The organism is Kribbella sp. VKM Ac-2571 (assembly GCF_004362255.1).
Lineage (GTDB): Bacteria > Actinomycetota > Actinomycetes > Propionibacteriales > Kribbellaceae > Kribbella > Kribbella pratensis.
Genome location: NZ_SNWS01000026.1, coordinates 56,344 through 104,009 on the forward strand (window position 1 = coordinate 56,344; position 47,666 = coordinate 104,009).

Here is a 47,666-nt window from a genome sequence, read left to right on the forward strand (position 1 = left end):
GACCCGCTTCAGGAACTCGTGGGTGCGCGGGAGGTTCTCGCAGTTCGTGCCGTCGACCTCGAACAGGTACGGCACGGCGTCCAGCCGGAAACCGTCGACGCCCAGGTCGAGCCAGAACTTCAGCGCCTCGATCATCGCGTCGCCGACGGCCGGGTTCTCGAAGTTCAGGTCCGGCTGGTTGGAGTAGAACCGGTGCCAGAAGTACTGGCCGCGCACCGGGTCCCAGGTCCAGTTCGACTGCTCGGTGTCGACGAAGATGATGCGGGCGTCGGCGTACTTGTCGTCGGTGTCGGACCACACGTAGAAGTCGCCGTACGGACCCTCGGGGTCCTCCCGCGACGCCTGGAACCAGGGGTGCTGGTCCGAGGTGTGGTTCATCACGAAGTCGACGATCACCCGGATGCCGCGGGCGTGGGCCTGCTGCAGGAACTCCGCGAAGTCGGCGACCGTCCCGACCTCCGGCATCACATCGGTGTAGTCCGAGATGTCGTAACCCCCGTCGCGCAACGGCGACGGGTAGAACGGAGGTAACCAAAGGCAGTCCACTCCGAGCCACTCGAGATAGTCGAGTTTCTCGGTCAGGCCCTGCAGGTCGCCGATGCCGTCGGCGTTCGAGTCCTTGAAGGACCGCACGAGGACCTCGTAAAAGACGGCCCGCTTGAACCACAGCGGGTCACTCTTCGTCAGTCCGTGGTGCTGCTCCGGCAGCATGTCGGTCACGCTCACCTCCATCGGGTGTCATCAAACCTTAGGTCCCGTACCCCGTTCGGGCGCACCTAAAAGGGGAGGGCAGTGCGTTGCGCCCGGACAACTCCCGGGGGTACAGCGATGATGTGGTGACGCCGTCGGCCGGACGGGTCCGCAAGGCGTTCCGCACAGTCTGGCGGCCCTTTGCCAGTACAAGCAAATAGGGCTCGCGATCCGGCTGTACTGCGATTCGATGACGGCAGCTGCGACCGGCTTCGGCGCGGCCGGTCCACCCCGGCGGGATCACCGCCGCGGCGACCGCTCCTCACGCTGTTTAGCAGTCTGCTGCGCCGCACCACCGCGACCACCACCCCGCCGGTACCGCCGCAACAGCCCCCTGACATTCACCGACTGCAGTCCCGGGTACGCCTCATCCGCATTGACGCCCCGCCCCTCCAGCCCTTCCCCCGGCAGAATGACAGCATCCGGCTCCAACGGCTCCTGCGCATCCGGCTCGAGCGGCGACGAAGCCTGAGAATCCATCGGTTCCTCCTCATGCTCGGTTCGGCCGACGTCCGATGTGGACGTCGGCCGAAGCGCTCAACCTCAACCTCTGCCGCGACTCCAGCGACTCTTGCCACGGCCCTGCTTCTTGCCAGCCTTGTTGTCCTGCTGGCCGGACCCGCTTTGTCCCTGGCCGCTACCGGCCTGGCGGACACCCTGGTTCGCCACGCGTTGCGCCTGCGCGGCCTGCTGTGCCCGCTGCTGGGCTTCCGCTCGTTGCTGGGCCTCTCGCGACTGACGCTCGATGGACCTCCAGGTACCGGCCGCGATCTCGTCTCCATGCTTCGGGACGGTGACTGACTCGCCGCTGGCGTTCTTCCAGACCTCGTGGCTGCCCTTGCCACGTCCGGGCTGCATCGTGAAGCCCTTCTTCTTGAGCTCCCGCTCGGCCTCGCGCCTCTTCTTCGGCGCCGCCATCAGTCCTCGATCTCGACCGTGACGGTGACCTGCTCCGGGACGCCGACGGTCTCGGCGAGGATGGCGATCGCGTCCTTCAGATCCTCGATGGCCGCCTCGCGCGTAGCGCCCTCGCCGTTGGCGAACGACTTGGGGCTCAGCGCCGCCTCGGCGCACCAGGTGCCGTTCTCGTCCTGCTCGACGAGGAAGGAAACAGTGATGTCGCGCTGCACAACGCCTCCTGGTTACTCAGTGTTGCCGAGATCGTAGGACTGGGCTGGGGTCAGTTGTCGGGGACGTCGATGTCGACGACGAGTTGTTCGGGGGCGCCGGAATCGGCTACTACGCGGGCGATCTGGACGCGGAGGTCGTCGAGGGAGGACTCGCGGGTGTCGCCTTCGCCGGAGACGAAGATGTCCGGGGTGAGCGCGGCCTCGGCGATCCAGGTGCCGTCCTCGTCCTGGCCGACGATGAAGGGAAGATGGAGCTGGCGTCGCACGGTCTCTCCCTGGGTTGTTCGCGCGAGGGTCAGTCGCGCGGGTCCGCGGCCTTGCGCGGACGGCGGGTGTACTTGGTGAAGCCGGCCCGCTCGGCGTCGGCCTCGGTGCGGAACCAGACCTCCGGCTTGGTGCGGCCGTAGTACGGCGAATCGGGCGTGTGGAAGAGCATCGACTGCGCGTTGCCCTTGATCGTGAACCCGTCGGGCGGGCCTTGATGCGGCACCGCATCCGCTGATCCCTCGCCGTACCTTCCAGCTGGTACGTCGGTTGGCGCGTCCGGAGTCGTGTCAGCAGTCGGCTGGATGTGGTCGAACAGCGTCTCCTCCTCACCCATCAACTGCGAAAACACCGGCCGCTCAACCTCCCCACGCGAAGCCGCGGGCGCTGCCGGAGCTGCAGGTGTCGGGTCCGGCTCGGCTGATGATGCCGCCGTCGGGGCAGCCTCGGCTTTCGGGGACGCAGTCGGTTGCTCGGCAGGTGGTGCCGGAGTGGTTCGCTCGGCCGCTGGTGGGGTTGGTGCGGGGTTCGGGGGAGAGGAGGCCGTGGTGTTGGGGATTGCGGGGGCGGGGCGGCGGCGGTCGAGGAGGACCCAGGTGATGCCTGCGCCGACGACGAACGCGAGGAGGGAGCCCAGCCAGTTGTCTCGGAGTAGCCAGCCCATCAGCGTGCTCCTCCGGCCGAATGGCGGACGAGTCGGTGTACCAGCCAGGCGGCGGCGCTGCCCAGTACGAACGCGACCAGCAGCAGAATCCAGGTCTCGGCGATCAGCCAGCTCATCAATTCCCCTGTACTACTCGGATCTCGGCGCGGCGGTTCGCGACCCGCCCGGCGCCGGTGGCGTTGGATGCGATCGGGAACGCCTCGCCGTACCCGTGCGCGAGGATCCGGTCCGCGCCGACCCCCAGCCGCACCAGTTCGGCCTTCACCGCGGCGGCCCGGCGCTCGGACAGCGGCAGGCTGGTCGCGGGTGAGCCGAGGTCGTCGGTGTGACCGGCCACCTCGACGCGCACCGTCGTACACGACTTGAGGACGGCGGCGGCCTTCACCACGGACGGCTTCGACGCGTTGTTCACGATCGACGTACCGGACAAGAAGTTGATCGGGTACCGCCGGCTGAACTCGGCCAGCCGGGTCGGGAAGGTACGGCACGGTTCGCTGACCGCGCTCTTCGGCGGCGCCGGCAGCGCCAGTTCGTCCGCGATCACCGCACCCGGAACGGCGGTCGCCGCGGCCCGGCCGATCGTCGCCTTGGTCGCCTGGTCCGGTACCTGACCGGACAACGTGACGTTGTCCCCGTCGTACCGCACCGAGGCGTCACCGCCGCCGATCGCCAGCGCCCGCAGCAGCGCGGACACCGTCGACGCTTCGGCGAGACCGTTCGCGGCGTCGATCGTCGTGCGGTCGTCGTACTCACGGTCCTCGCCGAGCACCTGGTCGACCTCGGCCGCGATCGCGTCCTTGACCGCCTGGCTCCGCACCGGCGCCTGCACCCGGATCGACCGATCCGTCCGCCCGAGCTCGAACGCCGGTACGTCGGATTGCGGCGGCGTACTGCTGCTGGTCGGAACAGGCGTCGGCGTAGATGTCGGCGTAGATGTCGGCGTAGATGTCGGCGTAGAACCGGCCGCTTGCCCGTTGACGAGCTCGACCGACCGCACACCGTCGACACCCGACACGACCTCCCGGACCACCGCCGGATCCACGCCGGACGGCACGGTGACGCGCGCGTTCCGGCCGTCGAAGTCGACGCCGCCGGTCTCGATACCGCGCGCCTTCAGGGCAGCCGTCGTACGTTCGCGGAGATCGTCCTCGGTGGTGCCGGCACGGGCGGGAATCAGCACAGCCGTCAGCAGTACAGGGACTGCGAGGGCCGCGAGCAACCAGATGACGAGCGGCCGTCGAACGAGACCGGGCACTGTTCCTCCGTGGGTGCGGTCAGAGTGACCGTGCGCGAGGAGACTACTCCGCTTGGTGGGCCGATCGCACACCCGTCCGGGGAGCGTCGCCAGGATTTGCCAAGGTTTGCCTGTCCTGTCTCGGACAGGACGCATATGTGCCAGCCCACGGAGCGGTGAATCACTTGACTTAGTTCGCGCCGTGAACCGTACTTATGGCGGGCCGGTTCGACTGGGAGGGGCGAGCTTGTGATGCCGATCGAGAGGCCGTCCGATTCGTCATTGATCATCGGTGTGGCCGCGTCCACGGCCGAACGAGTACAGCTGGCCCGCCTGCTCGGCGGGGCCGACGCGCTGCTGCTGGTCTCGAACGCCGACCAGGCCCGCGCGTTCCTGGAGCTCACGGGGGTGACGGTCGCACCGAGCGCGGCTGTCAGTGCGACGGGCGTGGTGGCCGACGTACCCGCTGTGCCACCTGCGGAGCGCCGCATGCAGGCGGTGCGTGATCCTGAGCCGGTCGCCGAGCTGCGGCTGGACGTCCACCGCCGGGTGGTCCGGTGGAAGGACCGCGAGATGCCGCTGACCCGGCTCGAGCACGACTTCCTGCACTGCCTGGTAGCGGAACCCGGCCGGGTCTGGACGTACCAGCGCCTGCACCACGCGGTCTGGGGCAACGAGCACCTCGGCCACGGCTCGCACATCCACTCGGTCGTCAAACGCCTCCGGCAAAAACTCCTCAACCTCGGCGCCACCGTCACCATCCACGCCGTCCGGGGCGTCGGCTTCCACCTCCTCCCCACCACCTGACACAGCCGTTCTCCGGAACATTTTCGCCACCTGGTGACGAAAAAGTTCCGGAAAGGGCTCGGCCCCCGGACCGTGACGGTCCGGGGGCCGAGCTTTTACCGGGTGCTTACTTGATCGACTTCAGGGCGAAGTCTTCGGTGACGGGGGTGCCGGCGACCAGCTTGGTGGTGCGGGTCTGGGGCTTGTAGCCGTCCTTCGCGGCGATCAGGGTGAGCGGGTTGTTGCGACGGTCGAGCCAGTAGGCGTACTTACCGTCCTTGTCGGTGATGAAGGTGTAGGACTGGGCCCACGAGTCCACCTCCACGATCGCGCCCGGGAGGGCGGCGGAGGCGCCGGACGAGCTGACGCCCGTGACGGTGCCCTGCAGCTTGCTCCACGTGGTGGGCGGGGTGACGGTCATCGTCACGCCGACCGGAGCGACCGTGTAGGGGGTGTTCTCGCCGATCGTCACGGCACCGCTGTAGGTGCCGGGCTGGTCGACGCTCGCGGAGAGCGTGACCTTGACGGTCGTCGACTGTCCCGGGGCCAGGCTGACCTCGGTCTGGTCGATGGACATCCAGCTCACGTCCGCCGACGACTCGGAGCAGTCCTCGAGACCCGGCAGGGCCTCACTGTCCGCCGTTGCGTTGAAGCTGCCGGACGAGCCGCCGATCTTGTAGAAGCCACACGCGGCACCACCGCGGTACCGCGGCAGGTTGGCGTTCGGCAGCGCGGTCCAGCTCGCCGACGACGGGTCGTACGCGAACCCGGCGTTGGTGACCGCACCGGCCTGGACACCGCCGACGATCAGCAGCTTGCCGCCGGCGACGGCGTACGACGCCGCCCAGTGGTCGGACGGTGCGTCCGCGATCGCAGTCCAGGAGTCTGCACTCGGGTCGTAGACGTACGCCGACTTCTGCGAGGTCGCGCCGTCGTTGCCGCCGGCGCAGTACAGCATGCCGTCGATGGCGCCGCAGGACGCGAACGCGACCGACTTCGGGTAGTTCGCCAGCGTCTCCCAGGCGTTGGCCGCCGGGTCGTACCGCACCACGGTGTTGCTCATCGGGGTGCAGTTGGCGGTGGTGCAGCCGCCGACGGCGTACAACTTGCCGTCGAGCACTGCCTGACCGGCCGCGGCCCGCGGGGCCGGGTTGGCAGCCAGTGCGGTCCAGGCATTGGCGGCCGGGTCGTACGACCAGGTCTCCGGCGCCGGGCCCGACGGTCCCCAGCCGGAGCTGGCGACGATCTTGCCGCCGATCACACCGACGGTGATGGCGTTGCGAGCACCCGGCAGCGGGGCGATCGCGGTCCAGGCGAGGGTCGCCGGGTCGTACACGTAGCTGTTCGCGGTCGACGCACTACCGTTGCCACCGGCAATCGAGTACGTCTTGCCCTCGAGGCTGACCACCCGGTTGTCCATCACGGTCGCCGGGTAGTCGGCGATGTCGGTCCACGGAGCCGCCATCGGCTTCGCGGCGGCCGTCCCTGGTGACACAGCGCCGGTCTTGCCCGTCAGCATCTGGGCGAACGAGGTGTCCACGGCGAGCCGCTGCAGCGGGGCGCCGGGCCCGTTCTCCACCTGGGCCTTGGTCGTCGTGCTGCCGTTCGCGTTCTGCAGGACGAAACCGCCGTCCTTCTCACCGAACTTCACGTCGACATCGGCACCGCCGGTGTTCTTGACGGTGAACGACTTGGTCACCTTGCCGGTCGGCAGCTTCAGGCTGCCGCTGACGGCACCCGGCGTGACGGACAGTTGGCCGGCCTTCAGCGTGAAGTCGGCAGTGGTCGTCCAGTCCGCCTCGACCCCGACGGTCGCGGTCGAGCTGACGTAGTTGCCGGCCTTGGCGGTGAAGCCCTGGTCGCCGTCAGCGGACGAGTACAGCCAGTAGAAACCGTCGTTCAGACCGGTGTCCTCGGGCGTTGCAACGGTCGTCCCAGAATCCTTGCCAGCCTCGGTGCTGCCGTCACGGGTGACGACGGCGCCGTTCACGAAACCGCTCGTGTTGGCGTCCTTGACGTTGCCGACGACGATCCCGCCGCCGGTCGCCACACAGGTGACCTGGCTACCGATCAGGACGTTGTCGACCTGCCACCACCATGCGTAGTTCGCCTCGTAGTAGTGGAACCGGACCTTCACGTTCGCCTGCCCGGCCGCCTGCGGGATCGCGAGTTCCTTGAGGCCGGTGCTGTTCGCGGTCTGCTGCAGCACGTTGGTCCAGGTGGCGCCGCCGTCGAGGGACAGGTCCACGTCGGCCTTGTCACCGAGACGCTTGAAGTCCTGGTTGAACCGGATCACCGGAGCGGTGACCGAGCTCAGGTCCACGACCGGGCTGACAAGCGAGGAGTCCTGCGACTGGCCGCCGCCGTACTTGTCGCTGTCGATGACCGCGAACTTGCCGCTGCCACCGGTCAGGTTGCCCCGGTTGCCCGGGTCGTCGAACTTCCAGACCTGACCGTTGCCCTTGTTGTCGACGACGGTCCAGCCGCTCGGCGCGGCACCGGAGTCGAAGGTCTCGTACACGCCGTCCGAGCCCCACTTGTAACCGGGCGCGGTGCTGCACGAGTCAGCGTCTGCCGGTACGGCGATGTTCTTCGTCAGGTTGCCCGTGCCGACGGTGATCGGCTGGCTGACGGTCTGGTAACCCGGGTACTTCGACTCGACCTTGAGCGAGTACGCCGCACCGGACGGGACCTTGAGGCTGTACCGGCCGTTGCTCGGGGTCGTGTAGTCGAACACGCCACCCGGGCCCTCGACCGACACCTTCGCGTACAGCGGCCAGCCGTGGCCGGAGCCGTCCGTGACGGTACCGCCGACGCTCACCTGCGGCGTGCTCACCAGAGCAAAGTTCTTGGTGGTGGTCTGACCCGTGGTGATGGTGGCGGTGGCGGTCTGCGTCGCGTAACCGAACGATGCGACCGTCAGGTTGTAGTCGCCGGCCGGCAGCACGGTCGAGTACGTGCCGTTGCTGCCGGTGGTCAGCGTCTTGTCCGGCTGGCCGGCTGCCTTCACCGTCACGCTGGCGCCGGCGAGAGCGGCGCCGCCGGTGGCGGCGGTGACAGTGCCGGAGAGCGTGCCGGTGTCGCCGATCGGCGCCGCGTTCAGGAGCGCCAGCGCGTCCAGACGGCCCTGACCGAAGACGTTGTTGTTCGCGTCGGTGCCGCCGCACTGGCTGTTCGGCGTGTCGATCGCGGTCGAGTTCAGCAGCGCCCGCGTTGCCGCGACGTCACCCTTGAGGGCCGGCGAGGCAGACCACAGCAGGGCGACAGCGGCGGTCAGGTGCGGTGTCGCCATCGACGTACCGTTGAAGGCGCCGTACGTGTTGCCCGGCAGGCTGGAGCGGACGTTGACACCCGGGGCCGAGATGTTCGGCTTGATGGTGCCGTTCTGGCCCACACCGCGGCCGGAGAACGACGCGATGTTGTTGTTGATGTCGTAGGCGCCGGCCGAGTAGTTGCTCGTCAGGCTGCCCGGTGAGCCGGACGTGTTGCAGCCGCCCTCACCGCTGTTGCCGTTGGCGAACGTCCCGAAGATCCCGGACGCGGTCCAGGCCAGGGTGATGTCCTCCATGAACGGGTCGTTCGACGGCAGCGTGGAGCCCCACGAGTTGTTGATGACGTTCGGCCGCTTGCTCGCGTCCGGGTTCTGCCCGGCGAGGTCGGTCGGCTCGAGCATCCACTGGCCGGACGTGATCAGCGCGGCGTCGCTCGGGCAGCAGCCGTTCGCGGCGATCCACTTCACGCCCGGGGCGACACCGATCTGGTTGCCCGCGCCGTCGTCACCGACCATGGTGCCCATCGTGTGGGTGCCGTGGCCGTTGCCGTCGGCCGGCGCGTTCGGCGAGGTGCCGGCTGCGTCGAACCAGTTGTAGTTGTGGTTGAAGGTGCCGTCACCGTTGTTGCCGCGGTACTGGTGCACCAGCGCCGGGTGGTCGTACTGCACACCGGTGTCGATGCTGGCGACGACGATCCCCTCGCCCTTGTCGCCGTACTGCGACCAGACCTGGTTCGCCTTGATGTTGGCGACGCCCCACTCGACGGCCTGGATCGCCTTCTCCTGCTGACCGGGCGTGACCTTCGGTACCTCGATCTGGACGGGCGCGTACAGGCCCTCGACCTCGGTGTGACCGGCCAGGTTCTGGGCGAGTTCGAGCGAGCCGTTCTCGATGCGGATCGCGTTCGTGCCCCAGAAGGACTGGTACTTCACATGCTGCGCGTCCAGTTCGGCGCGGATCTTCGCCTGGCTGTCCGCGGCGGCCTTCTTCAGCGCGGCGGCCACCGCGGTGCCGCGCTCGTTCCAGTTGGTGATCTTGCTCGCGGCGGTCAGGTCGGCCTTCGCGGCGAAGCGGACCCAGTAGTCCGTCGCGGACTTGGCGTCCTTGCCGTCGAGCTTCTGGAGAAGTTCCGGCTTGATCTTGGAGGCGGGTGTGGCCTCCGGTTTGGTGGGCGGTCCAGAATCAGGTACAGCCTGGGCCTGGCCTACCGAGGCCAGGCTGGTTGCGACGACTGCCACCGTCGCGAGGGCGCCCGCCAGTGATCTGGCGAGTCCCTTTCGTTGATGTGACATCTCTGCAGCCCCTCACTTGAAACGACCCCGAGTCGACTCCCCCGAGTCATTGCTGCAGGAGGGCGTGTGAACGCTCAGTGCCCCCCAGGTCGCGGTATGTGACACCGCAAGCTTGACGTGGACCTTATGTGTCAGAACAACGTGGTAACAAGCACACTTGGTGAGCAACTTGTGACTAGCTGTCGCACCGATCGAGGCAAGGTGGGCAAACGTTGGCATTCCGTTGACGATCCCAGGCAGATGTTGACATCGTGATCAGATGGTCACCGCCCGTGAACCCGCCCCTACGGACGCCGATCTGACCACCACTGGATCAGGAGCGTTCCCGTTGCTCATCGCGGTCGCGGCCTCACCCGAGCAGCGCGTCCGGCTGGCCGAACTCGTCGACGACGTCGCGCCGCTGCTCCTGGTCTCCAGCCTCGACGAACTGCGCAGACTGCTGGTTCCCGCTCAGCAACCACCGCCCGCCGCACCTGGGCAGCCTGAGCCACCGGATCCCGATGCGGTCGATGCCACCGCGGTCCATGCGACCGGCGAGGACTCCGAGGCCGACGTACTCACCATCGATCGGGCTCGTTCGACGGCTTGCTGGCGTGGTGACGAGATCCAGTTGACCGAGCTCGAGCAGGAGCTGCTCAGCCGCCTGATGTCCGCGCCGCTGCGGGTCTGGTCGTACGACGCTCTGCACCACACCGTGTGGCGGGACCGGAACATCCGCGGCACCGCCGACGTGCACTCGGTGGTGAAGCGCCTGCGCCGCAAGCTCGACGACCTCGGTACGACGGTCACCATCGACGCCGTCCGCGGTATCGGGTTCCGGCTCACCGATCGCCAGCGCCCGATGATCACCGATCTGCGCGCGGGGTAGTTCGCGCGGGGTAGTTTCTGTTGTCGTGACCTTCTCCGCGCTGAGTCATCTCGAGTGTCCTCGCTGTGGCGCCACCCATGACGCCGATCAGATCATCGGCCTGTGCCCGTGCGGATCGCCGCTGCTCGCGAGGTACGACGTACTAGCGCTTCACAAGGACGATTTGGTCTCGCGCGGGCCTGACCTGTGGCGGTATCACGAGCTGTTGCCGGTGCGCTCGCCCGAGAACGTGGTGACGCTGGGGGAGGGGATGACGCCGCTCCTGCCGTTGCCGCGGTACGGCGCCGAGCTCGGGGTCGATCGCCTGCTGATGAAGGACGAGGGGCTGATCCCGACCGGGACGTTCAAGGCGCGGGGCGCCGCCGTCGGGGTGTCGCGCGCGTACGAGGTCGGCGTCCGGAAGATCGCGATGCCGACGAACGGGAACGCCGGGTCCGCCTGGGCCGCGTACGCCGCGCGCGCCGGGATGGAGGCGTTGATCGCGATGCCGATCGCCGCGCCGGAGATCTGCCGGCGCGAGGTGACCGCGGTCGGCGCGCGGCTGCAGCTGATCGACGGGCTGATCGGCGACGCGGCGGCGTACGTCCGGTCTTTGATCCAGGACCAGCCCGGGTATTTCGACGCGTCCACGCTGAAGGAGCCGTACCGGATCGAGGGCAAGAAGACGATGGGCCTGGAGATCGCCGAGCAGCTGAACTGGCAGCTGCCCGACGTGATCGTCTACCCGACCGGCGGCGGCGTCGGCATCATCGGCATCTGGAAGGCACTGAACGAACTCCGCGACCTCGGCTGGATCGAGGGACCGTTGCCGCGCCTGGTCGCGGTCCAGTCGACAGGCTGCGCCCCGATCGTCCGCGCCTGGGAGAAGGGCCTCCCCGAGAGCGAGCCCTGGCCGGACGCCCGAACCGTTGCCTTCGGCATCACCGTCCCGAAGGCCCTCGGCGATTTCCTTGTACTCCAGGCGATCGCGGAGACGGGCGGCTGCGCGATCGCGGTCGACGACGAGGACATCCTCGCCGAGCAACATCAGGTCGCACAGCTGGAAGGCACTTTCATCTGCCCCGAAGGCGCCGCCAACTTCGCCGCCATCCGCTCGCTCCGCGACTCCGGCTGGATCCACGCTGACGACCAGGTAGTAGCCCTGAACACCGGCGCCGGGCTGAAGTACCCAGAAACCGTCCCGATCTGAGACGATTGCGCCGGTGGGACGAGGCTCCGTCGCACCGGCGCGTTGTAGGTTGTGGCCCGTCGGATCAGGCCGGATGGCCCGAATGATGCAACAGACCGGCGTGATCGATCAGCTCGATGGCCAGGACGACCAGGATCGACCCCATGAAGACCGCCAGCAGCACCTCGGCCGCTGCCGTCTCCGCGAGGCCCACCGCGACGATGCCCAGTACTGCGGACAGCATCGCGACCCCGGCCTCCATCCTGCCGATCCGTCCTCGATCGTTGCTGCCACGAATCACCCAGAACGCCACTGCACCGAGCAACAGCCCGAGCGCGGACATTCCTCGCGGATCCTTGAGGAACGGCATCTCTCCGTTCAGCAGGTATCCGACGTAGGGAACCATGACAGCCGCGACGAGGAGTGTCGCGACAAGATCTCTCGCCTTCAGCCTCATCGAACATCACCTCCTCCCACCTACGACTCCAACCTATGGCGACGGGTGAGGGAGTCACAGCGACAGACGTCCGGCTTCGGTTCGCCGAAGGTCCACTGCCGAGTGGCCCTTCGGCGAGTCCAACTGCTTGCCTAGGCTTGGCCGCGGCGGACGGCGAGGATGTGGGCTGGTTCGCCGTTGGGGTCGAGTTTGACGTAGTTGCTCTGGCCCCAGCGCCAGGTGGCGCCGGTGATTTCGTCGTAGACGGTGAAGGTGTCTTCGGGGCGCATGCCGAGGGCGGTCATGTCGAGGTGGACCATCGACTCGCGGACCGAGTGCGGGTCGGTGTTCACGACGACGATGACGGTGTCGCTGTGACCGTCGGGTGCCGTCGAGCGCTTCGAGAAGCACATGATCGCTTCGTCGTCGACCGTGTGCAGCGTCAGGTTGCGCAGTTGCTGCAGGGACGGGTGCCGGCGGCGGATGTTGTTCAGCAGCGTCAGGTACGGCGCCAGCGAGCGGCCCTCGGCCTCCGCGGCCTCCCAGTCCCGCGGGCGGAGCTGGAACTTCTCGGTGTCCAGGTACTCCTCCGAGCCGGGCCGCAGTGCGACGTGCTCGAACAGCTCGAACCCGGCGTACACACCCCAGGCCGGTGACGACGTCGACGCGATCGCCGCGCGGATCTTGAACGCGCCGGGACCGCCGTACTGCAGGTACGCCGTGAGGATGTCGGGCGTGTTCACGAAGAAGTTCGGCCGTAGGAAGTGACCGGTCTCCTTGGTGAGCTCTTCCAGGTACTCCTCCAGCTCCCACTTCTCGTTGCGCCAGGTGAAGTACGTGTACGACTGGTGGAACCCGACCTTCGCCAGCTCCTGCATCATCGGCCGCCGGGTGAACGCCTCGGACAGGAACACCACGTCCGGGTCGGTCTTGCGGATCTCGCCGAGCAGGTACTCCCAGAAGTTGACCGGCTTGGTGTGCGGGTTGTCGACCCGGAACACCGTGACGCCCTTGGAGATCCACAGCCGGACGATCCGCAGGACTTCGGCGTAGATGCCTTCGGGGTCGTTGTCGAAGTTGATCGGGTAGATGTCCTGGTACTTCTTCGGCGGGTTCTCGGCGTACGCGATCGAGCCGTCGGCGCGCACCGAGAACCATTTCGGGTGTTCCTTCACCCACGGGTGGTCCGGCGACGCCTGCAGCGCCAGGTCGATCGCGACCTCGAGACCGACCTCGCGGGCCCGGCCGACGAAGTACTCGAAGTCCTCGAAGGTGCCGAGTTCGGGGTGGATCGCGTCGTGGCCGCCGTCCTCGGAGCCGATCGCCCACGGCGAACCCGGGTCGCCCGGCTTCGGGTCGAGGGTGTTGTTCGGGCCTTTGCGGAACGAGTGCCCGATCGGGTGGATCGGCGGCACGTAGAGGATGTCGAAGCCCATCTTCGCGACCGCTTCGAGCCGCCGCGCCGCGGTCCGGAACGTCCCGGACTTCCATTCACCGGCTTCTTCGTCGTACGTCGCACCCTCGGAGCGCGGGAAGAACTCGTACCAGCTGCCGTACAGCGCGCGGGTCCGGTCGACCCACACCGGGTACGTCTCGGAGGAGGTGATCAGCTCGCGCACCGGGTAGCGACCGAGGGCCGCCCGGACCTGCGGGGAGATGCCCGCGGCCAGCCGCGCTTCCGGCGGCAGCGCACCGTTCGCCAGCGCGTGCGCCGCGTCGCTCAACGTTCCGCGATCCGCGCGTACGGCGGGTGGCACGCCGGCGGCCGCGCGGTCGAAGAACGCGGCACCCTCGGCGAACATCAGGTCGACGTCGAGGCCGGCCGGGATCTTGATCTCGGCGTTGTGCCGCCACGTCCCGTACGGGTCGCTCCAGCCCTCGACCGCGAACGTCCACGCGCCCTGCTCCTGCAGCGTCACGTCGACGGTCCATCGGTCGCTGCCCTGACCGACGGGGCTCATCAGCATCCGTCTGGTCTGTCCCGACGGCGAGGTCAGTACGACGTTCGCGTTCACCGCGTCATGTCCCTCGCGGAACACAGTGGCCGCGATCGTGAACGTCTCGCCGACCGCGGCCTTGGCCGGATACGCTCCGGCGTCGACGGTCGGGGTGACATCGGTGATCGGGATGCGCCCAGTCATCGGTGTGATGGCGTGAGACCCCGTCGTACATGGCGAGGTCGAGGCGCCATCTCCCTCCTTTCAGGTTTTGTCGGTTGGGTCCGATAGGGTCGTCACTGGTTGCGATAGCCGAGCAACCGGCAGTTGCTGGGCCAGCAGTGAACCGCGGCCGGGCGGGCCGTGGCAGTGCGGGGAGCCTTCTTGCGCAATAAGGCACGGCTGTGAACCGCGAACCTCAATCCGCAAGGGTTGGAATCCCCTGCCTTCGGGTGGTGGGAGGACGTCAAGGCGTAGACGAACCTTCGTTTGTCGATGTGCGGATCAGGTCGGTGGGAACAGGTAACGCCAGCTAATTGCAGGACTGACGTTATCGGTTCCCACCATCCGCCTGTGACACACGCCGCTGCAAATTCTTGCTCGCGTTGCAAGATCGATGCATCCCGAGGGTGTCTTGCTCGCCCTGGGCTTGTACGGTGTCCCGGTGCGAGCGATACGACGATTCTCCGTCCGCCCTGTCCTGCCCGAGCCGCTGACCGGTCTGGGCACCCTGGTGAACAACCTCCGCTGGGCCTGGCACCCGGAGACGCAGGACGTCTTCGAGGCTGTCGACCCGCAGCTGTGGCGGAGCACCGGTGGTGACCCGGTCAAGCTGCTCGGCGAGGTCCCGGCGGCCCGGCTCGACGAGCTGGCCAACGACCACGCTTTCCTGCGCCGGCTGGAACTGGCTGTAGCCGACCTGGACAGCTATGTGACCGAAGACCGGTGGTTCCAGACCGCGGGCGGTTCGCCGCTCGACGCGGTCGCGTACTTCTCCCCGGAGTTCGGCATCACCCACGTGCTGCCGCAGTACTCCGGCGGTCTCGGCATCCTTGCCGGTGACCACCTGAAGGCAGCCAGCGACCTCGGCGTCCCACTGATCGGCGTCGGCCTGCTGTACCGGCACGGGTACTTCGCGCAGTCGCTGAACCGTGAGGGCTGGCAGCAGGAGCGTTACCCCCTGGTGGACCCGGACGGGCTGCCGATCAGCCTGCTCCGGGATGGTGACGCCCCCGCGACCGTGACCCTGACGCTGCCCGGCAACCGCGAGCTGCACGCGCAGATCTGGGTCGCCCAGGTCGGCCGCGTGCCGCTGCTGATGCTCGACTCCGACATCGAGGAGAACGAGCCGTCGGAGCGCGAGGTGACCGACCGGCTGTACGGCGGTTCGACCGAGCACCGCCTGCTCCAGGAGCTCCTGCTCGGCGTCGGCGGTGTCCGCGCGGTCCGCACGTACTGCCGGATCACCGGCCACGCGGCGCCCGAGGTGTTCCACACCAACGAGGGGCACGCCGGCTTCCTCGGCATCGAGCGGATCCGTGAGCTCGCCGCCGAGAAGGATCTCGACTTCGACACCGCGCTCGAGGTCAACCGCGGCGGCACCGTGTTCACCACGCACACCCCGGTCCCGGCCGGTATCGACCGGTTCCCGGTCGAGCTGATCCAGCAGCACTTCTCGCCGGACGTGTTCGGCCCGGAGGTCCCGGTCGACCGGATCCTCGAGCTGGGCGCCGAGGACTTCGAGGGCGGGGACCCGGCGCTGTTCAACATGGCGATCATGGGGTTGCGGCTGGCGCAGCGCGCGAACGGCGTGTCGAAGCTGCACGGTGTGGTCAGCCGCGGGATGTTCGCGGGGCTGTGGCCGAGTTTCGACTCGACCGACGTGCCGATCACCTCGATCACGAACGGCGTCCACGCGCCGACGTGGGTGGCGCGTGAGATCCACGACCTGACCTACGCGAACTACACCGCCGACGGCGACTCGGTGTTCGAGGGTCTGGACAAGACCACCGACGCGCAGATCTGGGAGACCAAGCGGCTGCTTCGGCAGCGGTTCATCGACGACACCCGTTCGCGGGTGCGGCAGTCCTGGATCAACCGCGGCGCCAGCGAGGCCGAGCTCGGCTGGGTCGACTCGATCCTCGACCCGGACGTCCTGACGATGGGCTTCGCCCGGCGGGTTCCGTCGTACAAGCGGCTGACGTTGATGCTGCGCGACCCGGCGCGGCTGAAGGCGCTGCTGCTGCACCCGGAGCGTCCGGTGCAGATCGTCATCGCCGGCAAGGCGCACCCGCACGACGAGGGCGGCAAGAAGCTGATCCAGGAGATGGTCCGCTTCGCCGACGACCCGGAGGTTCGGCACCGGATCGTGTTCGTGCCGGACTACGACATCGCGCTCGCGCAGCCGATGTACCCGGGCACCGACGTCTGGCTGAACAACCCGCTGCGTCCGTACGAGGCGTGCGGCACGTCCGGGATGAAGGCCGCGCTCAACGGCGGTCTCAACCTGTCCATCCGCGACGGGTGGTGGGACGAGTGGTACGACGACGAGTTCGGCTGGGCGATCCCGTCCGCCGAGGGGATCGAGGACACCGACCGCCGCGACGACCTCGAGGCGCACGCGCTGTACGACCTGATCGAGAAGCAGGTCGCGCCGCGGTTCTACGACGGTGACGTGCCGACCCGCTGGATCGAGATGCTGCGGCACACGATCAAGGAGCTCGGCCCGAAGGTGCTCGCCACCCGAATGGTCAAGGACTACGTCGAGCAGCTCTACGTGCCGGCGGCACAGTCGTCGCGGGCCCTCAACTCGACGTACGACGGTGCTCGTGAGCTGGCCGCGTGGAAGCAGAAGGTCCGGGCGGCGTGGCCGCAGATCCGGGTCGACCACGTGGAGCTCCAGGGCCTCGGCGACGTACCGCAGCTGGGCACGACCGTCGGGATCCGCGCCTTCGCGGCACTCGGCGACCTCGCCCCGTCGGACATCTGCGTCGAGGTGCTGCACGGTCGCGTCGACACCAACGACGAGATCACGGACCCGGTCCGCACCACGCTCTCGCTGGCCGAGACGTACGACGGCAACCGGCACCGGTACGAGGGCGAGCTGAAGCTGGACCGCACCGGCCCGTTCGGCTACACGGTCCGCGTCGTCCCGAACCACCCCGGCCTGGCGAGCGTCGCCGAACTCGGCCTCGCCGCCGGCCCGTCCGACCCGGACGACCCGTCCACCCCCGACCTACCCGCCGGCTCGGAGTTCTGAGCCTCCACCACACAAGACACACCCCCGCCTGCCTCACCAGGCGGGGGTGTTTTGCGTCCGCCCCACCACCACCTGCCGAGACCGGGGGGGGTGAACAAGTACTGGGGGCGGCGCACAGGCAATAACCTGTCTCGCGGCACCGGCGGGTGTGCTCAGGCCCGACTCCTGGCGATGCCCCAGGCAACCAGTGCGGCGGCGAGCGCGGTGAGGGTGAGGCCGGCGGTGGTGGTGGCGTGGTGGAACTGGGCGGTCTGGTGTGTGGTCCAGTTCGGGCTGGTGATGGACCCGGTGAACATCGTGGCGAGAACGGTGCCGGTGATGGCGATGCCGGCGCCGGAGGTGACTTCCGTCGCGGTGTCGGTGAGGGCGGCGCCGATCGTGGTGCGGTCCTTCGGGAGACCGCGCAGTACGTTGACTCCGGCAACGACACCGACGACGCGCATGCCGGCCGCGACCAGAACGAGCGCGATCGCGACCCACACGTAGCCGTACCGGCTCAGCGCGCCGAAGACCGCGAGCCCGAACACGACCGCCGCCGCGCTCATCCACGCCGCCCGCGCGAGACCGACCCGATCCACGAACGGCCTGATCAACGCACCGCCGGCGACCAGGACCACGACCTGCGGCAGCATCCCGATCGCGGCGAGCGCGGGCGTCCAACCCCAGTCCAGCTGGAGCTGCAGCGTCACGAGATACCCGAGTCCTGCCGTCGCCAGACCGGCAGCCGCCTTGAACGCGAGCCCGCTCGACACCAGCGGATGCGCGACCAGCTTGGGATCGAGGAGCGGGTACGTCGCTGAGCGCTCGCGGACGTAGAACAGCGCAGCCCCGACGATCGCCGCGACCGTGATCGCCCACGGACTCCACGACCCGGCGCCCTCGTCGACGAACAGTGTGGGCGCAACGAGCGCCAGCACGATCGTCGCCGTACCGAGCACTGCGCCCACGACGTCGATCGGATCGCGATGCAGCTCGGCCGGTACGTCGGGGGAGATGCCACGCTGTACGCCGACAATCGCCAGCACCGCGATCGGTACGTTGACGAGCAGCAGGACCTGCCACGGCGCGATCGCCAGCACGAACCCGCCCGCCGTCGGACCGACCGCGAGCCCGACCAGCCCTACGGTCGAGATCAGCGTCGTTGCGCGCACCCGAAGCCCATCGTCCTCGAACAGCCGGAAGCTCAGGGCGAGCGATCCCGGCGTCGTCATCGCGGCCGCGACCCCCATCGCGACCCGTACGGCGATCAGCTGCTCGACCGTGGAGACGAACGCGGTCGCGAGGCTCGCCACCGCTAGCAGTGCTAGCCCGACGAGCATGATCCGCCGGCGGCCGAACCGGTCGGCGAGCGCCCCGAACGCGAGCATCAATCCGCCGAACACGACGGCGTACGCGCCGGTCACCCACTGCAGCGCGGTCGTCGACGCGTGCAGCTCGCGCCCGATGGTGGGCAGCGCGACGTTCAGGATCGAGTTGTCGAGCATCTCGAACAGGAACACCGCCGACAGCCCGGCCAGCGCGACCCACGCCTCCCGCAACGAGCGGGGAGCGCCTGCTATGACAGTTGTCTGATCGGAGGACATGCCACTAGGTTAAGTGACTAAACTTAGTGACACAAGAGAGTGAGGTCACATGCCCAGAACCGCGGCCCGTGGCGGACCGCAGACGCGTGCGCGGATCTCGGACGTCGCCACCCGGTTGTTCCTGGAGCGCGGCTTCGATGCCGTGACGGTCGCCGAGGTCGCGCGGGAGGCCGGCGTGTCGAGCGTGACGGTCTTCAAGCACTTCCCGCGCAAGGAGGACCTGCTCCTCGATCGCGCCGACGATGCGACGGAGCTGCTCCGTACGGCGGTGCGCTCGGGTGGCGCCGACGTACTCACGTCGCTCCGGGAGGCCGTCCTGCGCCTGGCCGACGACCGCCACGCCCTGTCCGGGCTCAAGGACGGGTCGATCCCGTTCTTCGTGACGGTCGCGTCGTCGCCGGCGTTGATCGCGCGGGCCCGGGAGATCGCGGACGAGGTCCAGCAGACGCTGGTCGAGGAGCTGGCCGGCGACGCCGCCTTCGACGGCGACGCCGCGCTCCTGGCTGCGTTCTTGATCGCCGGTTACACCACGGTCCTCACCGGGACCGCCCGACGGCTGATGGCCGGCGACACCCCGGACGATGTCGCCGAGGATCATCGAGCCCGCGTCGACCGCCTCTTCGACAAACTCCGCAACGGCTTCGCGGGCTAGCCGAGGTCCTTCCAGGCAAACTCTCCACCGGCCGGGGAGGTGACGAAGGCGCGGCCCGCGTATGTCAGGCCGGGGTCGGTGCGGTACAGCTCGTTGACCTCCTTCGTCGCGGCGTCGTCTCCGTTGTCGGAGGCAAGCATCAGGTCGGCGATCCGGTCGGTCAGCTCGACGTCGGCGCCCTCCAGCGTGTCCGACATCGACCCCCAGTTGTCCCAGAGCAGAAGCTCGTCGCCGTTCAGGTGCGCGAGCTGATAGTGCACATAAGTGCGAATGAACCAACCGCCGTGCAGCTTCAGCGGAGCGTCCGGATTCGGGTCCGCGCCGAACAGATCACCGTTCAGCTCGCCGGCCCGATATCCCCGCCATACCTCGGCCGCCGACAGGAACGGTCCAGTCGGCATGTCCGTCACGTCGAACGGGAAACGCGGATCAGCCGGATCCATCTGGGCGTCGATCATCACCCACCGGTCGCCGTTCCAGTACTCGGCGACCACGTGGTCGTGGCTGAAGCCCTCGGTGAAGTAGTTCCCGAACCCGACCCGGCTGCGCGCCGGGATCCCCTTGTGCCGCAGCATCGAGACGAACAGGAGCGTGTAGTCGCGGCAGCACCCCACCACCCGGTCAACCGGTTCGCGCGGCACCGCGAGCGCCGTACCGTTGCGTTTCTGGTCCGTGGCGAGGATCGCCGACACCCAGCGGTTGTCGATCTCGGCCAGTCGTTCGCCGGTGAACTCGATGCCGCCGGCGCGGTAGTGGATCAGCAGGTTGCGGACCACCGCGGCGATCTCGGTGACATCGTCCGGCAGCGCGTCGAACAGGCCGGCATGTACGCCGGGATCGCTGGAGCGCGTCTGAATCGCGTAGTCCATCACAGGTTCCTCTCGAGAATGGGCAGTGCGATGTCGACGGCAGGTTCGTTGCGGGGGCGGAGATGGCAGTCCTGGCGGTAGACCTCGCGCGGCGGACCCGCGTCGGGGTTGCCGGACGACCGGACCCAGTCGTAGACGAGGTCGTACGCGAGCATGATCCGCGGGTAGGCGCACTCGTCCATCGTGATCGTGCAGTACGCCTCCCGATGGGCCGGCTCGACCCGGATGCCGATCCGGCCGGACGGGTCCACGAGGCCGTCGAACGGGACGCAGATCTCGACGGTCGCCTCAGCCTCCGGCGTCACTGCGCCGTGGAAGATCACCCACGAGCCCACGGTCGCGGTCGCCCCGGCAGCCCGCAGGTACGACGTGATCTCGCCGGTGCACGTCACGATCATCCCGACCAGCATCTGCTGATCGGTGTCGACCCGGATGGTGGCGATCTTCGTCGCCGGCACGTCCCGGGTGAGCACCGGTCGCGGTGCGAGCCCCGTCGTACCCGAACGCGACAGGCGGTCGCGCAGGTACTGCAACGTCGCCCGTCGGGCCGCTGTGGTCGCTTCCTCGGCCGCCCACCACCGGTCGAGCCGGATCAACGCGTCCTCGTCCGTCCCGGTGAGGACCTCGGCAATCGTGGTCAGCGGCATGTCCAACTGCCGCAGCACACTGATCCGCCGCGCCCGCTCGAGCTGCGCCTCGTCGTACAAGCGGTACCCGTTCGCCGGATCGACCTGCGCCGGTGCCAGCAGCCCCGACACGTCGTACAACCGCAGCGCCTTGTGCGAAAGCCCGGCCCTCCGCCCGAACTCACTGATCGTCAACACCGGACCATCACACCCCCTGCCCTTGGGGCAGAGTAAAGGGGAACGCTTTCACGTCTGGCTCCACCCATCCGGTCCGCGCAGCCGAAGACGCCAAGGCGCGTGAGCTGTAGAAGCGCGTCAGCAGCCGCTTGTCGAGCAGTCCCGGGTTCCGGCGTACCAGCTCTTCGAAACCCTCGCCCGGCACCTCAGCCATGTGGTACGCCGTCAGCTCGACCCACGCCCTGCTGACCGTGGCGTTGTACTTCTGCGGCACCCCGGCGTACCGAGCCGTCTTCTGGATCCCGTTACTGATCAGCTCCACCGCGCCGGCCGTTCCACACCGCCGTACGGCGAGCCACGTCAGGCGGACGTGCTCCCGATGCCCGAACCGCTCGGCGGTCGACATCACGTCACCCATCAGCTCGTCGAAGACGTTCATGATTCCGCCAACGCCTTCAGCACCCGCCGGGCCTGTTTGACCGCCGACTCCGGTACGCCGTCCAACGCTCGCACCTCCACCGCCTTGAACGCCTGGGCCACCCGTGCCGCGCTCCGGGCGCCGGCCGCGGTCAGCGAGATCTCTACGGCACGCCGGTCCCCGGTTCGTGCGGCGCGAGTCAGCAGCTCCTTGTCGGCAAGCCGATCGAGTACGCCGGTCAGCGTCGTCGGCCGCACGCCCGCCGCGACCCCTATCTCGGAGACCGTTCGCGCCCGCCCGTCCGCGAGGTTCGCGAGCACGTTCACCTCGGACGCCGTCAACCCCAGGTCGGCCAGCTCCGTTCCCAGCACCTGCAACGTCACATGCGTCGCCCGCTGCAACAGCACCAACAGCAACTCGCCACTTTCCACGGATCCAGATTATCCGAATCCGTAGTATTCGCTCATTGAGATCTGCGTCACGCAGGGGAACGTCTCGGTCGAACGCCTCCTCTTCTCAGCTGTCACGCACATCTGAGAAGGAGTCGAGATGGATTCTCGAAAGGTCTCCGCGAGCGCACACCTCCTGCTTGCGGCAGTGCACGTCTACTGGGCAACGGGCGCCACCTGGCCCGCGAGTGATGAGCGCAGCCTCTCGCTGACCGTCCTCAACATGCAGGTGAGCTTCGGCCCCAGGGTCGTGCTGCCGCTGGCTGCACTGCACCTCCTGCTGGCAGGCGCCGTCCTCACCAGTGCGAGGTGGAGACTCAGCAGGCTCGTGGTCGTCGGGCTGGTGGCCGGGCTGACCGCACGGGCGGCCGTTGGACTGGTCTGGATCACGGGCGCGATTGACACGAGTACGGCGTTCTACTGGCTCAACCTGTTCCTCTACACCCCGGTCTGTGTAGCCCTGTGCCTCGCTGATCTGAAGCTCCTCCGAGCGCGCCGGCCAGCAGCAGTCGACAGGCCGCTGCTGTCAGACTTCCTCAGGTGATCGAGGAACTGGTGCTCGCGGCGCAACGTGGTGACACGGTCGCGATGAACGAGGTGCTCGACGCGTTGACGCCGTACGTCGGGAGGATCTGCGGGCCGATCGCGCTGAACGACGGAGCCGACGCGGCACAGGAAGCACTGATCGCGATCTTCCGCGGGCTCCACAGCCTGCAGGAACCCGCGGCCCTGTTCGGCTGGGCGCGGGCGATCGCCGTCCGCGAGGCGGTCCGAGTGGCGCGCCGCGGGCAGCGGCAACGGCCCGCCGAGCTCGCGGACCTGCCGGCCGCGGACGATCCGCAGCTCGCGATCGACATACAGGACGTGCTCAGGAGGCTGTCACCCGAGCATCGGGCGGTCCTGGTACTGCGGGACCTCGAAGGAATGGACGAACAGGCAGCGGCCGCCGTACTCGACGTGCCATCGGGTACGGCGAAGTCGCGGCTGCACCGTGCGCGGGCAAGCTTTCGAAAGGCATGGAGCTCATGAACTGGCCACTGGCTGAACTGACGGACGTCGAGCGGTTCCGCGCGCTCGCGGCGGGCGTGCCGGGTGCAGCCGTCACCGAACGCGTGCTGCCACAAGATTCCGATCGGGTGCAGGCGATGCTCGCCGACCTCGACGTGTTCGCCACCATCCAGGCGGATCTGGTCTCGGCGACGCTCGAGGAGCGTGACGGCGACCGCGTCGTCGTACGGGCGAAAGGCGCCAGAGGACAACGCGCGCGCTTGGAAGGTCAGCTCCGCCCAGGGTGGTGCTGGTTGCAGAGCCGCTTCCTGATCATCGGCGTGGCAGTCGCCGCCGAACCAGGCGGTGGCACGCGGGTGGCTCTGACCGGAGGCATTCGCGTACCGGGCCGCGCAGCGATCATCCCGATCAGAGTGCGACACGAGAGCAGCAAGACGCTGGACCGGCTACAAGAGCTTCTCAGGGAGCGCGGCCAGTAGGGCGTCGGCGTGGCGGCGGTAGCCGAGGTTGTTGGGGTGGAACGCGTCTGGTGCGAGCATGCCGCGCCAGGGCGGGCGGGCGTAGCGGTGACGAAGCGCCCAGCCCCTGCGCGGTCGAGTCGCCGAGGACGACCCAGAGCGGTCCCTCGGCCGACAGCGTCAAAGAGTTCTGCTCAGTCCAGTACTCCGCATACGTCCGCGCCTGTACGTCGACGTACGCCATGCCGTCCACCCAGCGCTGGATCGCCAGCCGCGAGCTGGTCCGCTCTGCCTCGCCCCAGCGCATGATCGCGCGATGCATCGCCCCGATCGGGGTCGTCCGTTCCCGCAACATCGGTCCCCCCAGGGGTGAACAGCAGGTGACCGATGAATGTACAGGCGGAAGGTTAACGACCTCAGAGCGCGCGCAGCAGCACCAAACAGCGTGGACCGAGCGGCACAGTCGCACCGGCCTCCACCTCGGTCACCATGCTGTTGCTGGTGTCCAGCACCACCTCGTACGCCGGTGCCCACGAAGCATCCGGTACGACGACATTCCGCGTCTCGGCCGTAGCGTTGAGCGCGAGTAGGAACGAGCTATCGGTCAGGGCATTGCCCTCCGCATCAGTCGCCCGCAATGCGTCACCGCGGAGGAACATGCCGATCGTCCGCAGGTTCCCGTCGAACCAGTCCGCGTCGGTCATCTCCCCGCCGTGCGGAGCGATCCACGACAGGTCCTTGCGGCCACCGGACACGACAGGCTGCCCGGAGAAGTAGTGCCACTGCCGCAGGGCGGGATGTGCGGCACGGAGGGCCAACAGCTTCTTGGTCAGTTCGAGGTGGTCGGACCAGGTGCTCGGCAGCGACCAGTCGAACCAGGAGATCTCGCTGTCCTGGCAGTACGCGTTGTTGTTGCCGTGCTGCGTGCGCCCGCACTCGTCTCCGGCGGTGATCATCGGCACGCCGGTGGACAGGATCAGTGTGGACATCAGGTTCGCCATCTGCTGCTTGCGCAACGCGATCACGCCGGCGTCGTCGGTCTCGCCCTCGACGCCGCAGTTCCAGGACCGGTTGTCGTCGGTCCCGTCCCGGTTGTCCTCGTGGTTCGCCTCGTTGTGCTTGTGGTCGTAGCTGACCAGATCCCGCAGCGTGAACCCGTCGTGCGCGGTGAGGAAGTTGATCGACGCGTACGGGTAGCGGCCGTCGTCGCCGTACAGGTCGCTGGACCCGGAGAGCCGGTAGGCGAGGTCCTTCACGCCGTCGGAGGTGTTGCGCCAGACGTCGCGGACACTGTCGCGGAATTTACCGTTCCACTCCGACCATGGCGGGCCGAAGTTGCCCACCTGGTAGCCGAACGGACCGACGTCCCACGGCTCGGCGATCAGCTTCACCCGGCCGAGCACCGGATCGGCCGCGACCTCGGCCAGGAACGGGTGGTCGGGGATGTCGACCTCGTGCCGCTCGTTGCGCACCAGCGTGACGGCGAGGTCGAACCGGAACCCGTCGACGCCCATCTCCTCGACCCAGTACCGCAGTGAGTCCATCACCAGTTGCCGGACGTGCGGATGCGACGTGTCGATCGAGTTGCCGGTGCCGGTCACGTCGTACATCGCGGCGCCGTGGGTCAGCCGGTAGTACGCGCGGTTGTCGATCCCGCGGAAGCTCAGCGTCGGGCCGTCGAAGCCGCCCTCGGCGGTGTGGTTGTAGACGACGTCCAGGATCACTTCGATGCCCGCGGCATGGAACGCGGCGACCATCGCCTTGAACTCGGCCACCTGCTCGCCGCGCGAACCGGACGACGAGTACGGCGCGTGCGGCGCGAAGAAACCGAGCGTGTTGTAGCCCCAGTAGTTCGGCAGGCCGCGCGCCGCGATCGCCGGCTCGGTGAGGAAGTGGTGGATCGGCAGCAGTTCGACCGACGTCACGCCGAGCTCGGTCAGATAGTTGATCACCGACGGATGCGCGAGACCGGCGTACGTGCCGCGTTGGTGCTCGGGGACGTCGGGATGCAGCTTCGTGAACCCCTTCGTGTGCAGCTCGTAGATGACCGTCTCGCCCCAGTGCACCGGCTTGCTGATCGGCGGCGGCGGCGCGGAGTCGGCCACCACGACGCCGACCGGCACATGCCCGGCCGAGTCGCCGTCGGAGGAGTCGTAGACGAGCGGACTGTCGAAGTCGAGCGAACCGTCCACGGCCCGTGCGTACGGGTCGAGCAGCAACTTCGACGGATTGAAACGCAGACCGTGCGACGGGTCGAACGGACCGTGCACGCGGTACCCGTACCGCTGGCCGGCGCCGACACCCGGGACGAACCCCGTCCAGAACTCACCGGTGTGCGTGAGGTCGAGGTTCCGCTGGCTGCCGTCGTCGGCGATCAGGGCCAGTTCGACCCGTTCCGCGGCCGGAGCCCAGAGCGTAAAAGTGGTCCCATCGGTCTGGACCACTGCGCCTGGACGCGGACCGGTCTCGGGAGACTGGCCTGGAGCGCTCGGGGCGGCGGTCGCTTCTTTCACCGGGTCATTCTGCACAGTACGGCGTCAGTTCACGATAGTGAGGTGGTTGTGTTCGTGAGACGGTAGTTGCGAACGCCTGTGCGCAGTGATACGCAAGGACCGTTACTAATTTACCCATCCCCAGGGGAACACATGTCGGAAGAGTTGGCCGGTCTGACCGTCGGTCTGATCGGCGCGGGCAACATCTCGCGCATCCACGCCGCGTCCTGGAAGGCCGTCGGCGCCCGGGTCCTGGTCTATTCACTCGAAGGCGCGGAGGAACTGGCACAGCAGTACGGGCTGGAGGTCGTGCAGTCGCGGGACGAACTGCTCGCCGCGGTCGAGTTCGTCGACATCGTCACACCGTCGGCGACGCACAAGGAGATCACGCTGGCCGCGATCGCGGCGGGCAAGAACGTGATCTGCGAGAAGCCGCTGACGCTCACGGCGTCCGACTCGCACGAGGTGATCGACGCGGCCGCGGCGGCCGGCGTCCGGCTGTACCCGGCGCATGTGGTGCGGTGGTTCCCGGCGTACAAGGCGGCGTACGACGCGATCCAGGCCGGGCGGATCGGTGAGGTCGCGGTGGCGCGGTTCTACCGCCAGGCGTCCTCGCCGGCCGGTGCGGGCTGGTACCGCGACGTGGCCCGGTCCGGTGGCGTGATCATGGACCTGATGGTGCACGACCTCGACCAGGCGCGCTGGCTGTGCGGCGAGGTCACCACGGTGTACGCCGTACAGAACCCGCCGACCGTCGACGGCGTCAGCCCCGTCAATGTGGCTGCGCACGTGACGCTGACGCACGATTCCGGTGCGATCAGTCACTGCCGCGCGACCTGGGGAGCAACCGGTACGACGTTCCAGACCGGCTTCTCGGTCGCGGGTTCGAGCGGCGTACTGAAGTTCAAGTCCGACGGCGACACGGGCTACAAGGAAGAGCTGCAGACCGGCGCTACTGCCGGCGATCTGCTGATTCCCGAGTCGGCGCTGGGTGAGAGCCCGTACCTGACGCAGCTGCGGGAGCTGGCGATCGGCCTGCGGGGCGGACCGGAGCCGCGCGTTCTCGCGTCGGACGGTGCGACTGCGGTCTACCTGGCTGAGGCGGCGCGCGCGTCGATGGAGTCCGGTCAGCCGATCGACATGAAGACCTTCGTCTCGACGGGAGCAGTGGCATGAACGAGCGTAGCGAGTTCATCATCAAATACAGCCGGGTTTGTGCCTCATCGGCGCCCGGAGCGAAGCGAGGACGTCGATGAGCTTGAAGGTTGCGATTGCCTCGTTCGCACACGTCCACGCGGGTTCGTACGCGCATCTGCTCGCGTCGCTGCCCGACATCGACGTACTGTCCGCCGACCCTGACGGTGCCGGGGCGCCGGACCCGGGTCCGCGCGGGGCCGAGTTCGCCGCACAGTTCGGCATCCCGTACGTCGACTCGTACGACGAACTGTTCGCGTGGGGACCCGACGCGGTCGTGGTGACGTCCGAGAACTCGGGTCACCGCGAACTGGTCGAGCGCGCCGCCGCCGTCGGTGCGCATGTCCTGTGCGAGAAGCCGCTGGCCACGGAGGTCGCCGACGGTGAGGCGATGCTCGCGGCGTGCGAGGCGGCCGGGACGATCCTGATGATCGCGTACCCGGTCCGGTTCGCGCCGGCGTACGCGCAACTGCGGGCGAACGTCGAAGCCGGCCGGCTCGGTGACGTGTTCGCGATTCTCGGCACCAACAACGGGAAGATCCCGTACGCCGCCCGCCAGTGGTTCACCGACGCGAAACTCGCCGGTGGGGGAGCACTGGTCGACCACACCGTGCACTGCGCGGACCTGATCGACGGCCTCACCGGTGGTGCGTCCGCCACCCGCGTGTACGCCGCCGCGAACCGGATCCTGCACCAGGACAAGGGTGTGGAGGTGGAGACGGGCGGTCTGGTGACGATCAACTACGACAACGGGCTGCTGGCAACCATCGACTGCTCGTGGAGCGTTCCGGACAACGGTCCGACCTGGGGCGGTGTCTCGCTGCAGGTGACCGGCACCAACGGATCCGTGGAGATCGAGCCGTTCGTCGCGCATGTCGGCGGCACGGACGCCGCAGGTGAGGTCTTCCTCCCGATCGGCGGGAACCTGGACGCGTCGCTGCTCGACACGTTCCTGGACGCCGTCCGCACCTCCGGCCCGGCGCAGCCCGGCCAGGTGCCGGCCGTCGTACCGCAGCCGGACGGCGCCGTCGGCCTCCGCACGCTGAAGATCGTCGACGCGGCCCGCCGCTCGGCGGCCTCCGGCCAGGCGGTGGATGTTTAAGCTCCTGCTCCTGTCAGGTACGGTTCCCGGGGATGTGACCGACCGGTAAGCCCCGGGAACCGTAAGGAGTGGACGCCATGGGCGAGTTCGTCAACCTCACCGTGAGTGAGGGTGTTGGCACGATCCGGCTGGATCGGCCGAAGATGAACGCGCTGAACGTCCAGGTCCAGGAGGAGATCCGGGCCGCGGCGCTCGAGGCCGCGGCCGATGACGACGTACGCGCCGTGGTCATCTACGGCGGCGAGCGGGTGTTCGCTGCCGGCGCGGACATCAAGGAGATGGCGGACATGTCGTACGCCGACATGGCCAAGCGCTCCGGTCCGCTGCAGTCCTCGCTCACCGCGGTCGCCGCGATCCCGAAGCCGACAGTTGCCGCGATCACCGGGTACGCGCTCGGCGGCGGCTGCGAGCTCGCGCTCTGCGCGGACTACCGGATCGCCGCCGAGGACGCCAAGCTCGGCCAGCCCGAGATCCTGCTCGGTATCATCCCCGGCGCCGGCGGTACCCAGCGGCTGTCCCGCCTGATCGGCCCGTCGAAGGCCAAGGACCTGATCTACACGGGCCGCTTCGTGGACGCCGCCGAGTCGCTGCAGATCGGCCTGGTCGACAAGGTGGTCCCGGCCGCCGAGGTGTACGACGCGGCCGTTGCCTGGGCGTCGCAGTTCTCCCGCGGCGCGGCGATGGCGCTGCGCGCGGCCAAGGAGTCGATCGACTCCGGGCTGGGCGTCGACCTGACCACCGGGCTGGAGATCGAGCGTCAGCAGTTCGCGGCACTGTTCGCCACCGAGGACCGCGCGATCGGGATGAAGTCCTTCGTCGAGAACGGCCCCGGTAAGGCCACGTTTTTAGGTAAATAGAGCAAGGGAATCTGATGTCTGCTCCCGCGAAGCGGGTCGCCTCTGCCGAAGAAGTCGAGGCGGCCTGGAACGACAACAAGCTCGCCCAGGTGCTGTACCACGACTGGGAAGCGTCGACGTACGACGAGAAGTGGTCGATCTCGTACGACGAACGCTGTGTCGACTACGCCCGGGACCGCTTCGTCGCGGTCGCCGGAAGCCGCGGCTGGCCCTACGGCAAGACGCTCGAGATCGGTGCCGGCACCGGCTTCTTCACGCTGAACCTCAAGCTGGCCGGCGTTCTCGACGAGGCGCACGTCACCGACCTCTCGCCGGGCATGGTCGAGGCCGCTCAGCGGAACGCCAAGACGTTGGGGTTCGCGGTCGAGGGGCGGGTCGCCGACGCCGAGAAGCTGCCGTACGACGACAACACGTTCGACCTCGTCATCGGGCACGCGGTCATCCACCACATCCCGGACGTCGAGCTCGCGTTCCGCGAGATGCTCCGGGTCCTCAAGCCGGGTGGGCGATTCGTGATCTGCGGTGAGCCGACGCGGTACGGCGACTTCGTGGCCCGGCGACTGTCCCGCTTCACCTGGTGGGCGACCACCAACGTGACCAAGCTGCCCGCGCTCGCGCGCTGGCGGCGGCCGCAGGAGGAGCTCGACGAGTCCTCCCGAGCGGCTGCGTTGGAGGCCGTGGTCGACCTGCACACGTTCGACCCGGACACACTGGCCCGGATGGCGTCGCGGGCCGGTGCGGCGGACGTGAAGACCGTCACGGAGGAGTTGCTGGCGGCGTGGGTCGGATGGCCGATCCGTACCTTCGAGGCCGCCGTACCGGAGCAGAAGCTCGGGTTCGGGTGGCGGATGTTCGCGTACAAGTCGTGGCTGCAGCTGTCCAAGGTGGACAAGGCGCTGTCGGCCGTCGTACCGGACGAGCTGTACTACAACGTCTCGATCACCGGAGTAGCGCAGTAGGGTGTGCTGATGCGGTTGCTGTCCGTGGCGAATCTGCGCTGGGTGGTGCGCCATCGGGCGTGGACGCCGTACTACCTCAAGCGCTACTGGCGGTTCGCCTGGTTCAAGCTGCGCCACCCGCAGGTGATCACCGAGGGGTTCGTGTTCCTCGGCAAGCACCTGGAGATCGTGGCGCGGCCCGGTCACGGGCGGATCGTGCTCGGCAAATGGGTGCATCTCGGTGACGAGACCCGGCTGCGCGCGCACGAGGGCACGCTGCGGATCGGCGACAAGGTGGTCTTCGCCCGCGACGTCACGGTGAACTGCTACCTGGACGTGGAGATCGGCGCGTCGACGCTGATCGCGGACTGGACCTACATCTGCGACTTCGACCACAAGACCGAGGACCTGGACCTGCCGATCAAGGACCAGGGCCTGGTGAAGTCGCCGGTCCGGATCGGCCCGGACTGCTGGCTCGCCACCAAGGTCACGGTCACCCGGGGCGCCGACATCGGCCGCGGCGCGGTGATCGGCGCCAACAGCGTTGCCCGCGGCAACATTCCGGCGTACGCGATCGCGGCCGGCGTACCGGCCAAGGTCCTCGGTGACCGCACTGCCCGGTACGCCGCCAACGCCGAGCGCCGCAAGTACCTGGCCGGCCTGGCCGCGGCGAACGCCCGGACCGCCGGGCTGCTCAAAGCCGGTGAGACCCCTGTGATGCCGTCCCAGAGCGTGGCGCCGGGGGATGCGGGTGGTGATGAGGTAGAAGCAGATGGTGAAAAAGAGAGCGTGAGGGGTTCTCAAGTTACTCACCAGTCGGGCACTATGGCCCCCACATCCGGTCGGACGCCCACGACCGGATGAGCATCGGAGAGGAGAAGTAGCGTGGCCGAGCCAGTGGTCGGCGGCAGCGCTACGTTGGAACCAGTGCTTGAAACGAACGAGTCAGACATGGGCGTGAACACGAGCGTGAACCCGGAAGCACAGGAAGTAGATGACAACACGGCAGCGGCACCGGTTGCGGGCGCGCGCCGACGGTTGTCGCCACGCCCGGTCCCGGTCAGCCGGCGTAGGAGACCGCCGGCCACAGTGACCACGGCGACCGACGTGACCGCAGCGGCCACGGACGAGGAACGGACCCCGGCTGAGGAGATGGACGACGTGGGTACGAAGGACGAGAAGGCTGAGTTGAACCCGGCGGCCGAAGCCGACAAGACCACGACCGGCGCCGAGGCCGGTGCGAGCGGTTCGGGTACGGCGACCGCGACGAAGACGGGCCGGCCGAAGACGGCGGCGGAGATCGTGGCGGAGCAGCGGGCCCGGGAGAAGGCCGCGGCCGAGACGCCGGCAGCGGACGCGGCCGCCTCGGAGGAGGCCGCGCCTGGTCGGCCGGACGATACCCCGAAGGAAGCCCCGAAGGATGCCGGGACGGGTGCCGCTCACAAGGCGCCGGTTGCGGCGGCCACTGGTGCGGGCACTGGTACAGGCGCTGGGACGGGCAAGCCTGCCGCGAAGCCGACCGGTGCCTCGGGCAACAAACCGGCTTCGAAGAGCGGCACGTCCGGCATGGGCAAGCAGGCGCTGACCTCGGTCGGTTCCGGTGTCCGGAAGCTGCGCAACCTGATCGCGTCGCTGATCTGGCTGGCCGCGGTGCTCGCGGCCGCGGTCCTCGCGCTCGGTGCGCTGTTCACCGCGCTCGACCAGACCAACCAGAGCAACGAGATCGTGCGCTGGATCCTGGAGCGCGGTCACGACCTGGTCGGCCCGTTCAAGGACCTGTTCCGGCTGGAGACCGCGAAGAACACCCTGCTGGTCAACTGGGGGATCGCGGCGCTCGTCTACCTGATCGCCGGCAAGATCCTCGAACGCATCATCCGGCCGTAGCGACGAGAACCAGATCGAGAGATTCGTCCAGGTCGCCTGGGCGGATCTCGAAGTCGGCGTACGTCGTACTGCGCACGAGCGCGGCCAGGTTGTCGTCCCACTGGTCGTGCCCGGCGGCGAGCTGCGCGTCGACACAGGATCCGTACTGCGTCTCCCAGGACCTCAGCCGTTCGCCGTGGTGGAGTCCGAGCGCCTGCGTGATCTCGAAGTGCGGCTCGAGGAGTTCGATGAACTCGGCGGCGGTGAGTTCGCGTGTGTGGTACCAGTTCCCGGTCGGGAAGGTCAGGCGGTTCGGCGTACTCAGGACCAACGTTCCGCCGGGAGCGAGAATGCGCGCGCACTCGGCGACGAACCGCGGCTGCTCCCAGAGGTGCTCGATCGTCTGCAGTGAGGTCACGGTCTCGAAAGCGTCGTCCGCGAAAGGCGTCTGCACGAGATTGCCGCGCGCGACATTGACCTGTGGATAAACGCGGCGGACGTGCCGCAACGTCGTATCTTCATAGTCGAGCCCGGTGACCGGGCTCGCGCCGGCGAGTCGGAGCAGTTCCGCGCCGTAGCCCTCGCCGCAGCCGGCGTCGAGGACGCGACCGGTCCCGATCGGCAGGTGGGCCGTGATCCAGCGATAGGCGGCATCATGGCGCGCGAACCAATAGTTCTCGTGCCAGATCCCGGGCGCAGTCCTCTCACCGGTCAGCGGTAACGTCTCGGTCACTGACTCACCCTAGTCGTCCACAAGACTGTGATGGGACTCGCACCGGAGTTATGTTTCTCGCGAGTAACATCCGTGGCAGGCTGGGCAGAGACCGTTAACCAGAAGGGGTCCCACACGCTATGAAGATCGTCGTCTGCGCGAAGTTCGTGCCGGATGCCACCGCGGACCGCCGCTTCCGCCCGGAGGACAACACGGTGGACCGTGCGGGTGTCGACGGGCTGCTGTCCGAGCTGGACGAGTACGCCGTCGAGACCGCCCTCACCGTGAAGGAGGCCGGCGACCCTGGTGACACTGGGGTGACCGTTCTCACGGTCGGCCCCGAGCAGGCGGCCGACGCGGTGAAGAAGGGTCTGCAGATGGGCGCCGACGCCGGTGTCCACGTTCTCGACGACGCGATCCACGGTTCGGACGCGGTCGCCACCTCGCTGATCCTGTCCAAGGCGCTGGCCAAGCTGGAAGCGGACCTGGTCGTGTTCGGCATGGGGTCGACCGACGGCGGCATGGGTGTCGTTCCGGCGATGGTGTCGGAGCGGCTCGGGCTGCCGGCCGTGACGCTGGGCTCGGAGGTGACCGTCGACGGGCAGACCGTGCGGATCCGCCGTGACGGCGACACCGCGAGCGACACCATCGAGGGCACGCTGCCGCTGGTGCTGTCGGTGTCGGACCAGGCGAACGAGCCGCGGTACCCGTCGTTCAAGGGGATCATGGCCGCGAAGAAGAAGCCGGTCGAGACCTGGTCGCTGGCCGACCTCGAGCTGACCCCGGAGCAGGTGGGCGGCTCGTCGGCGTGGACCGAGGTGGTCGAGGTGACCGCCCGTCCGCCGCGGACCGCCGGCACGATCGTCACCGACGAGGACGGTAGCGGCGCCGCCGGCCTGGTCGAGTTCCTGTCCACGAACAAGTTCCTCTGAGGGGTGCGGGTCTAGTTATGTCGAACGTTCTAGTTCTCGTTGACCACACCGCGGGTGCGGTCCGCAAGACGACCGCCGAGCTCCTCACGATCGCCCGCCGGCTCGGCGAGCCGGTCGCGGTGTTCGTCGGTGAGGGTGTCACTGAGGTGCAGGCGGCGCTGCCGGCTCTGGGGCAGTACGGCGCGACGAAGGTGATCGCCCTGTCTGACCCGGAGCTCACGCAGTTCCTGGTGGCTCCCAAGGCCGAGGCGCTGGCGCAGGTCGCGGCGAAGATCGAGCCGTCGGCGATCCTGATCTCGTCGAACGCCGAGGGCAAGGAGATCGCGGCCCGGCTCGCGGTCAAGCTGGACTCGGGCCTGATCACCGACGCCGTCGACGTCACCGCTGCCGATGGTGGCGCGGTGACGACGCAGTCGGTGTTCGCGGGGAACTTCACCGTGCGGGCGAAGATCACGCACGGCACGCCGATCATCACGGTCAAGCCGAACGCCGCCACTCCCGAGGCCGCCGAGACCTCGCCGGAGGTGGAGGAGTTCGACGTCACGATCTCCGACGCCGCGAAGACCGCGCGGATCGTGGAGTCGAAGCCGCGGGAGGCGACTGGTCGTCCGGAGCTGACCGAGGCCGCGATCATCGTGTCCGGTGGCCGCGGTACGGGCGGTGACTTCGGCCCGATCGAGGCCTTCGCCGACTCGCTCGGCGCCGCTGTCGGTGCGTCGCGCGCGGCGGTGGACTCAGGCTGGTACCCGCACGCCTACCAGGTCGGCCAGACCGGCAAGACCGTGTCGCCGCAGCTGTACGTCGCGGCCGGTATCTCCGGCGCGATCCAGCACCGGGCCGGCATGCAGACCTCGAAGACGATCGTCGCGGTCAACAAGGACCCCGAGGCCCCGATCTTCGAACTGGTCGACTTCGGGGTGGTCGGCGACCTCCACAAGGTCCTCCCCACCGCCACCGAAGAAGTCACCAAGCGCAAGTCCTGACCCCACCCCCAACAGCCCGGCCCGGCACCGCCCGAGCCGGGCTGTCCCATCTGCGTCTGGTGTGGGCGGATCTGTTGGTTCAGGTGGTTAGTTGGTGGCGGATGGTGGTTAGGTCTTCGGCGATGGCGGCTTTTCGGGCTTCGGTGTTGTCGAGGTAGTTCGCGAGTGCTGTGGCGGCTGTTGTGCAGCGTTCGTTGAGGTTGGTTATCTCTCCGGCGGCTCGGGTCTTGTCGGCCTTGATGGCGCCCCGCAGCTTGACGTAGCTGTTGAGGCCGAAGGCCATCACGACCAGGCCGACCACGATCCAGAACCAGTGCAGGAACAACCCGAGCCCGATCGCCACGACCGCGCCGACCACCAGGAGTGCGATCGGAGTGGCGCGCTGTCCGGTCGTCATGACGCCGGCGGACGCGTTGATCGATGACGTCGCCTTGCCGAGCTCGAGCTGGTCGGGTCCGTCGGCGCGGACGGTGATCGTGTGTACGCCGCTCTCGACGGAGACCTCCGACGGGGCGGGGAGCTCGGCGGTCTGCGCCACGGTCTCGACCGCGGGCAGCACCAACGGGCCGACAACGCGCAGGGCTGCGGTCGACAGGTACGGGTCGGAGGACAGGCCGAGGTCCTCGGTGAGCAGCTCGTCGACCGTGCCGGCCGAGTCGTCGAGCTTCTGCGTGTCCGACTCGGCACCTCCGCTCACGCGTGCACGCAGTACGGCGATGCGAGCCAGCGTCTCGCGCTCCGGCTCGCTGCCTTCGGAGATCAGCAGCCGCAGCATGGCCGCGGCACTGTCCTCGGCCGGCTCCTTCTCGGCCTTGGCGGACGACTTGGCACCGCGACGGGACGACGTGGTGTCGTCCGGGATGCTGTCGGTCTTGCGGGTCTCCGGGTAGGTCAGGTCGGGGTCGGGCTCGCGGGCCTCGGTGTTGCCGAGGATCGTCTCGACGGCGTTGCGGATCCGGCTCAAGCGGTACGCCGCCTCGTCCTGCTGCTCGGTCGCCTTGAGACGCGGGCCGTTCGAGCGGCTCGAGCTGCCGCGGATCTCGAGCCGCGACAGCCACCCGCCGTCGGGTGACGCGGCCGACTGCAGCCGCTTCACCACGAGCTCCAGACCGTCGGCCCCGAAGCCCCCACGCGCAGCTGTCGTCCACAGCACCCGCTGCACCCGGGTCAGCGTCCCGTCCGCGGCCGGTACGCCGAACGCGACGTCCAGCCACTCGTTCTGCACCTGGTGCCGCTGACCCAGCACCGCCAATGCCAGCGACAGGTAGATCGACGTACGGCGCTGGTCGAGCTCCATCGCCGCACTGATCGCCTGCTCGTCCGGCGTCGAGGCGTGCAGGGAGATCAGCGCTTGGGTGGCGGGGCTCAACCAGTATCGGGCGACGGGCGCGCCGGGCTCCGGTAGCTCGGTGCTGGACGCCATGGCGGACAGGACCCGGGTGGCGTAGCGGCGGAGTTCGGCGGCGTCGACGAAACCGGCCGTCTCGTGGCGGAGATCGGAAAGCTCGACGAAGGCGTCGAAAGCGCGAGACAGGCTGTCCACGCGGCTCTGCAGGCTGCCCTGGATCCGGGACAGCTGGGACCGGAGACTGGAGGCCTCCTGACGCGCATACGACATCTCGCTCTCCAAGTTGGAGAGCTGCTGGTTCTGCTTGTGTTCAGTCCACCAGTCGCTCATGCGTCCGCCTTCCGATCCACCAGACATTGCTCTCCGGAAGGATTGCCTGTCAGCGGGTCATCAGGCCCACACGGCGCACCGCGAGTCGAGCCCGGTGCCGTACTCCGGGTCGCCGCCGGTGACCAGGATCCAGTGTTCGGTGGCGCGGGCACGATACAAGCGGAGGTCGTCGCGCAGCTGGTCGGCGGTGTAGGCGCGCAGTTCGGTGTAGCGAGACGAGAAGAGCGTCGCACTCGCTTCGAGCTCGTCGTCCGGGACGAGAGCGGCCTGCGCGCGGAAGTACACCGCCGACGCCCCGCCGATCGGGACGGTCGAGTCGAAGATCGCGATGCTCACGTCCGGCCGCTCGGCCAGGTTGCGCGAGTGCAGCGAGTTCGGCGACGACGCCCAGTAGAACGTGTCGTGCCCGTCCGGCGTGAAGTACACCGGCGTCACCCAGGGCAGCCCGTCCGCTCCGACCGTCCCCAGCGCCATGTACTTGTTCGCTTCGATGACCGCCGCAGCCCGCCGGTCGAGGATCTCTTGTGTCATCACTGCTCCTGATGAGGTACGTCGTACGTCAGGTGGGTTGCGTTCGGTGTGCTCGTAGTGCCTCGGGGCACCAGCCGGATCGGTGTCAGGGTGGTCCGTTCGAACAGCGGGGTGCCGTCGCCGAGCACGATCGGCGCGACGTGGACCCGCAGCTCGTCCACCAACCCGGCGTACAGGTACTGCCGGCACAGGTGCCCGCCACCCATGATCATCACGTCCCGCGCACCCGCGGCGGCCTGTGCGAGCTTGAGCGCGGCCTCGATCCCGTCCGGCACGAACTCGAACCAGCCGTCCAGCCGCACCCGGCTCGGCGGATTCGACGTCACCACGTAGATCGCCGGCCGCTCGCCGCCGAACCCGTCGGCGCTCCACCCCTGCGGCCCGTCGATGACGTCGAACGTCCGCCGCCCCATCAGTACGGCGCCGATGCCTGTGCAGGTGCGATCGAACGCCTCGCGGTCGGCGTCCGCGTCGCCGCCGATCCAGTCGTGGAGCGGATCACCGCCGATCCCGAGACCGTGCATGAGGTCCGCTCCGGGTCCGGTGACGAATCCGTCGAGCGACATCGTGATGTCCAGCAGTACGCGTCCCATGGTCTTCTCCTGGTTCCGAGGTTGTTCCTCCACAGTCGGCGCGGGCGCCACGGAAAGTCGTCCGTACCGGCCACGGAAGGACCACGGATCCCGCATGATGGGCCAATGGCTGGTCCGAAGGACGTGTCGGCGCGGGAAGCCGAGGTACTCGCGGCGCTCGCGGGCGACCGCTCGAACGCGCAGATCGCCCGGCGGCTGCACATCAGCATCCGGACCGTCGAGAGCCACATCTCGTCGCTGCTGCGCAAGTACGGCGTCGCGGACCGGCACGAGCTCGCCGCACTCGCGGACGTGGCGGACTCACAACCGCCGGGCTTCAGTACGCCGGCCGAACCAGGTACGACGTTCGTCGGCCGTGAGCAGGACCGCGCCGAGCTGACCAGAGCACTCGGCAGCAACCGCCTCGTCAGCCTCCTGGGTCCTGGTGGTGTGGGCAAGACCCGCCTCGCGCTGCGCGTCGCAGCGGACATCGCCGACAACTACCCGTACGGCGGTGCAGTCGTCGATCTCGTCCCGGTACGTCCTGGGTTCGTGGTCGCTGCGGTTGCCGAAGCGCTCCAGGCCACCGAGCAACCACCACAGACCCTTGCGGACGCCGTACTCGAACGGCTCAAGCGCGGCCGGACTCTGCTCGTTCTGGACAACTGTGAGCATCTGCTGGACGAGGCAGCCGGTCTGGTCGCCCGCATCCTCACTGAGGCGACTGAGACGGCAGTACTGGTGACGAGCCGCGAGCGTCTTGGCGTGGCGGGGGAGCGGCCGGTGCAGCTCGGGCCGCTGACGCTAGGAACCGAGGCAGAGCAGCTCTTCCGCGACAGGGCAGCTCTGGTCGCGCCTGAGTTGGCGGATGACAGTGAGCTTGCGCAGAAGGTGTGTGCCGAGCTGGACGGCGTGCCGCTGGCCATTGAGCTCGCTGCGGCTCGTGCCGGGTCGCTGGGGCCGGACGGGCTTCTGGCGGCGCTGGACGATCGGCTGCGCCTGCTGTCCGGAGGACGTGGTCCTAACGAGCGGCACAACTCGCTGGCGCAGGTGATCGGGTGGAGCTACGACCTGCTCGGTGACGACGAGCGTCGGTTGTTCCGGCGGCTGGGTGTGTTCGTTGGTGGGTTCGACCTTGCTGCAGTCGCTGGTGTGTCGCCGGGCTGTACTAGGGGCGAGTTGAGCGACCTGCTGGGGCGGCTGACTGACAAGAGTCTCCTGCACCGCAGTCAGCACGCGGCGACCAGTCGCTGGCGGATGCTGGAGACCGTGCGGGTCTTCGCGCTCGAAGAGCTCAAGGACGAGTACGACGAGGTTGCTGCGCTCCATGTGGCGTGGGCGGACCAGGTCGCCACCGAGCTGGAGGAGCGGCTGGAGGCGGGGGAGGAGTGGCAGCAGGAGTTCGACCTGTTGGCTCCGGACCTGCGGGTGGCGAGTGGCGGCGTACGGTCTGTCGCTCGCAAGCTCGCTCATCTGACGTTTGCGCGGCGGCGCTTTCTGGAGGCGCGCGAGCACTACCTGGTTGCTGCAGCGAATGCAGCGGAGGCGGCCGAGCGGTACGACGACCTGCGTGATGCGGCTGATGCTGCGCTGGTCGTCGCGGATGGGGGGCACGCGTACCAGTTGATGATGCGATCGGCCGCGGACGGGACCGCTGACGCTTCTGGGTACGCGGTGACGATCCTGAACCGCTACGAGATGACCCGCCCCGCCGACCTGCCCGAAGACCGCGGAGCAAGCCTCCTTCCCGGCGACCCGGGCGACAGTGTCCTGGTGCGGGTGGCGTGGGCTTGGGCGGATCGGTTCGGGGTTGCGTCGGCGGAGGATGCCGTGGCCGCTGCTCGGCGGGCGAACCGGCCGTTGGATCTGATGAGTGCGCTCGATGCTTACGGCACTGCGGTCGCCGCGGTTGGACGCATGCGCGAGGCCGACGCGGCGTCCAAGGAGCGGATGTCGCTGGCCGCGACCCTTCCGGCGCACGATCCGCGGGCTGCGGCCGAGATCGTCGACGCGTTCCACGTGGCGTCGACCACCGCGATTGCGGTCGGCGACATCGTCGAGGCCGTCCGGCTCGCGCAGTTGATCGACGACCCGGTGCATGGTCATCCGTACATCACCGCTCCGCGCAAGGTGCGGGCCTACGCGCTTGCCGGGATGTTCGAGGACGCCGTGCAGGCTGCCGACGTGATGTGGAACGGCTGGCGGGCGGCGGGATGCCCGCCGCGGGTCTGGATGGCCTCGGCCGCCGCAACGGCAGCACTTGCCCACGGACTGCTCCGCAGCGGACAGGAGGCGGTCTGGCAGGCCCGCGCCCTGGAGATCGCCCGCGTGACGGATGCAGCCGACGACCCCGGTCTGGCGGCCCCCGCCGCCTTCGTAGAAGCCCGCCTCACCCTCCACCGCCACGACACCAGGAGAACGGGGGCGATCGAGCCGATCGCGCCGCCGGGGGTGGATGGGCTTGTGGGCGGCGAGGTGGGGGTGGTGGAGCGGGCGTTTGCGGGTTTTTCGGAGCCGTGGTGGGTTTCGTATGCTCACGCGGTCGGGGCTGAGTTGGCCGTGGTGTTGGGGCATGCGGATGCGGCGCAGTATCTGGAGCGGGCGGTTAGCGAGAACGCTTGGGCGGAGGCGGTCCTCCGACGGGCCCGGGGGCGTCTGACGGGGGACCGGGAGGCGCTCCTGGAGGCGGCCGGGATGTTCCGCCGGATCGGGGCCCGGTTCGAGGAGCGGTGCACGCTCGATCTCGCGCGCTGACTCCCGGGGAGCGGGAACATCCGGACCGGACATACCCTTGAAACCGATATGACTGCTTCCGACCGTCGCACGGTGTACCTGGACCATGCGGCGACGACCCCGATGCTCCCGGCCGCGATCGAGGCGATGACCTATCACCTCTCCCGGACCGGTAACGCGTCGTCACTGCACGGCTCCGGCCGGTGCGCGCGGCGAACGGTCGAGGAAGCCCGCGAGTCCATCGCCGCCGCCCTCGGGGCGCAGCCGAGCGAGATCGTGTTCACCTCCGGCGGCACCGAGGCGGACAACCTCGCGCTCAAGGGCCTGTGGTGGTCCCGCCTGGCCGCCGATCCGCGCCGGCGCCGGATCCTGCTGAGCGGCATCGAGCACCACGCGGTGCTCGACCCGGCGATCTGGCTCGGTCAGCACGAACACGCCGAGATCGAGTGGCTTCCGGTCGACGAGCTCGGTCGCGTGCGTCCGGACGACGTACGGCGGGCCGTCGAGCGCGACCCCGAGTCCGTGTCGTTCATCACGCTGATGATGGCGAACAACGAGGTCGGCACGCTGCAGCCGGTCGCCGACGTGGCAGCGATCGCCCAGGAGTACGGCGTACCCGTGCACACCGACGCCGTGCAGGCGATCGGGCAGGTGCCGGTGGACTTCGGTGAGCTGGGTGTGGACGCGATGACGGTGTCCGCGCACAAGCTCGGTGGTCCGTACGGGATCGGGGCGCTCGTCGTCCACAAGGAGACGCAGCTGACGCCGATCCTGCACGGCGGTGGACAGGAACGCGACGTACGGTCCGGCACTCTCGACGCGCCCGCGACCGCCGGGTTCGCCGTGGCAGCAGAGCACGCGGTGAAGCACCAGGCGGACGAGGCCAGTCGGCTGACCGAGCTGCGGGACACCCTGATCCGCGGCATCACCGGCACCGTCGAGGGAGCGCTGCTGTCGGGGGACCCGACGGACCGCTTGCCCGGTAACGCACACTTGTCCTTCAGCGACTGCGAGGGCGACTCGCTGTTGTTGCTGCTCGACGCCCGCGGGATCGAGGTCTCGACCGGGTCCGCGTGCAACGCCGGGGTCGCCGAACCGAGCCACGTGCTGCTGGCGATGGGGTACGACGACCAGCGGGCCCGCGGCTCGCTCCGGTTCACCCTCGGGCACACGAGTACGCGCGCCGACATCGACGCCGTACTGGAGAACATCGGACCGGTCGTGGAGCGGGCGAAGTCCGCCGGACTGCAGAACGTGGGAAGGAACACCTGATGCGGGTACTCGCAGCCATGTCCGGCGGAGTGGACTCCGCGGTCGCGGCCGCGCGGATGGCAGAGGCCGGGCACGACGTGACCGGCGTGCACCTGGCGCTCAGCCGCAACCCGCAGTCGTATCGGAGCGGCGCACGGGGCTGCTGCACGATCGAGGACTCCCGCGACGCCCGACGGGCCGCGGACGTGATCGGCATCCCGTTCTACGTCTGGGACCTGGCCGAGCGCTTCCACGCCGACGTGGTCGAGGACTTCGTCAACGAGTACGCCGCCGGCCGTACACCGAACCCGTGTCTGCGTTGCAACGAGAAGGTCAAGTTCAGCGCCGTACTGGAGCGGGCCCTCGCGCTCGGCTTCGACGCGGTCGCGACGGGCCACTACGCGCGCATCGTGGACACGGCTGAAGGTCGTGAGCTGCACCGAGCCGTGGATCCGGCCAAGGACCAGTCGTACGTGCTCGGCGTGCTGACACAGCAGCAGCTCGCGCACGCGTTCTTTCCGCTCGGCGACACGGTCAAGACCGAGGTGCGCGAGGAGGCCGAGCGCCGTGGGTTGTCGGTCGCGGCCAAGCCGGACAGCCACGACATCTGCTTCATCGCGGACGGCAACACCCCGGGCTTCCTCAGCGCACAGCTCGGCGAGGCGCCCGGCGACATCATCGATGCGCACGGCAACAAGCTCGGCGAGCACCAGGGCACGCACGGCTTCACCATCGGCCAGCGCAAGGGCCTGCGGATCGGTACGCCGGCCGCGGACGGCAAGCCGCGATTCGTCCTCGACATCTCACCGGTCGACCGCACCGTGACCGTCGGATCCCGCGAGGAGCTGGCTGTCGAGTGCCTGACCGCCTCCAAGCCCCGGTGGTGCGGCCCCGCTCCGGCCGATCGCATGACCGTCAAGGCGCAGCTCCGCGCCCACGGTGACGAGGTGGCAGTCACCGCCTGGCTGGACGGTGACCAGGTTCAGGTCGAGTTCTCTGAGCCGACCTCTGCCGTCGCACCCGGGCAGGCGGTCGTGCTGTACGACGGCACGCGGGTGATCGGCTCCGCAACCATCGACACGGTCGAGCGAGTCACTGCCGCGGTATGACAACTGAACTGGATGCCACGCCTCCGGCGCGGCGGGTCATGGGGCCTTGGTCCCCGTCCTTCCCTCGTCGCTTCAGTCGCTACGCTCCCTACGCTCCTCAGTCCAGGACGGGGGCCCCATGACGACGAGTGGCTTGGGCTCGCTCCCTGGTGATGACATCCGCGAGTGGATGCGCGCTGTACTCGAGCTGGTCGACCTCCCGTTCCTGCCTGAGCTTCCAGCGCGTCCGTACGGCGACATGATCAGCCGGACCATCGCCGTACTGACGGGGTTGGCTGCTGACCTGCAGCCCGTCGGGTGGCGGCTGACCGGTGGTGGGGATTCACGGGCGAGTCTGGACCAGCGGCGGGCGCGTGCATTGCTGCACGAGGACCTGGACGTGCTGGAGGAGTACGCGGACGGGTACCAGGGCCTGCTGAAGGTACAGGTCACCGGGCCGTGGACTCTGGCTGCTGCGGTGGAGCGGCCGCGTGGGGACAAGATGCTGGCGGACCACGGTGCGCGGCGAGACCTGGCGCAGGCTCTGGCGGATGGTGTGCAGCAGCACGTGGCCGACGTACGGAAGCGGGTTCCAGGGGCAGAGGTCGTGTTGCAGGTGGATGAGCCCGGGCTGCCCGCCGTACTCGCGGGAGCTGTGCCGACGGCCTCCGGCTGGAGCAAGCACCGCTCTGTCGACGGCCCTGGTGCTGTCGAGCTCCTCAGCTTGTTCACCACGAGTGCACCCACCGTCGTCCACTGCTGCGCCGCCCGGCCTCCGGTCGAGGTCTTCACCAAGTCGGGAGCCAGCGGGGTGGCCGTCGACACGGCCCTGCTGAACACTGCGGCCTGGGACCAGATCGCGATCGCCGCCGAGGCGGGCACCACGATCTACGCGGGCGTCGTACCCACCACTGGGGCGCTGCCGTCCGCCGAGCAGGCAGCGGACCCGCTCGTACGGCGCTGGCGCGAACTCGGCCTCGACCCGGAACTGCTGAAGAAGGTCGTCATCACGCCCGCCTGCGGGCTGGCGGCCGCTCCGTCACCGGCCGATGCCAGAGCGCGGTTGAAGCTCCTCCGCGACATCGTCGACGTCGTCGGCGAAGCCGCCGACGCTTGAGCAGAATTGTCGGTCGTCACCTGTAAATTCACCTCATGAGCGAGAACGTTGAGGCACCCGCGGACGTGCGGACGCGGCACGCTGAGCTGAGCCAGGAGATCGAGGACCACCGAGCGCGGTACTACCTGGCCAGCCCGATCATCTCGGACGCGGACTTCGACGCGCTGATGCACGAGCTGCAAGGCCTCGAGGAGCAGTACCCGGAGCTCCGGACGCCGGACTCGCCCACCCAGAAGGTCGGCGCGCCGATCTCCACGCTGTTCACGCCGGTCAACCACCCGACGCGAATGGAGAGCCTCGGCAACGCGTTCTCCGCCGAGCAGATGGAGGCCTGGGCGAAGCGGCTGGAGCGCGAGGTCACGGTCAAACAGATCCACGACAGCGGATTCCTCTGCGAGCTCAAGGTGGACGGCCTCGCCCTCGACCTCGTGTACGAGAACGGCAAGCTCGTCACCGGCGCCACCCGCGGCGACGGCCGCACCGGTGAGGACGTCACGCCGAACGTCCGGACGATCAAGAGCATCCCGGAGCAGCTGCGCGGCGACGACCTCCCGGCCTTCCTGGAGGTCCGCGGCGAGGTCTACTTCCGGGTCGAGGACTTCGAGGAGCTCAACGCCCAGCTCGTCGAGGCCGGCAAGGACGTGTTCTCCAACCCGCGGAACAGCGCGGCCGGATCACTGCGCCAGAAGGACCCGCGGGTCTCGGCCGGGCGGCCGCTGCGGTTCGTCGTGCACGGCCTCGGCAAGGTCGAGGGCTACCACGTCGGACGGCTCTCGGAGGCATACGACCAGCTCAAGGCCTGGGGCCTGCCCGTCAGCGACCGCGCCCGCCGGGTCGGCACGCTCGACGAGGTCAACGAGTTCATCGCGTACTACGGCGAGAACCGGCACTCGGTGGACCACGAGATCGACGGCGTCGTGGTGAAGGTCGACGAGGTCGATCTGCAGCGCGCGCTCGGGTCGACCTCAAGCGCCCCGCGCTGGGCGATCGCGTACAAGTACCCGCCGGAAGAGGTCAACACCAAGCTGATCGAGATCGAGGTGAACGTCGGCCGCACCGGCCGGGTCACCCCGTTCGCGCACATGGAACCGGTCCGCGTGGCCGGTTCCACGGTCGAGTACGCCACCCTCCACAACGCCAAGGAGGTCGCCCGCAAGGACGTCCGCCCGGGCGACACCGTCGTACTGCGGAAAGCGGGTGACGTGATCCCCGAGGTCCTCGGACCGGTGGTGGACCTGCGTCCGAAGGGCCTGCCGGCGTGGGAGATGCCGACCCGGTGCCCGTGGTGCGACACGGTGCTGGCCCCGGCCAAGGAGTCGGACGTCGACATCCGCTGCCCGAACTCGCAGTACTGCCAGGGCCAGCTGCGGGAGCGGCTGTTCTACCTGGCCGGGCGGTCCGCGTTCGACATCGAAGGGCTCGGGTTCAAGGCGGCCGACGCGCTCATCCGCGGCGGGCTGATCGCGGACGAGGGCGACCTGTTCGCGCTCACCGAGGAGAAGCTCGCCGAGAGCGAGTTCTTCACCACGAAAGCCGGTGCCCTGTCGGCCAACGCCCGCAAGCTGCTGGCGAACCTCGAGGAGGCGAAGACCAAGCCGCTGTCCCGGGTCTTGGTCGGGCTGTCGATCCGCCACGTCGGGCCGACCGCGGCGGTGGCGCTGACCGAGGTGTTCCGGACCATCGACGACGTCCGCGCGGCCAGCGAGGAGCAGCTGGCCGAGACCGAGGGCGTCGGACCGACCATCGCGCAGGCGATGATCGAATGGTTCCAGGTGCCGTGGCACCAGGCGATCGTGGACAAGTGGCAAGCCTCCGGTGTGGTCATGCGTGAGGAGCGCAGCGGCCCGACGCTGCCGCAGACGCTGACCGGGCTGTCGGTCGTCGTGACCGGGACCGTCGAGGGGTTCAGCCGGGACGAGGCGACCGAGGCGATCGTCGGGCGCGGCGGGAAGGTCGCGAGCTCGGTGTCGAAGAAGACGTCGTTCGTGGTCGTCGGTGATTCGCCGGGATCGAAGTACGACAAGGCCGTCCAGCTCGGCGTACGGATCCTGGACGCCGCCGGGTTCCGGGTGCTGCTCGACGACGGCGCCGAGGCGGCCGCGGCGGTGGCGACCACGCCCAAGGCCGACGAGTCGTAACGATTTCGGCAGTCCGCGAACCGGATGGATCCAGCGGCGGCGCTGATCCGTCCGACTGTTAACTTTGCACGTCGACACCTGGGTCAGAAGGAGCACATATGACGACGCCGCCGCAGGGACCATGGGGTCCTGGGCAGCCGGGGGGCCAGCCAGGCGGGCAGCACGGGGGACCAGGCGGCCAGCCGCCACAGCAGGGTGGCTGGGGACAGCAGCCCCCGGGTCAGGGCCAGGGTGGCGGCTGGGGTCAGCCCCCGCAGCAGCCGCAAGGCCAGCCCCCGCAAGGCCAGCCCCCTCACGGTCAGCCGCCGCGGCAGGACCAGCCCCCGCAGCAGGGCGGCTGGGGACAGCAGCCTGGGCAACCGGGTCAGCCTGGACACGCGGGTCAGCCGCCCGCCGGTGGCTGGGGCCAGCCGCCGCAACAGGGTGGCGCGTACCAGCAGCAGTCGTGGGGCCAGCGCTCGCAGCAGCCAGGCGGCTGGCACCAGCAGCAGGGCGGTCCGGGCCAGCAGTGGCAGCCGGGCGGACCGGGTTCCAAGGGTCCGGGCGGCATCAGCAAGGAGAAGCTGCCGCTGGTGATCGGTGGTGGTGTGATCGGTCTCATCGTGATCGGCCTGCTGGTGTTCCTCGGTATCCGCGCGTTCGGCGGTGACGACGAGCCGACGACGCAGCCGACGACGACGGAGCAGCCGACCGGGCAGCCGACCGGTGAGCCGACCGGCGGCCCGACGACCTCCACCTCCGGCGGTCCGGGCCAGAACGGCGAGCTCGGCAATGCAACCGGCCAGGCCAAGACCGCGACCGACAAGTTGCAGGGCCTCGGCTTCGGCTGCAGCGACCTGTTCAACACCGCTCAGGGCGCGCACCGCGGCTGCTTCAAGACCGACGGCCGCAAGGGCGCCGAGGCGATCTTCCAGTTCCAGTCCGACGGCACCATCATCGCGGTGCGGCTGCAGGCCGAGGACGACGACAACTTCAACAACGCCCAGGTCGCCTTCGACCAGCTGCTGCAGGCGCTCGGCAACGACACGTTCGGCGCGGACCAGGTGAAGAAGGTCCAGGACGCGGTGAAGACCGGTCAGCGTTCCGACGAGGTCGGCACCACCTGGGGCGAGTTCCAGCTGAGCAACCAGGGCCAGAGCGTCCGGCTGTCCGGTCACAAGTCCGGCGAGGACTCGCTGGACCTGCCGGACCAGTCCTTCGACACCACCCAGGCGCAGCTGACGACGGCGCTGAAGGCCAAGGGATACGTCTGCACGACCTCCTGCAAGAAGGACGTCGGCAAGTACGGCTACCAGCGGGTCTTCTTCTACGCCAGCAGCGGCAAGGGCATCAAGGACATCGAGATCAGCGCATCCGGTGAGGCCGGCGACGCGAAGAAGGCCCTGCCGGCCGCGCTCGGCGACGCGTTCGGTGCCCTCAAGGGCGGCAACGTCGACGCCGTGAAGGCGTACGTCGAGGCGCACAGCGACGGGAAGCCGTACTCTGCTTATGTAGGCGGCTGGAAGGTCGAGATCAGCGGGAACAGCTCCGCCAGCTACACGTCGCAGCAGGTCTCGATCGAGTACGAGTCGTTCTACGCCTGATCAGTACTACGCAAGCAGCACGGAGGACGGTTTGAAGTTCCCCCGGGAGAAGCGGGAGTCCCGGACGATGGCCCAGCCACCGCCCGAGGCGGTCCGGCGGGTCGACGGCGGTGGGGCCTGGGGTCCCACCCAGTTCGACCTCCCGGACCGGAACGGCAGCAACAGCCAGGCGATCCTGATCGTCAGCCTGATCGGCATCGTCGTCCTGCTGATCATCGCGGGCCTCTGGGCCCTCGCGTACTTCCAGTTCACCTGACCCACAGCAAAACCCCACTCGCAAACAGTCTGCGAGTGGGGTTTTCGCGTGGGTCAGGCGGTGGCGCGGATGGTTACGGCGAGGGAGGCCAGGTAGGAGAGGCGGGCTACCTCGGAGCCGAGGAACTCGGGGCCGCCGCGGCGGCCGATGACGAGGACCCGGCGGTCGGAGTCCAGGGGCGCGGCGACCAGCACGGACTCCGACAGGCCCTTGTGGTCCGGGGCTTGCAGCGTCGTCGCCTTCTCCAGCGGGAGCTGTGAGGATGATGGCGTGCTGTCCCGGACCGCGGTTTGACTCGCGTGAGAGCAGACCGGTGTGTCCTGGCTTGGATCTGTCGACCGTTGGT

At 68.6% G+C, this 47,666-nt stretch carries 44 protein-coding genes and 1 pseudogene (1 of these 45 running past the window's edge); 23 read left to right on the forward strand and 22 right to left on the reverse strand.

The annotated features are described in order from the left end of the window. The 7 genes from treS to EV651_RS38655 all read right to left on the reverse strand — a co-directional run. Positions 1-732 carry the start of a maltose alpha-D-glucosyltransferase gene (treS, locus tag EV651_RS38620; protein ID WP_133790726.1) on the reverse strand. Its footprint begins 1,002 nt before the window's first position, so the window shows 732 of its 1,734 coding nt (coding positions 1-732); it begins with the start codon at positions 730-732; its stop codon lies beyond the left edge, outside the window. A gap of 258 nt (positions 733-990) precedes the next feature. Continuing rightward, on the reverse strand, positions 991-1,230 hold the full coding sequence (locus EV651_RS38625; RefSeq protein ID WP_133790727.1) for a hypothetical protein: 240 nt from the start codon (positions 1,228-1,230) through the stop codon (positions 991-993). Between the two features lie 63 nt (positions 1,231-1,293). Further along, entirely contained in the window at positions 1,294-1,668 is a 375-nt protein-coding gene (locus EV651_RS38630) for a type II toxin-antitoxin system HicA family toxin (RefSeq protein WP_133790729.1), read from the reverse strand. Further along, a complete protein-coding gene (locus EV651_RS38635; RefSeq protein ID WP_133790731.1) occupies positions 1,668-1,880 on the reverse strand; it encodes a hypothetical protein in 213 nt (70 codons plus the stop codon). Before EV651_RS38635 ends, EV651_RS38630 begins: the two co-directional genes overlap by 1 nt. A 50-nt stretch (positions 1,881-1,930) precedes the next feature. After that, the gene (locus EV651_RS38640; protein WP_133790733.1) at positions 1,931-2,146 is read right to left on the reverse strand and encodes a hypothetical protein; all 216 of its coding nucleotides are present in this window, start codon (positions 2,144-2,146) and stop codon (positions 1,931-1,933) included. A 29-nt stretch (positions 2,147-2,175) separates the two neighbouring features. Continuing rightward, entirely contained in the window at positions 2,176-2,496 is a 321-nt protein-coding gene (locus EV651_RS38645; protein ID WP_133790735.1) for a hypothetical protein, read from the reverse strand. A gap of 427 nt (positions 2,497-2,923) precedes the next feature. Next, positions 2,924-4,063 (reverse strand): OmpA family protein, encoded by a 1,140-nt coding sequence (locus tag EV651_RS38655; RefSeq protein ID WP_238157477.1) that lies wholly within the window; start codon positions 4,061-4,063, stop codon positions 2,924-2,926. Between the two features lie 231 nt (positions 4,064-4,294). On the opposite strand from EV651_RS38655, the gene EV651_RS38660 reads away from it, so the two are divergent. Further along, the gene (locus EV651_RS38660) at positions 4,295-4,849 is read left to right on the forward strand and encodes a winged helix-turn-helix domain-containing protein (RefSeq protein WP_133790742.1); all 555 of its coding nucleotides are present in this window, start codon (positions 4,295-4,297) and stop codon (positions 4,847-4,849) included. Between the two features lie 106 nt (positions 4,850-4,955). Here EV651_RS38660 and EV651_RS38665 read toward each other — a convergent pair whose 3' ends face one another. Continuing rightward, complete coding sequence (locus EV651_RS38665; RefSeq protein WP_133790744.1) at positions 4,956-9,392, reverse strand: S8 family serine peptidase; 4,437 nt, start codon at positions 9,390-9,392, stop codon at positions 4,956-4,958. A 259-nt stretch (positions 9,393-9,651) separates the two neighbouring features. Between EV651_RS38665 and EV651_RS38670 the strand changes: the two genes are divergently transcribed. Together EV651_RS38670 and EV651_RS38675 are read left to right on the forward strand one after the other, a co-directional pair. After that, positions 9,652-10,260, forward strand: coding sequence for a winged helix-turn-helix domain-containing protein (locus EV651_RS38670; RefSeq protein ID WP_133790746.1), 609 nt, complete (start codon positions 9,652-9,654; stop codon positions 10,258-10,260). Between the two features lie 25 nt (positions 10,261-10,285). Beyond that, positions 10,286-11,449, forward strand: a complete 1,164-nt coding sequence (locus EV651_RS38675; RefSeq protein ID WP_133790748.1) for a threonine synthase — start codon at positions 10,286-10,288, stop codon at positions 11,447-11,449. Positions 11,450-11,513: 64 nt separating this feature from the next. Here EV651_RS38675 and EV651_RS38680 read toward each other — a convergent pair whose 3' ends face one another. Together EV651_RS38680 and EV651_RS38685 are read right to left on the reverse strand one after the other, a co-directional pair. Continuing rightward, a complete protein-coding gene (locus EV651_RS38680) occupies positions 11,514-11,885 on the reverse strand; it encodes a hypothetical protein (protein WP_133790750.1) in 372 nt (123 codons plus the stop codon). Between the two features lie 131 nt (positions 11,886-12,016). After that, on the reverse strand, positions 12,017-14,005 hold the full coding sequence (locus EV651_RS38685) for a maltotransferase domain-containing protein (protein WP_133790752.1): 1,989 nt from the start codon (positions 14,003-14,005) through the stop codon (positions 12,017-12,019). A gap of 460 nt (positions 14,006-14,465) precedes the next feature. On the opposite strand from EV651_RS38685, the gene glgP reads away from it, so the two are divergent. Then, positions 14,466-17,060, forward strand: a complete 2,595-nt coding sequence (gene glgP, locus EV651_RS38690) for an alpha-glucan family phosphorylase (RefSeq protein ID WP_133790754.1) — start codon at positions 14,466-14,468, stop codon at positions 17,058-17,060. 152 nt (positions 17,061-17,212) lie between these two features. Here glgP and EV651_RS38695 read toward each other — a convergent pair whose 3' ends face one another. Further along, positions 17,213-18,643: an MFS transporter gene (locus EV651_RS38695; RefSeq protein WP_133790756.1), complete on the reverse strand. Its 1,431-nt coding sequence runs from the start codon at positions 18,641-18,643 to the stop codon at positions 17,213-17,215. Positions 18,644-18,692: 49 nt separating this feature from the next. On the opposite strand from EV651_RS38695, the gene EV651_RS38700 reads away from it, so the two are divergent. After that, complete coding sequence (locus tag EV651_RS38700) at positions 18,693-19,295, forward strand: TetR/AcrR family transcriptional regulator (protein ID WP_133790758.1); 603 nt, start codon at positions 18,693-18,695, stop codon at positions 19,293-19,295. Here EV651_RS38700 and EV651_RS38705 read toward each other — a convergent pair. The 4 genes from EV651_RS38705 to EV651_RS38720 are packed head-to-tail and all read right to left on the reverse strand — an operon-like array spanning position 19,292 to position 21,816. Beyond that, complete coding sequence (locus EV651_RS38705; protein WP_133790760.1) at positions 19,292-20,164, reverse strand: transglutaminase family protein; 873 nt, start codon at positions 20,162-20,164, stop codon at positions 19,292-19,294. The genes EV651_RS38700 and EV651_RS38705 overlap by 4 nt on opposite strands. Then, complete coding sequence (locus EV651_RS38710; RefSeq protein ID WP_133790762.1) at positions 20,164-20,988, reverse strand: MerR family transcriptional regulator; 825 nt, start codon at positions 20,986-20,988, stop codon at positions 20,164-20,166. The genes EV651_RS38705 and EV651_RS38710 overlap by 1 nt, the downstream gene beginning before the upstream one ends. A 7-nt stretch (positions 20,989-20,995) precedes the next feature. Beyond that, the gene (locus EV651_RS38715; protein WP_202870719.1) at positions 20,996-21,406 is read right to left on the reverse strand and encodes a hypothetical protein; all 411 of its coding nucleotides are present in this window, start codon (positions 21,404-21,406) and stop codon (positions 20,996-20,998) included. Next, positions 21,403-21,816 (reverse strand): MarR family winged helix-turn-helix transcriptional regulator, encoded by a 414-nt coding sequence (locus tag EV651_RS38720; protein ID WP_202870720.1) that lies wholly within the window; start codon positions 21,814-21,816, stop codon positions 21,403-21,405. The genes EV651_RS38715 and EV651_RS38720 overlap by 4 nt, the downstream gene beginning before the upstream one ends. Before the next feature lie 118 nt (positions 21,817-21,934). Between EV651_RS38720 and EV651_RS38725 the strand changes: the two genes are divergently transcribed. The 3 genes from EV651_RS38725 to EV651_RS38735 are packed head-to-tail and all read left to right on the forward strand — an operon-like array spanning position 21,935 to position 23,321. After that, on the forward strand, positions 21,935-22,378 hold the full coding sequence (locus EV651_RS38725; protein ID WP_133790764.1) for a DUF3995 domain-containing protein: 444 nt from the start codon (positions 21,935-21,937) through the stop codon (positions 22,376-22,378). Further along, positions 22,375-22,863: an RNA polymerase sigma factor gene (locus EV651_RS38730; protein WP_238157479.1), complete on the forward strand. Its 489-nt coding sequence runs from the start codon at positions 22,375-22,377 to the stop codon at positions 22,861-22,863. Before EV651_RS38725 ends, EV651_RS38730 begins: the two co-directional genes overlap by 4 nt. Continuing rightward, entirely contained in the window at positions 22,860-23,321 is a 462-nt protein-coding gene (locus EV651_RS38735; RefSeq protein ID WP_202870721.1) for a hypothetical protein, read from the forward strand. The genes EV651_RS38730 and EV651_RS38735 overlap by 4 nt, the downstream gene beginning before the upstream one ends. Here the strand turns inward: EV651_RS38735 and EV651_RS38740 are convergent. Both EV651_RS38740 and glgX read right to left on the reverse strand, forming a co-directional pair. Then, positions 23,302-23,655 carry a hypothetical protein gene (locus tag EV651_RS38740; protein ID WP_133790766.1) on the reverse strand — a complete coding sequence of 118 codons (354 nt, stop codon included), beginning with the start codon at positions 23,653-23,655 and terminating at the stop codon, positions 23,302-23,304. The two genes, EV651_RS38735 and EV651_RS38740, sit on opposite strands and share 20 nt — an antisense overlap. Positions 23,656-23,716: 61 nt before the next feature. Then, complete coding sequence (glgX, locus tag EV651_RS38745) at positions 23,717-25,744, reverse strand: glycogen debranching protein GlgX (RefSeq protein ID WP_370354100.1); 2,028 nt, start codon at positions 25,742-25,744, stop codon at positions 23,717-23,719. 201 nt (positions 25,745-25,945) lie between these two features. Between glgX and EV651_RS38750 the strand changes: the two genes are divergently transcribed. The 6 genes from EV651_RS38750 (at position 25,946) to EV651_RS41710 (ending at position 31,767) form a co-directional block, all read left to right on the forward strand. After that, positions 25,946-26,968, forward strand: a complete 1,023-nt coding sequence (locus EV651_RS38750; protein WP_133790770.1) for a Gfo/Idh/MocA family protein — start codon at positions 25,946-25,948, stop codon at positions 26,966-26,968. Between the two features lie 76 nt (positions 26,969-27,044). Further along, positions 27,045-28,088 (forward strand): Gfo/Idh/MocA family protein, encoded by a 1,044-nt coding sequence (locus tag EV651_RS38755; RefSeq protein ID WP_133790772.1) that lies wholly within the window; start codon positions 27,045-27,047, stop codon positions 28,086-28,088. Between the two features lie 77 nt (positions 28,089-28,165). Next, a complete protein-coding gene (locus tag EV651_RS38760) occupies positions 28,166-28,945 on the forward strand; it encodes an enoyl-CoA hydratase/isomerase family protein (protein WP_133790774.1) in 780 nt (259 codons plus the stop codon). A gap of 14 nt (positions 28,946-28,959) precedes the next feature. Beyond that, positions 28,960-29,904 carry a class I SAM-dependent methyltransferase gene (locus EV651_RS38765; RefSeq protein ID WP_133790776.1) on the forward strand — a complete coding sequence of 315 codons (945 nt, stop codon included), beginning with the start codon at positions 28,960-28,962 and terminating at the stop codon, positions 29,902-29,904. Between the two features lie 9 nt (positions 29,905-29,913). Continuing rightward, entirely contained in the window at positions 29,914-30,747 is an 834-nt protein-coding gene (locus tag EV651_RS38770; protein ID WP_133790779.1) for an acyltransferase, read from the forward strand. 87 nt (positions 30,748-30,834) lie between these two features. Next, complete coding sequence (locus tag EV651_RS41710) at positions 30,835-31,767, forward strand: hypothetical protein (RefSeq protein ID WP_238157480.1); 933 nt, start codon at positions 30,835-30,837, stop codon at positions 31,765-31,767. Here EV651_RS41710 and EV651_RS38785 read toward each other — a convergent pair. After that, on the reverse strand, positions 31,754-32,479 hold the full coding sequence (locus EV651_RS38785) for a bifunctional 2-polyprenyl-6-hydroxyphenol methylase/3-demethylubiquinol 3-O-methyltransferase UbiG (protein WP_133790785.1): 726 nt from the start codon (positions 32,477-32,479) through the stop codon (positions 31,754-31,756). The two genes, EV651_RS41710 and EV651_RS38785, sit on opposite strands and share 14 nt — an antisense overlap. A gap of 119 nt (positions 32,480-32,598) precedes the next feature. On the opposite strand from EV651_RS38785, the gene EV651_RS38790 reads away from it, so the two are divergent. Continuing rightward, positions 32,599-33,390 carry an electron transfer flavoprotein subunit beta/FixA family protein gene (locus EV651_RS38790; RefSeq protein WP_133790788.1) on the forward strand — a complete coding sequence of 264 codons (792 nt, stop codon included), beginning with the start codon at positions 32,599-32,601 and terminating at the stop codon, positions 33,388-33,390. A gap of 17 nt (positions 33,391-33,407) precedes the next feature. Beyond that, positions 33,408-34,373 carry an electron transfer flavoprotein subunit alpha/FixB family protein gene (locus EV651_RS38795; protein ID WP_133790790.1) on the forward strand — a complete coding sequence of 322 codons (966 nt, stop codon included), beginning with the start codon at positions 33,408-33,410 and terminating at the stop codon, positions 34,371-34,373. 79 nt (positions 34,374-34,452) lie between these two features. Here the strand turns inward: EV651_RS38795 and EV651_RS38800 are convergent, their stop codons facing one another. Genes EV651_RS38800 through EV651_RS38810 form a run of 3 tightly spaced genes read right to left on the reverse strand, consistent with a single transcriptional unit; the run spans position 34,453 to position 37,175 of the window. Next, positions 34,453-36,051, reverse strand: coding sequence for a hypothetical protein (locus EV651_RS38800; RefSeq protein ID WP_133790792.1), 1,599 nt, complete (start codon positions 36,049-36,051; stop codon positions 34,453-34,455). Between the two features lie 60 nt (positions 36,052-36,111). Beyond that, positions 36,112-36,582, reverse strand: a complete 471-nt coding sequence (locus tag EV651_RS38805) for a pyridoxamine 5'-phosphate oxidase family protein (protein ID WP_133790794.1) — start codon at positions 36,580-36,582, stop codon at positions 36,112-36,114. Further along, positions 36,582-37,175, reverse strand: coding sequence for a dihydrofolate reductase family protein (locus EV651_RS38810; RefSeq protein ID WP_133790796.1), 594 nt, complete (start codon positions 37,173-37,175; stop codon positions 36,582-36,584). Before EV651_RS38810 ends, EV651_RS38805 begins: the two co-directional genes overlap by 1 nt. A gap of 105 nt (positions 37,176-37,280) precedes the next feature. On the opposite strand from EV651_RS38810, the gene EV651_RS42105 reads away from it, so the two are divergent. The 7 genes from EV651_RS42105 (at position 37,281) to EV651_RS38845 (ending at position 47,320) form a co-directional block, all read left to right on the forward strand. Further along, on the forward strand, positions 37,281-39,908 hold the full coding sequence (locus EV651_RS42105; protein ID WP_133790798.1) for a LuxR C-terminal-related transcriptional regulator: 2,628 nt from the start codon (positions 37,281-37,283) through the stop codon (positions 39,906-39,908). Between the two features lie 48 nt (positions 39,909-39,956). Next, positions 39,957-41,159, forward strand: a complete 1,203-nt coding sequence (locus EV651_RS38820; RefSeq protein ID WP_133790800.1) for a cysteine desulfurase family protein — start codon at positions 39,957-39,959, stop codon at positions 41,157-41,159. After that, positions 41,159-42,247, forward strand: a complete 1,089-nt coding sequence (gene mnmA, locus EV651_RS38825) for a tRNA 2-thiouridine(34) synthase MnmA (RefSeq protein WP_133790802.1) — start codon at positions 41,159-41,161, stop codon at positions 42,245-42,247. Before EV651_RS38820 ends, mnmA begins: the two co-directional genes overlap by 1 nt. A gap of 169 nt (positions 42,248-42,416) precedes the next feature. After that, complete coding sequence (locus EV651_RS38830; protein ID WP_238157481.1) at positions 42,417-43,343, forward strand: methionine synthase vitamin-B12 independent; 927 nt, start codon at positions 42,417-42,419, stop codon at positions 43,341-43,343. A gap of 35 nt (positions 43,344-43,378) precedes the next feature. Then, positions 43,379-45,481: an NAD-dependent DNA ligase LigA gene (gene ligA, locus EV651_RS38835; protein ID WP_133790805.1), complete on the forward strand. Its 2,103-nt coding sequence runs from the start codon at positions 43,379-43,381 to the stop codon at positions 45,479-45,481. A gap of 98 nt (positions 45,482-45,579) precedes the next feature. Further along, positions 45,580-47,064, forward strand: coding sequence for a hypothetical protein (locus tag EV651_RS38840; RefSeq protein WP_133790808.1), 1,485 nt, complete (start codon positions 45,580-45,582; stop codon positions 47,062-47,064). A gap of 31 nt (positions 47,065-47,095) precedes the next feature. Further along, a complete protein-coding gene (locus EV651_RS38845; protein WP_133790810.1) occupies positions 47,096-47,320 on the forward strand; it encodes a hypothetical protein in 225 nt (74 codons plus the stop codon). Between the two features lie 53 nt (positions 47,321-47,373). Here EV651_RS38845 and EV651_RS38850 read toward each other — a convergent pair. After that, positions 47,374-47,666: pseudogene (locus EV651_RS38850) on the reverse strand (amino acid-binding protein); the annotation flags it as partial.

What these genes read in the sequence shown, in the direction of transcription:
- EV651_RS38820 (WP_133790800.1), top strand. Translation starts at nt 39,957, where the DNA reads ATGACTGCTTCCGACCGTCGCACGGTGTACCTGGACCATGCGGCGACG.
- EV651_RS38705 (WP_133790760.1), bottom strand. Translation starts at nt 20,164, where the DNA reads ATGGACTACGCGATTCAGACGCGCTCCAGCGATCCCGGCGTACATGCC.
- EV651_RS38800 (WP_133790792.1), bottom strand. Translation starts at nt 36,051, where the DNA reads ATGAGCGACTGGTGGACTGAACACAAGCAGAACCAGCAGCTCTCCAAC.
- EV651_RS38750 (WP_133790770.1), top strand. Translation starts at nt 25,946, where the DNA reads ATGTCGGAAGAGTTGGCCGGTCTGACCGTCGGTCTGATCGGCGCGGGC.
- EV651_RS38725 (WP_133790764.1), top strand. Translation starts at nt 21,935, where the DNA reads ATGGATTCTCGAAAGGTCTCCGCGAGCGCACACCTCCTGCTTGCGGCA.
- EV651_RS38805 (WP_133790794.1), bottom strand. Translation starts at nt 36,582, where the DNA reads ATGACACAAGAGATCCTCGACCGGCGGGCTGCGGCGGTCATCGAAGCG.
- EV651_RS38790 (WP_133790788.1), top strand. Translation starts at nt 32,599, where the DNA reads ATGAAGATCGTCGTCTGCGCGAAGTTCGTGCCGGATGCCACCGCGGAC.
- mnmA (WP_133790802.1), top strand. Translation starts at nt 41,159, where the DNA reads ATGCGGGTACTCGCAGCCATGTCCGGCGGAGTGGACTCCGCGGTCGCG.
- EV651_RS38760 (WP_133790774.1), top strand. Translation starts at nt 28,166, where the DNA reads ATGGGCGAGTTCGTCAACCTCACCGTGAGTGAGGGTGTTGGCACGATC.
- EV651_RS38715 (WP_202870719.1), bottom strand. Translation starts at nt 21,406, where the DNA reads ATGAACGTCTTCGACGAGCTGATGGGTGACGTGATGTCGACCGCCGAG.
- EV651_RS41710 (WP_238157480.1), top strand. Translation starts at nt 30,835, where the DNA reads ATGGGCGTGAACACGAGCGTGAACCCGGAAGCACAGGAAGTAGATGAC.
- EV651_RS38700 (WP_133790758.1), top strand. Translation starts at nt 18,693, where the DNA reads ATGCCCAGAACCGCGGCCCGTGGCGGACCGCAGACGCGTGCGCGGATC.
- EV651_RS38740 (WP_133790766.1), bottom strand. Translation starts at nt 23,655, where the DNA reads ATGTTGCGGGAACGGACGACCCCGATCGGGGCGATGCATCGCGCGATC.
- EV651_RS38665 (WP_133790744.1), bottom strand. Translation starts at nt 9,392, where the DNA reads ATGTCACATCAACGAAAGGGACTCGCCAGATCACTGGCGGGCGCCCTC.
- ligA (WP_133790805.1), top strand. Translation starts at nt 43,379, where the DNA reads ATGAGCGAGAACGTTGAGGCACCCGCGGACGTGCGGACGCGGCACGCT.
- EV651_RS38685 (WP_133790752.1), bottom strand. Translation starts at nt 14,005, where the DNA reads ATGACTGGGCGCATCCCGATCACCGATGTCACCCCGACCGTCGACGCC.
- EV651_RS38755 (WP_133790772.1), top strand. Translation starts at nt 27,045, where the DNA reads ATGAGCTTGAAGGTTGCGATTGCCTCGTTCGCACACGTCCACGCGGGT.
- EV651_RS38765 (WP_133790776.1), top strand. Translation starts at nt 28,960, where the DNA reads ATGTCTGCTCCCGCGAAGCGGGTCGCCTCTGCCGAAGAAGTCGAGGCG.
- EV651_RS38770 (WP_133790779.1), top strand. Translation starts at nt 29,914, where the DNA reads ATGCGGTTGCTGTCCGTGGCGAATCTGCGCTGGGTGGTGCGCCATCGG.
- EV651_RS38735 (WP_202870721.1), top strand. Translation starts at nt 22,860, where the DNA reads ATGAACTGGCCACTGGCTGAACTGACGGACGTCGAGCGGTTCCGCGCG.
- EV651_RS42105 (WP_133790798.1), top strand. Translation starts at nt 37,281, where the DNA reads ATGGCTGGTCCGAAGGACGTGTCGGCGCGGGAAGCCGAGGTACTCGCG.
- EV651_RS38625 (WP_133790727.1), bottom strand. Translation starts at nt 1,230, where the DNA reads ATGGATTCTCAGGCTTCGTCGCCGCTCGAGCCGGATGCGCAGGAGCCG.
- EV651_RS38680 (WP_133790750.1), bottom strand. Translation starts at nt 11,885, where the DNA reads ATGAGGCTGAAGGCGAGAGATCTTGTCGCGACACTCCTCGTCGCGGCT.
- EV651_RS38695 (WP_133790756.1), bottom strand. Translation starts at nt 18,643, where the DNA reads ATGTCCTCCGATCAGACAACTGTCATAGCAGGCGCTCCCCGCTCGTTG.
- EV651_RS38795 (WP_133790790.1), top strand. Translation starts at nt 33,408, where the DNA reads ATGTCGAACGTTCTAGTTCTCGTTGACCACACCGCGGGTGCGGTCCGC.
- EV651_RS38660 (WP_133790742.1), top strand. Translation starts at nt 4,295, where the DNA reads ATGCCGATCGAGAGGCCGTCCGATTCGTCATTGATCATCGGTGTGGCC.
- EV651_RS38630 (WP_133790729.1), bottom strand. Translation starts at nt 1,668, where the DNA reads ATGGCGGCGCCGAAGAAGAGGCGCGAGGCCGAGCGGGAGCTCAAGAAG.
- EV651_RS38670 (WP_133790746.1), top strand. Translation starts at nt 9,652, where the DNA reads ATGGTCACCGCCCGTGAACCCGCCCCTACGGACGCCGATCTGACCACC.
- EV651_RS38830 (WP_238157481.1), top strand. Translation starts at nt 42,417, where the DNA reads ATGCGCGCTGTACTCGAGCTGGTCGACCTCCCGTTCCTGCCTGAGCTT.
- EV651_RS38810 (WP_133790796.1), bottom strand. Translation starts at nt 37,175, where the DNA reads ATGGGACGCGTACTGCTGGACATCACGATGTCGCTCGACGGATTCGTC.
- EV651_RS38840 (WP_133790808.1), top strand. Translation starts at nt 45,580, where the DNA reads ATGACGACGCCGCCGCAGGGACCATGGGGTCCTGGGCAGCCGGGGGGC.